The 57,413-nt window shown below is 65.4% G+C and carries 50 protein-coding genes and 1 pseudogene (1 of these 51 running past the window's edge); 18 read left to right on the forward strand and 33 right to left on the reverse strand.

Annotated features, from left to right (window positions below):
* A pseudogene (locus tag PY310_RS11240) lies at window positions 1-112 on the forward strand (IS5/IS1182 family transposase); the annotation flags it as partial.
* An 11-nt stretch (window positions 113-123) separates the two neighbouring features.
* Here PY310_RS11240 and PY310_RS11245 read toward each other — a convergent pair.
* From PY310_RS11245 to PY310_RS11260, 4 genes are read right to left on the reverse strand one after another with little or no spacing between them, the layout of a single operon-like run.
* Window positions 124-930 (reverse strand): ABC transporter ATP-binding protein, encoded by an 807-nt coding sequence (locus PY310_RS11245; protein ID WP_275214472.1) that lies wholly within the window; start codon window positions 928-930, stop codon window positions 124-126.
* 35 nt (window positions 931-965) lie between these two features.
* Window positions 966-1,817, reverse strand: coding sequence for an ABC transporter permease (locus PY310_RS11250; RefSeq protein WP_275214473.1), 852 nt, complete (start codon window positions 1,815-1,817; stop codon window positions 966-968).
* The gene (locus PY310_RS11255; RefSeq protein WP_275214474.1) at window positions 1,810-2,589 is read right to left on the reverse strand and encodes an ABC transporter permease; all 780 of its coding nucleotides are present in this window, start codon (window positions 2,587-2,589) and stop codon (window positions 1,810-1,812) included. The genes PY310_RS11250 and PY310_RS11255 overlap by 8 nt, the downstream gene beginning before the upstream one ends.
* 37 nt (window positions 2,590-2,626) lie before the next feature.
* Complete coding sequence (locus tag PY310_RS11260) at window positions 2,627-3,649, reverse strand: ABC transporter substrate-binding protein (RefSeq protein ID WP_275214475.1); 1,023 nt, start codon at window positions 3,647-3,649, stop codon at window positions 2,627-2,629.
* A gap of 139 nt (window positions 3,650-3,788) precedes the next feature.
* Between PY310_RS11260 and PY310_RS11265 the strand changes: the two genes are divergently transcribed.
* Window positions 3,789-5,303, forward strand: coding sequence for an aldehyde dehydrogenase family protein (locus tag PY310_RS11265; RefSeq protein ID WP_275214476.1), 1,515 nt, complete (start codon window positions 3,789-3,791; stop codon window positions 5,301-5,303).
* Window positions 5,304-5,392: 89 nt separating this feature from the next.
* On the opposite strand, the gene PY310_RS11270 is transcribed toward PY310_RS11265, so the two are convergent.
* Entirely contained in the window at window positions 5,393-6,982 is a 1,590-nt protein-coding gene (locus PY310_RS11270) for an FAD-binding oxidoreductase (RefSeq protein WP_275214477.1), read from the reverse strand.
* Window positions 6,983-7,127: 145 nt separating this feature from the next.
* Here PY310_RS11270 and PY310_RS11275 point away from each other — a divergent pair, with 145 nt between their 5' ends.
* A complete protein-coding gene (locus PY310_RS11275) occupies window positions 7,128-8,075 on the forward strand; it encodes a LysR family transcriptional regulator (RefSeq protein ID WP_275214478.1) in 948 nt (315 codons plus the stop codon).
* Between the two features lie 12 nt (window positions 8,076-8,087).
* Here PY310_RS11275 and PY310_RS11280 read toward each other — a convergent pair whose 3' ends face one another.
* The 3 genes from PY310_RS11280 to PY310_RS11290 form a co-directional block, all read right to left on the reverse strand.
* Window positions 8,088-9,395 carry an LLM class flavin-dependent oxidoreductase gene (locus PY310_RS11280; RefSeq protein WP_275214479.1) on the reverse strand — a complete coding sequence of 436 codons (1,308 nt, stop codon included), beginning with the start codon at window positions 9,393-9,395 and terminating at the stop codon, window positions 8,088-8,090.
* 191 nt (window positions 9,396-9,586) lie between these two features.
* On the reverse strand, window positions 9,587-10,951 hold the full coding sequence (locus tag PY310_RS11285) for an MFS transporter (RefSeq protein WP_275214480.1): 1,365 nt from the start codon (window positions 10,949-10,951) through the stop codon (window positions 9,587-9,589).
* Between the two features lie 150 nt (window positions 10,952-11,101).
* On the reverse strand, window positions 11,102-11,995 hold the full coding sequence (locus PY310_RS11290) for a VOC family protein (protein WP_275214481.1): 894 nt from the start codon (window positions 11,993-11,995) through the stop codon (window positions 11,102-11,104).
* A gap of 217 nt (window positions 11,996-12,212) precedes the next feature.
* On the opposite strand from PY310_RS11290, the gene PY310_RS11295 reads away from it, so the two are divergent.
* From PY310_RS11295 to PY310_RS11305, 3 genes are all read left to right on the forward strand, one after another.
* Complete coding sequence (locus PY310_RS11295) at window positions 12,213-13,409, forward strand: TerC family protein (RefSeq protein ID WP_275214482.1); 1,197 nt, start codon at window positions 12,213-12,215, stop codon at window positions 13,407-13,409.
* A gap of 90 nt (window positions 13,410-13,499) precedes the next feature.
* On the forward strand, window positions 13,500-17,315 hold the full coding sequence (locus PY310_RS11300; protein WP_419095474.1) for a TM0106 family RecB-like putative nuclease: 3,816 nt from the start codon (window positions 13,500-13,502) through the stop codon (window positions 17,313-17,315).
* Window positions 17,316-17,360: 45 nt separating this feature from the next.
* Entirely contained in the window at window positions 17,361-18,575 is a 1,215-nt protein-coding gene (locus PY310_RS11305) for an MFS transporter (RefSeq protein ID WP_275214616.1), read from the forward strand.
* Here the strand turns inward: PY310_RS11305 and PY310_RS11310 are convergent.
* The 4 genes from PY310_RS11310 to PY310_RS11325 form a co-directional block, all read right to left on the reverse strand.
* A complete protein-coding gene (locus PY310_RS11310) occupies window positions 18,562-18,858 on the reverse strand; it encodes an acylphosphatase (RefSeq protein ID WP_275214483.1) in 297 nt (98 codons plus the stop codon). The two genes, PY310_RS11305 and PY310_RS11310, sit on opposite strands and share 14 nt — an antisense overlap.
* A 5-nt stretch (window positions 18,859-18,863) precedes the next feature.
* Window positions 18,864-19,409: a YceI family protein gene (locus PY310_RS11315; protein ID WP_275214484.1), complete on the reverse strand. Its 546-nt coding sequence runs from the start codon at window positions 19,407-19,409 to the stop codon at window positions 18,864-18,866.
* A gap of 129 nt (window positions 19,410-19,538) precedes the next feature.
* Window positions 19,539-20,483, reverse strand: coding sequence for a pullulanase X25 domain-containing protein (locus PY310_RS11320; RefSeq protein WP_275214485.1), 945 nt, complete (start codon window positions 20,481-20,483; stop codon window positions 19,539-19,541).
* A gap of 238 nt (window positions 20,484-20,721) precedes the next feature.
* Window positions 20,722-21,771 carry an adenosine deaminase gene (locus PY310_RS11325; RefSeq protein ID WP_275214486.1) on the reverse strand — a complete coding sequence of 350 codons (1,050 nt, stop codon included), beginning with the start codon at window positions 21,769-21,771 and terminating at the stop codon, window positions 20,722-20,724.
* Window positions 21,772-21,819: 48 nt separating this feature from the next.
* Here PY310_RS11325 and PY310_RS11330 point away from each other — a divergent pair, with 48 nt between their 5' ends.
* Window positions 21,820-24,408 carry an excinuclease ABC subunit UvrA gene (locus PY310_RS11330; RefSeq protein WP_275214487.1) on the forward strand — a complete coding sequence of 863 codons (2,589 nt, stop codon included), beginning with the start codon at window positions 21,820-21,822 and terminating at the stop codon, window positions 24,406-24,408.
* Window positions 24,409-24,619: 211 nt separating this feature from the next.
* Window positions 24,620-25,261 (forward strand): transglycosylase family protein, encoded by a 642-nt coding sequence (locus PY310_RS11335; protein WP_275214488.1) that lies wholly within the window; start codon window positions 24,620-24,622, stop codon window positions 25,259-25,261.
* 145 nt (window positions 25,262-25,406) lie between these two features.
* On the opposite strand, the gene PY310_RS11340 is transcribed toward PY310_RS11335, so the two are convergent.
* A complete protein-coding gene (locus PY310_RS11340) occupies window positions 25,407-25,931 on the reverse strand; it encodes a hypothetical protein (protein WP_275214489.1) in 525 nt (174 codons plus the stop codon).
* A gap of 229 nt (window positions 25,932-26,160) precedes the next feature.
* On the opposite strand from PY310_RS11340, the gene PY310_RS11345 reads away from it, so the two are divergent.
* The 4 genes from PY310_RS11345 to PY310_RS11360 are packed head-to-tail and all read left to right on the forward strand — an operon-like array spanning window position 26,161 to window position 29,171.
* A complete protein-coding gene (locus PY310_RS11345; RefSeq protein WP_275214490.1) occupies window positions 26,161-27,084 on the forward strand; it encodes an MSMEG_6728 family protein in 924 nt (307 codons plus the stop codon).
* Window positions 27,085-27,088: 4 nt separating this feature from the next.
* Entirely contained in the window at window positions 27,089-27,949 is an 861-nt protein-coding gene (locus PY310_RS11350; RefSeq protein ID WP_275214491.1) for an NAD-dependent epimerase/dehydratase family protein, read from the forward strand.
* A gap of 58 nt (window positions 27,950-28,007) precedes the next feature.
* Window positions 28,008-28,391 (forward strand): DUF1622 domain-containing protein, encoded by a 384-nt coding sequence (locus PY310_RS11355; protein ID WP_275214492.1) that lies wholly within the window; start codon window positions 28,008-28,010, stop codon window positions 28,389-28,391.
* Between the two features lie 39 nt (window positions 28,392-28,430).
* A complete protein-coding gene (locus PY310_RS11360) occupies window positions 28,431-29,171 on the forward strand; it encodes a YqjF family protein (protein ID WP_275214617.1) in 741 nt (246 codons plus the stop codon).
* Window positions 29,172-29,206: 35 nt separating this feature from the next.
* On the opposite strand, the gene PY310_RS11365 is transcribed toward PY310_RS11360, so the two are convergent.
* Complete coding sequence (locus PY310_RS11365; protein WP_275214493.1) at window positions 29,207-31,579, reverse strand: Tex family protein; 2,373 nt, start codon at window positions 31,577-31,579, stop codon at window positions 29,207-29,209.
* Between the two features lie 138 nt (window positions 31,580-31,717).
* Between PY310_RS11365 and PY310_RS11370 the strand changes: the two genes are divergently transcribed.
* Window positions 31,718-32,014, forward strand: coding sequence for a hypothetical protein (locus tag PY310_RS11370; RefSeq protein WP_275214618.1), 297 nt, complete (start codon window positions 31,718-31,720; stop codon window positions 32,012-32,014).
* Window positions 32,015-32,216: 202 nt separating this feature from the next.
* On the opposite strand, the gene PY310_RS11375 is transcribed toward PY310_RS11370, so the two are convergent.
* From PY310_RS11375 to PY310_RS11385, 3 genes are all read right to left on the reverse strand, one after another.
* Complete coding sequence (locus tag PY310_RS11375) at window positions 32,217-33,287, reverse strand: alkene reductase (RefSeq protein ID WP_275214494.1); 1,071 nt, start codon at window positions 33,285-33,287, stop codon at window positions 32,217-32,219.
* Between the two features lie 101 nt (window positions 33,288-33,388).
* Window positions 33,389-34,186: a hypothetical protein gene (locus PY310_RS11380; RefSeq protein ID WP_275214495.1), complete on the reverse strand. Its 798-nt coding sequence runs from the start codon at window positions 34,184-34,186 to the stop codon at window positions 33,389-33,391.
* Between the two features lie 147 nt (window positions 34,187-34,333).
* Entirely contained in the window at window positions 34,334-34,999 is a 666-nt protein-coding gene (locus PY310_RS11385; protein WP_275214496.1) for a DUF6318 family protein, read from the reverse strand.
* A gap of 242 nt (window positions 35,000-35,241) precedes the next feature.
* On the opposite strand from PY310_RS11385, the gene PY310_RS11390 reads away from it, so the two are divergent.
* From PY310_RS11390 to PY310_RS11400, 3 genes are all read left to right on the forward strand, one after another.
* Entirely contained in the window at window positions 35,242-35,676 is a 435-nt protein-coding gene (locus PY310_RS11390) for a pyridoxamine 5'-phosphate oxidase family protein (protein WP_275214497.1), read from the forward strand.
* Window positions 35,677-35,695: 19 nt separating this feature from the next.
* Entirely contained in the window at window positions 35,696-36,139 is a 444-nt protein-coding gene (locus PY310_RS11395) for a very short patch repair endonuclease (protein WP_275214498.1), read from the forward strand.
* A 210-nt stretch (window positions 36,140-36,349) separates the two neighbouring features.
* On the forward strand, window positions 36,350-36,760 hold the full coding sequence (locus PY310_RS11400) for an Hpt domain-containing protein (RefSeq protein ID WP_275214499.1): 411 nt from the start codon (window positions 36,350-36,352) through the stop codon (window positions 36,758-36,760).
* On the opposite strand, the gene PY310_RS11405 is transcribed toward PY310_RS11400, so the two are convergent.
* The gene (locus tag PY310_RS11405; RefSeq protein ID WP_275214500.1) at window positions 36,733-37,491 is read right to left on the reverse strand and encodes a response regulator transcription factor; all 759 of its coding nucleotides are present in this window, start codon (window positions 37,489-37,491) and stop codon (window positions 36,733-36,735) included. The genes PY310_RS11400 and PY310_RS11405 overlap by 28 nt on opposite strands.
* A gap of 100 nt (window positions 37,492-37,591) precedes the next feature.
* Here PY310_RS11405 and PY310_RS11410 point away from each other — a divergent pair, with 100 nt between their 5' ends.
* Window positions 37,592-39,247 carry a sensor histidine kinase gene (locus PY310_RS11410; RefSeq protein WP_275214501.1) on the forward strand — a complete coding sequence of 552 codons (1,656 nt, stop codon included), beginning with the start codon at window positions 37,592-37,594 and terminating at the stop codon, window positions 39,245-39,247.
* A gap of 25 nt (window positions 39,248-39,272) precedes the next feature.
* Here PY310_RS11410 and PY310_RS11415 read toward each other — a convergent pair whose 3' ends face one another.
* From PY310_RS11415 to PY310_RS11470, 12 genes are all read right to left on the reverse strand, one after another.
* Entirely contained in the window at window positions 39,273-40,466 is a 1,194-nt protein-coding gene (locus PY310_RS11415) for a 5-methylcytosine restriction system specificity protein McrC (RefSeq protein WP_342755745.1), read from the reverse strand.
* 130 nt (window positions 40,467-40,596) lie between these two features.
* Complete coding sequence (locus PY310_RS11420; protein ID WP_275214502.1) at window positions 40,597-42,831, reverse strand: McrB family protein; 2,235 nt, start codon at window positions 42,829-42,831, stop codon at window positions 40,597-40,599.
* A gap of 73 nt (window positions 42,832-42,904) precedes the next feature.
* The gene (locus tag PY310_RS11425; RefSeq protein ID WP_275214503.1) at window positions 42,905-43,144 is read right to left on the reverse strand and encodes a PLDc N-terminal domain-containing protein; all 240 of its coding nucleotides are present in this window, start codon (window positions 43,142-43,144) and stop codon (window positions 42,905-42,907) included.
* 92 nt (window positions 43,145-43,236) lie between these two features.
* Entirely contained in the window at window positions 43,237-43,653 is a 417-nt protein-coding gene (locus PY310_RS11430) for an acyl-CoA thioesterase (RefSeq protein ID WP_275214504.1), read from the reverse strand.
* A 50-nt stretch (window positions 43,654-43,703) separates the two neighbouring features.
* On the reverse strand, window positions 43,704-45,767 hold the full coding sequence (locus PY310_RS11435; RefSeq protein ID WP_419095475.1) for an ABC transporter ATP-binding protein: 2,064 nt from the start codon (window positions 45,765-45,767) through the stop codon (window positions 43,704-43,706).
* Window positions 45,764-47,497, reverse strand: coding sequence for an ABC transporter ATP-binding protein (locus PY310_RS11440; RefSeq protein ID WP_275214505.1), 1,734 nt, complete (start codon window positions 47,495-47,497; stop codon window positions 45,764-45,766). The genes PY310_RS11435 and PY310_RS11440 overlap by 4 nt, the downstream gene beginning before the upstream one ends.
* 181 nt (window positions 47,498-47,678) lie before the next feature.
* A complete protein-coding gene (locus tag PY310_RS11445; RefSeq protein ID WP_342755744.1) occupies window positions 47,679-49,313 on the reverse strand; it encodes an MFS transporter in 1,635 nt (544 codons plus the stop codon).
* A gap of 10 nt (window positions 49,314-49,323) precedes the next feature.
* Complete coding sequence (locus PY310_RS11450; RefSeq protein ID WP_275214506.1) at window positions 49,324-49,800, reverse strand: MarR family winged helix-turn-helix transcriptional regulator; 477 nt, start codon at window positions 49,798-49,800, stop codon at window positions 49,324-49,326.
* 83 nt (window positions 49,801-49,883) lie between these two features.
* The gene (locus PY310_RS11455; RefSeq protein WP_275214507.1) at window positions 49,884-51,620 is read right to left on the reverse strand and encodes a thiamine pyrophosphate-binding protein; all 1,737 of its coding nucleotides are present in this window, start codon (window positions 51,618-51,620) and stop codon (window positions 49,884-49,886) included.
* Window positions 51,621-52,688 (reverse strand): agmatinase, encoded by a 1,068-nt coding sequence (gene speB / locus PY310_RS11460; RefSeq protein ID WP_275214508.1) that lies wholly within the window; start codon window positions 52,686-52,688, stop codon window positions 51,621-51,623.
* A 98-nt stretch (window positions 52,689-52,786) separates the two neighbouring features.
* Window positions 52,787-53,362, reverse strand: coding sequence for a helix-turn-helix domain-containing protein (locus tag PY310_RS11465; RefSeq protein WP_275214509.1), 576 nt, complete (start codon window positions 53,360-53,362; stop codon window positions 52,787-52,789).
* 176 nt (window positions 53,363-53,538) lie between these two features.
* The gene (locus PY310_RS11470) at window positions 53,539-53,775 is read right to left on the reverse strand and encodes a hypothetical protein (protein WP_275214510.1); all 237 of its coding nucleotides are present in this window, start codon (window positions 53,773-53,775) and stop codon (window positions 53,539-53,541) included.
* Window positions 53,776-54,030: 255 nt separating this feature from the next.
* On the opposite strand from PY310_RS11470, the gene PY310_RS11475 reads away from it, so the two are divergent.
* Entirely contained in the window at window positions 54,031-55,173 is a 1,143-nt protein-coding gene (locus PY310_RS11475; RefSeq protein WP_275214511.1) for a VIT1/CCC1 transporter family protein, read from the forward strand.
* A gap of 12 nt (window positions 55,174-55,185) precedes the next feature.
* Here PY310_RS11475 and PY310_RS11480 read toward each other — a convergent pair whose 3' ends face one another.
* The 3 genes in view from PY310_RS11480 to PY310_RS11490 are tightly spaced (at most 27 nt apart) and all read right to left on the reverse strand, a layout consistent with a single transcriptional unit that may run on beyond the window.
* The gene (locus PY310_RS11480; RefSeq protein WP_275214512.1) at window positions 55,186-56,319 is read right to left on the reverse strand and encodes an LOG family protein; all 1,134 of its coding nucleotides are present in this window, start codon (window positions 56,317-56,319) and stop codon (window positions 55,186-55,188) included.
* 9 nt (window positions 56,320-56,328) lie between these two features.
* Window positions 56,329-56,799, reverse strand: a complete 471-nt coding sequence (locus PY310_RS11485) for an SRPBCC family protein (protein WP_275214513.1) — start codon at window positions 56,797-56,799, stop codon at window positions 56,329-56,331.
* Between the two features lie 27 nt (window positions 56,800-56,826).
* Window positions 56,827-57,413, reverse strand: partial view of an MFS transporter gene (locus PY310_RS11490; protein WP_275214514.1) — the 3' portion only. Its footprint extends 661 nt past the window's final position; only the last 587 of its 1,248 coding nucleotides appear in the window; the start codon falls outside the window, past its right edge; it ends in the stop codon at window positions 56,827-56,829.

The raw sequence follows: 57,413 nt of genomic DNA on the forward strand, positions 1-57,413 counted from the left end.
CTTCAACATTTTCAAGCAATGGCGCAGCATCGCCACCCGATACGACAAGCTCGCCATCACCTACCGCTCCGGGGTCGCCCTCTACTCCGTCCTCATCTGGCTACGCCAATAAGGAGACACGCCCTAGTGGTCCCGCAAGCGGTGCAGGATGCGGGCGCGCGCCTCCACAAAGCGGGGGTCCGCCTTGGTTTCCACCTGGTCACGGTGGTCGCCGAAGCCGGTCTCGATCACGTCCACTACAGTGGCGGGCTTCTCCGCCAGAACAATGACCTTATCCGCCAAGTACAGCGCCTCATCGATGTCGTGAGTGACCAGGATGATGGTGACGCCAAGGGTCGATTGGAGGTCGATGACGAGGTCCTCGAGGTCGAACCTGGTCTGCGCATCCACTGAAGCGAACGGTTCGTCCATCAGCAGCACCTTGGCGTTGTAGGCCAGGGCACGGGCAATGGCCACGCGCTGCTGCATCCCGCCGGACATTTCCCACGGATACTTGTGGCCCTGTCCCGCCAGGCCCACGGCCGCAAGATTCTTCTCGGCGGCTTCATTCCGCTCTTTTTTCCCCACACCCCGGCCCTGCAGGGGGAAGGCCACGTTTTCCAGCGTGGTCATCCAGGGCATAAGCGAGCGGCTGTAATCCTGGAAAACCACGGCCAGGTCCCGGTGGGGGCCGTTGATGACGTCACCGCCGACACTAACGGTGCCGCTCCGGGGCTGGATAAGGCCCGAGAGGCACCGTAACAGCGTGGTCTTACCGACGCCGGACGGCCCGACGATGGAGACGAATTCACCGTCGTTTACCTCGAGGTTCAGATTGCTCAGGATCTTGTTCTCCGAGGCACCGACACCGTAACTCATGGTCAGCCCTTGGACCTGGAGCAGCGGCTTCGTTGCCACCTCCACTTCCTCGGGCGCTGCCTGAATGGCCATGGGGCCTCCTTCATCTTTCTGTTGGATCGGGGTGGTCATTTTGCTCCTGACTTGAAGTACCAGCTCAGGATCCTGCGTTCAAGGACAACAAACAGGAGGGAGAGGATGTAGCCGATGACGCCGACGAGCAGGGCACCTGCCCACGTCTCCGGCACCATAAAGGTGGCGGAGGAGTTGAGGATGTAGAAACCCAGTCCCTTGTTGGCGGCGAAAAGTTCACTCACCACCATGACTGTGATTCCGATCGGAAGCGCCACCCGTACGCCGGCCACGATCTGCGGCAGTGCGGCCGGTAGGACCACCCTGCGGAAATGGAGCCCCCGGGGAATCCGGTAGACCTTGGAGAACTTGCGGATGGTCGGTTCCACCCCCAGGACGCCGTCGATGGTGTTCAGCAGTACCGGCCACATGCAGGCAAAGGCAATGGTGTAGATCTTGGGTCCCTGTCCGATTCCGAAGGCGCCGATGATCAGCGGAACCAGCGCCGCCTGCGGTACGGACCGGAAGAAGTGAATGACCGGATCCACAATTTCCCGCAGCCGTTTTGTCTCGCCGAGGATCAGTCCCCCGATAATCCCCACGGTCACGGCGATCAGGAGGCCGGCAGCCAGATTTCCGAGACTGTAGGCCGCTCCCGAGGCGATCACACCGTTGGAGAGGTCCCGGCCCAGGCTGACCAGTATCGACTCGAGCGAGGGGATGAACACGTTGGTGCTGTTGGCGGTTGCGAACCACCATACGCCGAACACCACGAGGATCAGCCAGGTTCGCTGGAGTACGTTGAGCACAACCTGGGCGGGGCGGCTAAGAAGGCGTTGCGCCCGCTGCGGCCTTGCCCGGGAGGTGGTTTCCAGCTTCGGTGCCGTACGAAAGGCTGTCTCAGTCATTGGTCTGCCTGTTCCATGTGAGGATCCGACCCTCGGCGTAGTTGAGCAGGCTGGCGATGCCCCAGCCCACCAGCCCGGCGAAGAAGAGGTATGCGAACGCCGAATCCCACCGCTGTGCCTGCTGGGCCAGGGTGATCTGCCGGCCGATACCTGGCGTCTGGCTGAGCACTTCGACGCCCACGGCGACGAGGATGGCGATGGAGGCCGAAATCCGAATTCCGGTGGCAATGAAGGGGGTGGCGCTGGGGAGCAGGATCCGGCGAAACCGCAGGAGCGCGGGGATCTGGAAGGTCCGCACCGTATCCACGACTGCCGGGTCCATCCGCCGCGCGCCGTAGATTGTCTGCACCAGCACGGGCCACAGGCAGGACAGGGCAACAACAACGGTTTCCATTTGTGCGGTGGCACCCAGGAGCATAATGACCACCGGCATCAAGGCCAGCACCGGGAAGGAACGCCCGAAGTCGATCAGGATTGACGTCGAGCGATCCAACGCGCGGATGGATCCAATCAGAAGGCCGAGGACCGTCCCAGCCGCCACTGCGATCAGCCAGCCGCTGACGGCTGCCGTCATGGTCTGCGCCAGCGCCGACCAAAATGTTGCAGAGGTCAGCGCCGCGCCGATGGAGGACGCCAAGGCGCCCACCCCGGGGGTCATGGAAGGCAGCGCGCCGCTCCAGATGATCACCTGCCAGGCGGCCAGGAGTGCAGCCACCGCCAACAGCCGTTGGGTGGTCAAACCCCAGTCCAGCGCCTTTGTGCTTGTCTTCATATCGTTTTCTCCGTTGTATTCCTGATGCCCGGCAGCCCTACTTGGCGAAGCGCGGGGCGTCAGCCCAGAGCATGGCCTCGGCTGTCAACGGCTTGGTGACGAATCCAAGATCCTTCATGGCGTCGATGCCGCCCTGCCCTGTGGACAGGTTGATGGAAGTGTTCACCGGGACGTACGACTTGGGATTGACCTTGGAGGGGTCCACCTGCTTGATCCGTGCCGTGATGTCCACAACTGCCTTGACGTTGGCCGGGTCCGAGTAGAACGTGGCGGCCTTGGTCATTGCGTCATTGAACTTCTTCGCAGTTCCGGGGTTGCTCTTGAGCCAGGCGTCGGTGGCGGCCCAGACAGTGACCGGCATATTGCCCTGGAATTCGCGCACCGGGCTGGCGATGCTCTTGAAGCCGGCATCCACGAGCTGGTGGTAAAAGGTGTCCGCCGCGAACGCCGCATCAACCGTTCCCTGCTCCAGGGCGGCCTGCATGCCGGCGTAGGGAACTGCAATCTCCGTGATCGACTTGGGGTCGATTCCCGCTGCGATGGCCGCCTGAAGCATGGGGATGTCGCCGCCGGTGTTGACGCCGACCACGGCTACGTTCTTGCCCTTCAGGTCAGCGACCTTGCTGATGCTGCTGTTTTTGGGGATCAGGATTCCCGAGTTATCCACGGTGGGATCAACCACGCCGTTGCCGGAGATCACCTTAACCGGCATGCCCTTGGCAGTGGCGGTGGTCATTACGCCCCAGGAGGCCGTGGTGATGTCCGCCTGGCCGCTCACGGTCTGGGCCAGGTTCGCCGAGGGATCGGCGCCGGGAACAATTTCCACGGTCAGGCCGGCTTCGTCGAAGAAGCCCTTCTCCTTGGCAATGTAGGCGGTTTCAAACTGGATAGGCGCCACCACCACCTTGATGGACGACTTGCCCTCCGAACCGCCCGCGGCGTCCCCCGCGGCGGCGGGTGTGCTTGAGGCCCCGCAGGCGGCCAGGGACAGCAGCGCGAGGCCGGCTACAGCCGGCGTCAGGACCTTGGTCAACAGTGAATGACGGTAGTGCTTTTCCATCCAGAAGCTCCTCGTTGAGTACAGACGCGAATAAATGCATAATTCCTATAACAATGTATCTTGGACTTAGTGATGTGGCAACCATCACAGATTGCATAACATTCGACCAATGGCACGCAGCCTCCCCGGAAGGAAGCCAATGACGCCCCCTACCCAAACCCTCCCCACCCCCGGTGCCGTGGCCCGGCCGGACCTGCTGGCCAGTCCGTTGCGCCTGCTGATTGACGGAGCATGGGTGGAAGGCAGCGCCGAACCGCTGCCGGTCACCAATCCCTCCAGCGGTGCGCATCTGGTGGATTCCGCGTCGGCGAGTGCGGATGATGTGGACCGCGCGGTCCAAGCTGCTCGTCGGGCCTTCGATTCAGGTCCATGGCCGGCAATGGCGCCAAGCCAAAGGAGCCGGTTGATCTGGAAGCTCGGAGAAGCCATCGACGCCGCCGCGGATGAACTGGCCCTGCTCGAAACACTCAACACCGGCAAGCCCCTGGGTATCGCAAGGGCATTCGAGATCTCCGGGGCGGCCGAATCCTTTCGCTACAACGCCGGTTGGGCAACGAAGCTCAACGGCGAAACCCGTAATGTCTCTCTGCCCGGCGAATGGCACGCCTACACACTGCGGGAAGCCATCGGCGTCGTGGGCCTGATCGTTCCGTGGAACAGCCCGCTGGCCATCACCGCAGCCAAACTTGCGCCCGCCCTGGCGGCAGGCTGCACCGTGGTCCTCAAGCCCGCGGAGCTTACTCCCCTGACCGCGGTCCGGCTGGGAGAACTGGCCCTCGAAGTCGGCTTCCCGCCTGGCGTGCTGAACATTGTCCAGGGCCTCGGCGCCGTGGCCGGCCAGCGGATTGCGGACCACCCGTTGGTGGACAAGATCTCCTTCACCGGCTCCACGGCAGTGGGAAAGCACCTGCTGGCCTCCTGCGCCGGGAACCTGAAGCGGGTCTCGCTGGAGCTTGGCGGCAAGTCCCCGGTGGTCATCTACCCGGACGCGGACCTGGAGCGCGCAATGGACGGCGCGGCAATGAGCATCTTCGGAAACACCGGCCAAGTGTGCGCGGCGGGTTCCCGCCTCTATGTCCACGAGGCCGTGGCGGATGAAGTAATCGCAGGGATCTCTCAACGGGCCTCGGCGTTGCGGGTGGGCGCCGGGACCGACCCGCAGGCCCAGATTGGTCCCGTGATTTCCGCCCAACAGCGCGAAAGGATCCTCGGCTACATCCAGAGCGGCCGCGAGGAAGGCGCCGAGGTGGTCACCGGGGGCGCGGCACTCCCCGGGGACGGTTTCTTCATCCAGCCGACCATCCTGCGCAACACCACACACGACATGAAGGTGGTCCGTGAGGAGATCTTCGGACCCGTTCTCTCGGCGGCAACCTTCCGCGACTCGGACAGTGTTGCCGACATCGTGGCGCGTGCCAACGACACGGTCTACGGGCTCTCCTCCACCATCTGGACCAAGGACATTTCCCGTGCCCATCAGTTCGCGCGGCGGATCAAGGCGGGCAATGTACGGGTCAATGCCGCGGGCGGCATGGATGGCAATATGCCCTTTGGCGGCTTCAAGCAGTCCGGCTGGGGCAAGGAAAACGGCCGCGAAGGCGTGGAGGCCTACACCGAGGTCAAGTCCGTCGCCATCAATATCAGCGGAGCATAGCTTACAGGCGGAAGAAGGAAAGCGGGCAGGCCAAAGGGGCCGGATGCTGGTCAGCCAGCGTCCGGCCCCTTCGACGTTAAGGACACGCCCTACAGGGGAACTGATCCCGCGATGCCGGCCGCCGTCTCTGCACTGATCTCGCGGTACCGGCGGGGCCAGACGCCCTGCTTTCCGGGTGACAGGATGCCGTTGGGATCCAGGGCGTCCTTCAGCGTCTCCTGGAGCCGGCGGATGGCGTTGTTGTTGTAGTCGAAGCCGTCGGCAATGACGTCCATGTAGTCCACATGGCTGCGGTAGGGCGCGTAGCCGTGGCTGCGGGCGGCTGCCAGCAGTGCCGAGTAGAGTGCCCTTGCCCGCGCCAGCTGCTCCTGGTTGTCGTTTTCGAAGAAGATCATGGTCACGTGGACCATGTGGCGCGGGTAGAGGTGGTAGCCGATGTACAGGTCGAAACCGTACTGGCGGTACAGTTCCTTGGCTTCCCGGTAAAACGCCCATACCTCCTCCCCGCGGGCCGGAATGATGGGGGCCGCGTCAATGTGGCCGCCGTTTTCCGCGGCCCAGGCCACCGTGGACAGCGGCTTGAGCGTGGGCACGCCGGCCATTTGAGTACGGTCAATGTTGGCAATATCTTCATATGCCACCTGCATGCCGTCGGCACCTTCGTACAGGCGGGCTTTGACGGTGAAGCCTTCAAGGCCCGCAAAGCGCTCCCGGATGATCTCCAGCCTGCGTTCGGCGAGGCCCTTGTCGCCGTAGATGGCGAACTTGGCGTTCCACTGGCCGATGCCCATCTCCTGCCGCATTTCTTCGAGGCGCTCGTCCGGAATGGACCCCTCCCCCTCGTACCATCGCGATCGCGGCCCGTTCATGGTGGCCGCCCGCACCACGTTGCCGCAGAGGGCATTGTTCTGGATGACGTCTTCACGCCGAAGCTGGGTGAGGATGTCGACCAGCTTGGGCATGTCCTCCTCGCGCTCCACGACAACATCACCGTTGATGTACACGTCCGGCCAGGGCATCAGCCAGAGTCCGATCTTGGTGACGATGCCGAGGTTGGACTGAGTGAAGATGCCCTCCAGCGTGGGGCCGAAGCCGCCTTTGAAGATGGGTCCGAGATCCGTGCCCTCCATAGCCCACATTCCGGTGCGCACCAGCTCGCCGTCGGGAAGGATCACCTCCATGCCGCAGATGGACTGGACATGGTCCCCCATGGGCGTCATGCCGTAGCCGCGGTCAAGGGCATTCCCGAGGATGGAGCCCCAGCCCAGGGCGGGAACGGACATCCACAGCTTCATCCCTTTTTCCTGGATGTGTTCGAAAAGGTCGAAGAAGCTCACCCCGGGCTCGATGACGGCGTAGTTAAGGTGGTCGTTCACTTCGATGATCTGGTTGAGCCGGCTTAGGTCCAGCGCCACCATGTCCCTTGTCCGCGGTTCCGGGCCTCCGTAACCTAGGTTTTTGCCCTTGGAGAAGGACCACAGCGGAACCCCGGTCTCGTTGGCGAGCCGGACGATCGACTGGACCTCCTCCACACTGCCGGGTCGGACGCCCGGCCACTTCGCCCGGCCGGAGTTCAGCGGGTACGGGTCGATGTAACCCTCTTCGGGGGTTGGGCGCACCACGTTCTCGGCGCCCACAATCGTTTCGGCCTGGTCAAGGAATCTTGCTTGCGCGTCCATTTACGTCACGTCACTTTCGGGAGAGGGCCCGCCACCGGGCCGTAACTCCGGCGCCGCCGCCGGATTTTTTTCTTTCATCATGACAAGCCAAGTTCATCAAGTAAACGACCTATTTCCGCTCTTGGTTATCAGTAGAATTGACAATATGAATATCAGCCTGAATCCGTCGATCACCCTGCGCCAGGTCCTGCACTTTGTGGTCGCGGCTGAAACCGGAACCATGAGTGAGGCGGCACGCCGGCTGCACATGGCGCCGTCGGCCATTTCCATGTCCATCGCGGAACTTGAGCGGATCGTAGGGGCGCAACTCTGCATCAAGCGCAAGTCCAAGGGCCTCACCCTGACTTCCACCGGAATCGTGGTGTTCCGCCAGGCGCGCCAGCTGCTGGACCTCGCGGATGAGATCGCCTCGCTGTCCAAGAGAGACAGGACGGACATCCGGGGGCCGTTGACCGTGGGCTGCTACATGCCGCTGGGACCAACCATCATTCCGCCCATGCTGGCCGACTTCGCGGACCAGTGCCCGCATGTGGAGGTGGACTTCATCGAGGGCTATCACGAGGATCTTCAGGACCGCCTGCTCAACGGATCCATCGATGCGGCCTTCGTCTACGACATGGATATCTCCCCTGCCCTGAAGACGGCGCCGCTGCTGTCCGTGGAGCCCTACATCCTGCTTCCGGAGGACCACCCGCTGCGCGAGGCAGGGGTGGTCTCGCTGAAGGACGTGGCGGCCAGCCCGCTCATTTTCTTCGATGCGCCGCCGATTTCCACCCGCATCCTGGACATGTACCGCGACGCCGGGCTTACCCCGGACATCCGGCACCGCTCACGCAGCTACGCCACGGTCCGGTCCCTGGTAGCGAGCGGCCGCGGCGTCGCCGTGCTCTTCCAGCAGCCCATGCTGGACGCGCCCTACGAGGAACTGAAGGTTGTCCTCAAACCGATATCGGAGCGCCGCGTCCACACGCGCGCCCCGGCCACCGTGTCCCTGGCCTGGACGCGGAGCATGCGGTTGAATGCCCGCGCCCAGGCATGGGTTGACGTCGCCGTCGAACGGTTCGGCTCGCCGAACTTTGAGGCGGGACTTTGAGCCCGAGCGGCCCTACTCTGACGGGCGCGAGAGCCCAAGGTTGTCCCGAAGAGTAGTCCCCTCGTACTCTGACCGGAAGTAGCCGCGGTCCTGGAGTTCGGGCACCAGCTTGTCGCAGATGAGCTTGAAGCCGCCCGGGTTGAACGGCGCGTTGAGGTTGAAGCCGTCGCAGGCCTTCGACTCGAACCAGTCCACCATGCGGTCGGCCACCTGCGACGGGGTGCCGGCCATCCACTGGTGCCCGGTGGAACGCGCCAGGTCCACGATCAGCTCCCGCAGGGTCATGCCCATGTCCACACTCTTCTTGCGGTAGATCTGGTAGCGGCTTCCCATCCGCGGGTCATCGGAGAACCACTCCACCGGGATGGTTTCATCGAACTCGAGCTCGGAGAGGTCCATCTTGAGGTCGGCGCCCACCTGCTTGCGGCCGTTGCCGAGGTGCACGTAGCTGGCCAGTTCGTTGGCGAGGTCCTGGGCTTCCTTTTCGGTGTCGCCAAGAATCGGCAGGATGCCCGGGATGATTTTGACGTCGTCGGGATTCCGGCCCTTCTCGGCCACCATGTTCTTGAACTTGGTGTAGAACTCGATGGACGGTTCTTTGAACGGCTGGGCCGTGTAGATCCCATCGGCCACGGAGGATCCCAGGTCCATGCCGGGGCCCGAGGATCCCGCCTGGACCAGCACAGGCCTGCCCTGCGGCGACCGCGGCATGTTGATGGGGCCCTCGACTTCGAAGAACTCGCCCTTGTGCCGGATGGCCTTGAGCTTGCTCCGGTCCACGTACTCGCCGGAGGCCCGGTCCACGATGATCGCGTCATCGGACCAGCTGTCCCAGAGTCGCTGCACCACATCCACGAACTCAGTGGCCCGGCGGTATCGCACGGCGGGATCGGGAGCGTCCTCCACGCCGTAGTTACTGAAGCCGTCCGACGACGTGACAATGTTCCAGCCGGCCCGGCCGTTGGACATGTGGTCCAGTCCGCACAGCTGCCGGGCGAGGTTGTACGGCTCGGAGAAGGAAGTGGACATGGTTCCGATCAGGCCGATGTTCTTGGTCCTGGCGGCCAGCGCCGCGAGCACTGTCATGGGTTCGTAAAACCCGTTCATCTTGATATCGCCCCGCATCACCGTATTGGCGTGGACAATGTCGCCAAAGAAAACGGCGTCGAGTTTTGCGGCCTCAGCCATGGCTGTCAGGTCTGCCACGAAATCAAGGTTGCCCAGTTCTTCGGCCCGGCTTCCTTCCATCCGCCAGCTGTCCTTGTGGTAGCCCGCCGGCAGCATGAAGGTGGTGAGCACCATGTGATTCTTAGGCTTCATTGCCTGGTTCCTTTCGTGATGTGCGCCTCTCCGGACGCCTCGCTGGTTCCATCATGGCAGTCAGCGCTTCTCGCGTAAATGAGAAGTTTCCGAGCAATGATTTCAATAAAATTGACAATGGGGGAAAGGGGAAACCCCGGCGGGCAGGCGCCTAGCCGGGGTTTCCTCACAGGATGTCAGACGGGGGTGAGCTAGACGGCGTCGAGCTTGAGGCGCGATCCTTCACGGGTCAGGCGCACAGCCACGAGGCCCGCCACCAGGATGAGGATCCAGAATGCCGCAACCATCCAGACGGCGCCCCCAGCTGCAAGAACCAGGCCCGCAGCGATCATCGGGGTGAAGCCGGCCCCGATCATTGAAGCTCCCTGGTAGGACAGCGATGCTCCCGTGTAACGGACGCCGGTGGGGAACTGTTCGGAGATAAAGGCACCTATGGGTCCCGCGAGGGCCCCCTGCACCAGCCCGTTGCCGACCACCACTGCCACTGCAAAGCCCCAAAGCGTCCCGTTGGTCAGCAACAGAATCAGGGGAAATGCCAGGAGGACGGCCGCCACACCCGCCCCGGTGAGGACGGCGCGCCGTCCGATCCGGTCGCTGAGCCGCGCCGAATAGAAGCAGACCGCCACCGTCACCACAGCGGCGACCCCCTTCCAGTTCAGGACGCCGGATCGGTCCACGCCACTCGCCACCGCCATGGAAACACCCCACACCGTCAGCAACCCTTGGCAGGCATAAAAACCCAGGGTTGCCACCAGGGTGACGACAACGACGCGGGGGTGGCGGCGGAGCACCTCCATCAGAGGCGGATGCTTGACCCTGGCAGCTTCGGCGTCGAGCTTCTGGAAGACGGGGGTCTCTGCCACCTTGAGCCGGATGACCATGCCGATCAGAATCAGCAGGGCACTGAGGACGAACGGGATCCGCCATCCCCATACGAGGAACTGGTCGCCGGTGAGAGCCGAAACAGCGGACACCACCAGGGTGGCGAGCAGTCCGCCTGCCGGGCCTCCGGCGTTGGCGAACGCTGCGGCGAAGCCACGCTTTCCGGCCGGCGCGTGTTCCAAAGCCATTAACGTGGCGCCACCCCACTCTCCGCCCACGGCAATGCCCTGGATGATCCGCAGCAACACGAGCACAATCGGCGCCACAACGCCGATCTGTTCAGTTGTCGGGAGGAAGCCTATGAGGACGGTGGCGCCGCCCATCATGAGCATGGACAGCACCAACATCTGCTTCCGGCCCAACCGGTCCCCGAAGTGGCCAAAGACGATGCCACCCAGCGGCCGGGCTACGTATCCGACCGCGAGCGTGGCGAAGGAGGCGAAGAGGGATAGGCCAGGGCCCAGGTTTGCGAAGAAGACCCGGTCAAACACCAGCGATGCAGCGGTGGCGTAGAGGATGAAGTCGTAGTACTCGATGATGCTGCCAATGAGGCTGGAGCCGAGGATCCGGCGCATGTCCTTGGTGTTCAGCGAGTCCGAAGTGACACCGGCGGCGGGATGTTCAGCTGAATTCCGGCGGGGTGCCAGCCGTCGTTGGTCGGCTTTCTGGTTCACAATGTTCTCTTTCGATTCTTGGCGAAGCCCGATGGCGCGCGTACATCGTCAGACGATCCGACGTGAGCTGCATCACCCACAGGTTCAAGAATGAACCCTCGCCCCGCAGATGGCCAATCGATCGCGCATAATCCACTGGAAGTTGTTTTATTAGCGGTGAAGACCGCTGAGGGCTTTACGGTCGACAGGGGCCAGGCCAAATGTCCTGAAGTCGAGGGGACGGTAGGAACTCCACATGTTGTACCAGTTCTCGTCCTCGCCCCACACCACAGGAGGGCGGGAGTCGTCGTAGATCTGCTCCAGATCGGTGTAAAGCTCGACGACGGCACCTGAGGTTTCCACGAAATAGGCCGCGATATTGTGTCCTGCGCCGTGACGGACCGGGCCCCAGATCAGTTCGCGGCCCACCTTGTTTAGCCTGTCGCCGAGCTTGCCGAGGTCGGCAATACTCTGGGTCTGCCAGGCATGGTGGTGCAACGTGCCTTCACCGCGGACCAATGCGATTCCATGGTGGTCGGGATTGCAGCGCATGAAGTAGGCGAAGTCATCACCAATAACGTCGGAAAGGCGGAAGTCCAGCACCCTGTGGAGGAACCTCATCATTCCGCCAACATCCCGGGGGTGGAAGTTGAAGTGGCCATAGCGGTCGGGGCCGAAGGACTGAACCGCAGCCTGGTTCTCCTGCATCCCGACATAGATCTCAAAAACGAAGCCCTCCGGACCGATGAAGGAGAATCCATCCTCGATCCCCGCGCCCCTCGGCTTCTCGCTGAGGATCTGGAAGTTTTCCGCGTCCACCCGGCGGCGGATCTCCCGGAGCGCATCGCCGTTGGCAGCAACCAGCCCGAAACCGTCAATCCCGTTGACATCCGACTCGACGTAGACGAGCTCATGGTGAACGTTGGCGGCAGCCAGATAGACGGCGTCAGAGGTCCGCTCCGTCTCCCGGAGGCCCAGGAGCTGCGTGGCGTCGAAAACGGATTCCTTGAGCTGTGTGGTCTGGATACTCACGTGGCCCATCGCACTGATCAATCCCCAAGACATCGTTGTCTCCTCTTCTTGGCGCAAAGTCGCCTGTCTGAAATTTCTAACAAAATATGCTTGAAAAAATACTAAAGGATAAATAATCGATTATCTAGGGTCTGGGGCGTCAATCTTCCCGAGGGGCGCTCCGGTAGGCTGGCATGCGAAAGAGTCGCGCTCGGGTCTGCGGCGCATCTATCTGCCGGACGAACGCCGTTATGTACGAAAGGCCCTCACCGTGACAGTTTCTCCCCTTGTCTGGACCCTGACCATCGCGGGAATCGTGGGCCTGCTGGCCTTCGATTACTTCTTCCATGTACGGAAGGCCCATACCCCTTCGCTGAAGGAATCGGCCACGTGGTCCTCCATCTATGTGGGCATCGCCCTCCTCTTTGGCCTGGGCGTGCTGATGTTTGGCGGCACCGGCATGGGCACCGAGTACTTCGCCGGGTACGTCACGGAGAAGGCGCTGTCCGTGGACAACCTCTTTGTCTTCCTGATCATCATGGCCAGCTTCAAGGTTCCCCGGGCAGACCAGCAAAAAGTGCTCCTGTTCGGCATCGTCTTCTCCCTGATCGCCCGTACCGCCTTCATTTTCCTCGGTGCCGCCCTGATCAACAGCTTCGCCTGGGTGTTCTATATCTTCGGGCTCATCCTCCTGATCACTGCCGGCAACCTGCTCAAGCCCGACGACCACGACGACGACAGCGAAGGCCTGGTGGTCCGGCTCGCCAAACGGTTACTCCCGGCGTCGCAGCACTACGACGGCGACAAGCTGTTCACCATGGAAAACGGCAAGCGCGTCCTGACTCCGATGCTCCTGGTGATGGTGGCGATTGGCGGCACGGACCTGCTCTTTGCCTTGGACTCCATTCCGGCGATCTTCGGGCTGACCCAGAACGTCTTCATCGTTTTCACTGCCACGGCGTTCTCCCTCATGGGCCTGCGCCAGCTGTTCTTCCTGATTGACGGCCTCCTGGACCGCCTGATCTTCCTTGCCTACGGCCTGGCGGCAATCCTGGGTTTCATCGGTGTGAAACTCATCCTGCACGCCCTGCACGAGAACAATCTGCCGTTCATCAACGACGGCGACCCCGTCCCCGTGGTGGAGGTCAGCACCGGCGTTTCGCTGTTGGTGATCCTGGGAGTCCTGGTGGTCACCATCCTGGCTTCCATCTTCAGCCCCAAAGGCAAAGCCAAGAACGCGGTGTCCGGCGCCAGGCGGCACGCCCTTGAGTACCTTGACCTGAACTACGAAACGGACATCGTGGAGCGGGACCGGATCTTCGCGAAGATGGTCCGCGAGGAGGACCAGATCCGCAAGCTGCCGGAGAAATATAAGCGGTTGGTCCGCAACGAAACCGAGTTCATGGACCTCCTCCGCAGCGCACACGCCGAACACGACAAAGCGCAGGTGCGGGCCGCGAACTCGTGAGTCAGCAGACGTTGTCAGTCCCTGTTGCTAGATTCAAATTGTGGCCGTGGGAGCTTTCCTCCGGCCAAGGGAAATCAATGGGGAGGCCCTGTGTTTCTGCTCGATCCTGCCAGTGCTGTTCCAGGCCTCGGCGGTCCAGACTTCAGCGGTCCAGGTGGCACCGTTCCGGGGGCGCCGCAGGACCTGATCTTCTCTGCCAGCGACCTGGTGGCCGCCAGCGAGTGTGAGTACCGCACACTGCGGATCCTGGATGAGAAGCTGGGCCGCTCCCCCAAAGCTGAATTTCCCGACGACGAGATGCAGCGCCGTGCCGGGACGCTCGGCGACAGGCACGAGGAAAAGGTCCTCGCCGGCCTCATCAGGCAGTACGGCGTTTGGGATGCCGGAAGCGGCTCCGGTGTGTACTCCATTGACCGCGGAAACAACACGCGCGGGGACCTTCTGGCGAAACAAGCCGAAACCGAACTGGCACTCCGGGCCGGCGCGGACGTCGTCTTCCAGGCGACCTTCTTCGACGGCGAGTTCCTGGGCTACGCGGACTTCATCGTCAATGAAGCGGCCGGCACCGGCAGTCCCGGCCGCTACGAGGTGTGGGATACCAAGCTTGCCCGGCACGCCAAGGTGGGAGCGTTGCTGCAGCTGGCCGCCTACGGGGACCAACTCCTCGGCATGGGCCTGGAACCTTCGCCCCGGGTCACCCTGGTCCTGGGCGCGGTGGTGGACGGCGATTACGTCCGCAGCCACCACTCCCTGCCCGACCTGCTGCCCGTCTTCCGCGAGCGCCGCGACCGCTTCCGTGACCTGACCGCCGCTCACCGGGAGCAGGATACGGCGGTGACGTGGCAGCAAGCCGGCATCACCTACTGCGGCCGGTGCAACTACTGCGCCGAGCAGGTCCAAATCCACCGCGATCTCCTCATGGTGGGTGGCATGTCCACTGTCCGCCGCAAGAAACTCATGGCCGAGGGCGTCACCACCATCGACGCGCTGGCCGATCTACCGCCGGGCAAGGCCTCCGGCCCGGTGGCCAGGCTCCGTGACCAGGCGCGGATGCAGCTGGGCCGGGACGTTCCGGACGGTTCCCGGACCTTCAGCAAGGACGGGGAGGACCATACGCTCGCCTTCAAGGTCCTCCCCGAACATGCTTTGGCCGATATTCCGGCACCCAGCCCAGGCGATATCTTCTTCGACTTCGAGGGCGATCCGTTGTGGCAGGACCCCGCCACCGGCCAATGGGGCCTGGAGTACCTCTTCGGCGTGGTGGAGGCGCCTGACGGCCATCCCGCTGCCGGGGCCGCCGGCGCGACGGACTCCGCTGCCGGGCCAGTGTTCAGGCCTTTCTGGGCGCATTCCCGGTCCGGCGAACGGCAGGCGTTCCTGGACTTCCTCGGCTATGTGGAGGAACGCCGCGCACGCTTTCCGGACCTGCACGTCTACCACTACGCCGCGTACGAAAAATCCGCCCTGCGGAACCTCTCCGTGCGCCACCTGGCGGGCGAAGACATCGTGGACAACTGGCTTCGCGAGGGGGTGCTGGTGGATCTCTACGCCACGGCCAGGCATTCGCTCAGGATCTCCGAGCCGTCCTACTCCATCAAGAAACTCGAGCCGCTGTACATGGGTGACAACCTTCGCTCCGGGGACGTGAAGGACGCCGGCGCTTCCGTAGTGGCCTACGCGGCCTACTGCGCGGCCCGGGACGGCGGTGATGCCGCCGGGGCTGCCGCGATTCTCGCCTCGATTTCCGATTACAACGAGTACGACTGCCTCTCCACGCTCCGTCTGCGGGACTGGCTGCTGGGGCTGCGGGACCGTTCCCGTGTTCCCGCTCCTGGCCCGGCCGGGGGCGCGGGTCAGCGAACAGCCCACAGGCCCGACGGCGTGCCGGCACCGCTCCGGCCTGACGTACCCGGCGGTCCTGAAGCCGAGCCCACACCCGGGGAGCTCAGGCTCAAGGAGTATCTGGCCGGCCTCCCCGATACCAGGCCCTGGACGCCTGACGAACGTGCCATCGCGATGGTGGCTGCGGCCACCGGGTACCACCGGCGCGAACGCAAGCAGTTCTGGTGGGAACACTTCGACCGCACCGACGCGGAGATCGACCAGTGGTCCGATCACCGCAATGTGTTCGTCGTGGACACCGCGGAGGTCGCGGCCGACTGGGCGCTGGCCAAACCCACTGTCCGGATGCGCACACGCACCCTCAGGCTGGCGGGAACCATGAGCGAGGGCTCCGACTTCAAGCCGGGCAGCACCTGGTGCCGGCTTTATGACGCCCCGCTCCCCGACGGCCTGGCGGATTCGTCCGGAAACACCGGCAGGGGTTTCACCTTCGGCACCCTGGTGACGGCTGTGGAAGACCACCCCCGGATCCCCGGCCACAGCATCATCACCATCGAAGAAAAGGAAACCGGAAAAGTCCCGGCCTACCCGCACATCCCGGTGGCCCTCACCGAGGACCAACCGGTCCGCACCCCCAGCATCGAAGCCGCCCTGGCGGAACTTGCCGAGGAGGTGGGTGCCCTTGTTCCCTCCCTCCCCCGGCATCCCGGCGTCGACATCCTCCGCAAACGCCCGCCGCGTTTCCGGTCACTCTCCGGGCCGGCACCGGTGGGCACCGGCATCCGGGATACCGACGGCGCCGAAGCTGACAGCGCCGTCGCACGGGATTACGTTGGCGCCATCACCACCTCGCTGCTGGACCTCGATCATTCCTACCTTGCCGTGCAAGGGCCTCCCGGTACGGGCAAAACGTACGTGGGCTCCCATGTCATTGCCAGGCTGGTGGCCCTGGGGTGGAAGATCGGCGTGGTCGGGCAGTCCCATGCGGTGGTGGAAAACATGCTCCGCACGGCCATCGAAACCGCCGGGGTTGACCCTTCCCGGGTTGCCAAGAAGGTGGTGGGTGCCCAGACCGTGCCATGGAAGCAGAAAAAGGACGACGACGTCGCGGCCCTCCTGGTATCCCCCGGCGGCGCGCTGGTGGGCGGCACCGCCTGGACCATGACGGGCAAGTCGGTCCCCGCAGGTTCGCTGGACCTGCTGGTGATCGACGAGGCGGGGCAGTTCTCGCTGGCCAACACCCTGGCCGTGGCGCGCGCGGCCAAACGCCTCCTGCTGCTCGGCGATCCCCAGCAGCTGCCGCAGGTCACCCAGGGCTCGCATCCTGAGCCGGTGGACGAATCGGCCCTGGGCTGGCTCGCCGCCGGCCACGCCACCCTGCCGGAAAACCTTGGCTACTTCCTGGCTGACAGCTGGCGCATGCACCCCGAGCTGTGCCGTGCCGTATCGGTTCTCAGCTACGACGGCAGGCTCGAAGCGGCACCGGCTGCTTCACTGCGGAGCCTGGCCGAACTGTCCGCCGGCGTCGAAACCGTGTTTGTGGCGCACAGCGGGAACACCGCATCCTCCCGGGAGGAGGCGGCCGAGGTGGTCCGGCAGGCGCAGCGGCATATCGGGCTGAAGTGGCTTCCCGGCGGCGACCAGGCTGCCCGGCCGCTGGCCGCCGAGGACATCCTGGTGGTGGCCGCGTACAACGCCCAGGTCCAGCTGATCCGGCAGGAACTGGAGCACGCGGGCCTGGCCGGCGTCCGGGTGGGCACGGTGGACAAGTTCCAGGGCCAGGAGGCTCCCGTTGTGCTGGTGTCCATGGCATGTTCCGCGGTTGTAGAAGCTCCGCGAGGCGCCGAATTCCTCCTGAACCGGAACCGGATCAACGTGGCAGTTTCGCGTGGGCAGTGGCGCGGGGTGATAGTCCGCTCGCCCGAGCTCACCAACTACATGCCGTCCAAACCGGGCGTCCTGGAAGAGCTCGGCGCCTTCATCGGACTCAGCCCGGGCCGCCGGCTTCCGGCCAGCCGGCGGCCGGGGAACCAGCACGGGACCGGAGGCCAGCCGCGCGGGTAGCCAGCAACAGGGTAAGTTCAGTGGGTGACCTCCCAGACCCACAAGATGCCTGTCGGCGCCCTGATCGTTCTCGCTGCCATCGGCTTCACGGCGATCACCACTGAACTCCTGCCGTCAGGTTTGTTGCCCCAGATCAGTGCCGACTTCAAGGTCTCGGAGGCAACGGCCGGTTATCTGACGGCGGGCTACGCAGCCATCATCGTGGTGACCGTCATCCCGCTGTCCATGGCTCTGGCGCGGGTACCCCGGCATTTCCTGCTCGTCGCCCTGATCCTGACCTTCGCCGCAAGCAACGCCCTGGTGGCGCTGGTCCCGGACTTCGGCGCGGCCATGGGTTCGCGGGTGGTGGGCGGCATCGCCCACGGCCTGCTGTGGTCCGCGATGGCTCCATTTGTGGCCAGGATCGTCCCCGCCCACAAGGTGGGCAAAGCCCTGGCCATCGTGTTCAGCGGCAACAGCCTCGGCCTGGCCATCGGCGCCCCGGTGGGGACTGCCTTGGGCAACCTTCTGGGCTGGCGGTCCGCCTTCCTGGTGCTGGCGGCGTCCGGCGTGCTGCTGGCCCTCCTCGCCGTATGGCTACTCCCCCCGGTGCGGCGGATCCCGGATGCGCCGCGTCCGTCGCTGCGGAAAGCAATCGGCCAGCCCGGCGTCAAGACTGTGGCCGTCGGCTGGCCGCTGATGCTGATGGCACACTTCGCCCTGTTCACCTATATTGCCCCGTTTCTTCGCGAGGTCCGGCTCCCCGATTTCAGCATCCCGCTCTCCATCAGCGTCCTGGGGGTAGCCGGGCTGGTGGGCATTTGGATTGCCGGCGTCACCGTGGATTCCAAGCCGCGGCGCTGGCACCTGATCACCGTCGGCGGGGTGGTGGTCTCGCTACTGCTGCTGCACCTGGTGGGAACCGCCCTGCCCGGCATTGCGCTCGGTGGCCTGGCCGGCGACGATCTCGCTCTGCCGGCAGCCATGCTTCTGATGTTTGTGTGGGGCACCGGAATCGGCGCCATGGGTATCTACAACCAGTCCGCCATCCTCCGGGCAGGCGGTGAATACCGGGATGCTGCCAACGGCCTGACGGTTCTGACCATCCAGATGGGCATCACCATCGGAGCAATGTTCGGCGCCGCCGCCCTGACCGTGGCCGGCCCCGGCCTGATCCCCGTCGCAGCAGCCCTTCCGGCCATCATCTCGTTTGTGCTGATCCTGGCCGGCCGCCGCCACGCCTACCCGGCCGGCCCGAAGGAACGAGTCACCGGGCCCTGAAGTCCCGGAACGATCCGTCCGCATCCGAGATGGTCTCTTCCACCCGTTCGACCCGCCCGGGCGCATTCTCCGACCTGAGCCAATCCAGGAGCTGCTGCACCCGCTCCCTGGGGCCTTCAGCCACCACCGACACGGAACCGTCGTCGAGGTTTTTCACCACGCCCCTTAACGCAAGCTCATCGGCCTTGCCCCTGGTCCAGAAACGGAATCCGACCCCCTGCACCACGCCGAAGACGCGGGCAGAGAGCCGGATGTCGCCCCGGGAGGGGCTTCCAGTGGTCATGGCACTCAGGCCTGCTTGACCAGCGCGGCTTCGACGTTGATCTTGACTTTGTCGCCGACCAGCAGGCCCCCGGCTTCCAGCGCCGCGTTCCAGGTCAGGCCGAATTCCTTGCGGCTGATCTCGGTTTCAGCAGAGAAACCCGCGCGGGTGGCACCGAAGGGGTCAACGGCAACCCCGGAGAACTCGACTTCCAACTCCACGGGCTTGGTGACGCCGCGGATGGTGAGATCGCCGGTGAGCGTGTAATCCTCGCCGTCGCCCTCCACCGAGGTGGCACGGAACGTCATGTCCGGGTACTGCTCCACATCGAAGAAGTCCGGTCCTTTGACATGTCCGTCGCGGTTGGCGTCGCCGGATTCGAAGCTGGCGGTCTTGACGGTGGCGTGGAGTGAAGATTCGGCCAGGGAGTCGCCGACGCGGGCTTCCGCCGAGGCGTCCGTAAAGCGGCCGCGGACCTTGCTGATGCCTGCGTGGCGGACCGTGAAGCCGATTTCGCTGTGGGACATGTCCAGGGTCCAAACGCCTGGTGTCAGGCCTGAGGGAAGGGTCACTTTTGCATCTCCTTGTGCTGGGAAACAGTGTGGGAACCAGCCAGTACGGCCGGTTCCCACCCTGCTTCACTCGGGACCTTTTGTCCAGAGAATACGCCGCCCGGATAATGCTGGACGGCTGGTGACCGCTCAGCTGTTGATGGTGATGTCCCGCGTGCGGTGGTCGTAGCGGATGGTGACAGTGCCGCCGTCGTGGTGCAGCTCGTGGTTGGGCCCATCGAACGTGCCGAACGCACCATAGTTTTCGGTCCAGGACCGGTTCAGCGCGATCTTGAAGGTGTAGTAGCCGGCGGGCAGTTCGGTGCTCTTAATCCACAGCTGCGAGCCGAAATCGAAGTCCATCTGGGACTCGTCGTACTGCGGCGCCCAGTTCTCCGGGGCCCCCAGCAGCGTGTTGAAGTCGCCGGCCACGGCCACCGCTTCGGGCTGGGGGAACGTTTCCTCGTCCGGGCCTTCCAGCGGCTCCGCCACAACCTCCGGGCTCGTGGATTTTGCGGCCGGCGCCTTGCGTGAGCGGACGGCCTTGACCACCGGCTCCACGGCTTCCTCGATCAGTTTCGCGGCCTTGCCCACGGCCTCGGCCGCCTTCTTGCCCGGAGCCTTTCTGGCGGGAGCCTTTTTGGCGGTCGCCTCGGCAGCCACTGCCTTCGTCCCGGAGGTCTTGCTGGCGGCCGCAACCTTGGCGGCGGGTGCCTTCCGGACGGCGGGGGCGGCAGGGAGCGGGGTGTCGGCCGGGACGGGAGTGCCGGCGTCGAGCGCTGTGGCGAAGGCGTCGGCGTCGGGGAAGGCAACGGTGGCGCGCATGCCGTCCTCGGTGATGGTCCAGCCGGACCGGCCCTTGACCAGCCAGCCGGCTTTGACCAGCTTGGCGGTGGCGGAGGTGAGGGTCTTGTGGCCCCGGGGTATGCCGCCGCTGAGCAGCACCGCCTCGTGATCGGTGAACGGTACGCGCGCCGTGGCTTCCGCCAGGACTTCACCGGCGTTGCGTGCCTCGCCGGTCCACGTGCCCTCTGTCAGGACATCCAGCACGGTCTTGAGTCGAAGGTAGGTGTTTTCTGCGGTGGACGTGGCCATGATTCCCCTTAGTGAAGCGATCTGTCTTTAGGCATCTTGCCAAGACGGTATTAAATCGCACGACTTGAAATGGTGAACTCTGCGTGTCGTGACCGACTATGACGTCGATTACAGCGGAACTGAGGCAAGAGTCTCGGCTGGTGGGCTGTTTTCTCAACCCTGTTGCGCTTTTCGGGGAACCGCCGGTCACTTCCCAGACACGCACGCGTTCCAGTTTAGCGACCGCACAGGGCCTGAGCTAGCCGCCGTTCAGCTCGTCCAGAAGCTCAGCTTTCCGCTCCTCGGAAGCAAACGAGGAGTGGATGGAGTTGGCGGCGAGCCGGGACCGGTCAAAGTCCGACAGCTCAAACACTGCCTGCAGCTGGGCGAAATTGTCATCCACGTAGCCACCGAAATAGGCCGGATCGTCCGAATTAACCGAAACGTTCAGCCCCGCGGCAAGCATGGCCGGCAACGGATGGTCGGCCAGGGTGTCCACGGTCCGGAGCCGGACGTTGGACAACGGGCAGACCGTCAGCGGAATCCGCTCGTCCACGAGTCGTTCCACCAGGTCCGGGTCCTCCATGCAGCGGATTCCGTGGTCGATCCGCTCCACGCCCAGGACGTCCAGCGCTTCGATGATGTACGACGGCGGCCCCTCCTCGCCCGCGTGCGCGGTGAGCCGCAGGCCCGCTTCGCGTGCCTTGGCAAACAGCCGCTCAAACTTGGCCGGCGGGTTGCCCACTTCGGCCGAGTCCAGGCCGATGGCCGCAATCGGTGCCTTCATGGCCAGCAGGCCGTCCAGGACCTCCAGCGCCGATTCCTCGGACAGGTCGCGGAGGAACGCAGCGATCAGCAAAGTGGAAATACCGAAGTCCTCCACCGATGTGGCCAGCGCCGAGGCCACGCCGTTCACGCAGGTTTCGAGGCTGACACCCCGGGAAATATGGGCCTGCGGGTCCATCATGATCTCGGCATGCCGGACCCCGGCAGCGGCGGCCCGGGCCAGGTAGGCGCGCGTCATATCCGCGAAGTCCTGTTCAGTCTGCAGCACCGCCATGTTGGCGTAGTACAGGTTCAGGAACGACTGCAGGTCGCTGAATTCATACAGGGCCCGCAACTCCTCAAGGCCCGAGTATGGAAGCGCGAGACCGTTGCGCTCGGCCAGTTCAAAGATCAGCTCGGGCTGCAGCGTGCCCTCGATGTGCAGGTGCAGTTCAGCAAGCGGCAGAAGCTGCGGCGCCACTTCAGCCTCGGTTAGATCGGTTTCCGGCAACGGAGCGGCGGCAGTGTCCGGGTAATTGTCCATCGGCTCAGGATATCGCCCGGCGGCGGCTTCCCCGCTAGAGTCGAATCAATGCGGAACACTCAGCAGGCTGACGATCTCACCCTTCCCCCTCCCGGCCACCTCTCCGACGGCTTTGTCCGGGTCCGGGGGGCGCGGGAAAACAACCTGCGGAACGTCGATGTGGATGTGCCCCGCGATTCCATCGTGGCATTCACCGGGGTCTCCGGCTCCGGAAAGTCATCGCTGGCATTCGGGACCATCTACGCCGAAGCCCAACGCCGGTACTTCGAATCCGTGGCCCCCTACGCGCGCCGCCTCATCCAACAGGGCCACAACCCCAAAGTGGAGATGATCTCCGGGCTGCCTCCCGCCGTCGCTCTTCAACAGCGCCGCGGCGCCCCGAGCAGCCGCTCCACCGTGGGCACGGTGACCACCCTGTCCAACTCGCTCCGCATGCTGTTTTCCAGGGCGGGCACCTATCCGTCCGGAGCCGCCCAGCTGGATTCGGACGCTTTCTCCCCGAACACAGCTGCAGGCGCCTGCCAGGAATGCCACGGGCTGGGGGTGGCACACACGGTCAGCGAGAAGTCCCTGGTGCCGGACACCGGCCTCACCATCCGGGAGGGTGCCATCGCCGCGTGGCCCGGGGCCTGGCAGGGCAAGAACCTGCGGGACATCCTCAGCCACCTTGGCTATGACGTGGACCTCCCCTGGCGGAAGCTGCCCAAGAAGGACCGCGACTGGATCCTGTTCACGGAGGATCAGCCGGTCGTCGAAGTCACGCCCGAGCGGGACCGCGTGGCCAAACCGTACAAGGGCCGTTTCTGGAGTGCCAGGAGCTACGTCCTGCACACCCTGGCGGACTCCCAGAGTGCCGCCATGCGCGAGCGCGTCCTGGCTTTCATGGAATCCGGGCCCTGCCCGCGCTGCGGAGGAACAGGGCTCCGGCCAGAGGCGCTCGAAGTGTCCTTCGCAGGCCGCACCATCGCCGAACTCAACGGCACCCCCATGGCGGAACTTGCCGAGATCATCCGCCCCACGGCAGGCCTCAAGGACGCCGGCACCGCCTCGCGCCGGCAGTCCTCCGGGGAGGAGAACGAGGTGGCCGTCGCCATCACCGCCGATCTTCTGCAGCGCATCACGGTGCTGCTGGACCTGGGCCTCGGATACCTTTCACTGGGGCGCCCCACCCCCACCCTCTCGCCCGGCGAAATGCAGCGGCTGAGGATCGCCACCCAGCTCAGGTCCGGGCTGTTCGGCGTGATCTACGTCCTGGACGAACCTTCCGCGGGCCTTCACCCGGCCGACGCCGAGCCGCTCCTGGCCGTCCTGGACCAGCTCAAGGAGTCGGGCAACTCCGTCTTCGTGGTGGAACACAACATGGATGTGGTGCGCCGGGCCGACTGGCTGGTGGACGTCGGGCCGCGCGCCGGTGAGGGCGGCGGCGAGGTGCTCTACAGCGGCCCGGTTGCCGGGCTCGCTGATGTGGCTGAGTCGGTTACCCGACCGTTCCTGTTCGACGGCGGCTCCGGCGGAGCCGGCTCCACCGGGGCTGGTGTTGCCTCTAAGGGTGCCCGCCAGCCCGACGGCTGGCTGGAACTGAGCGGCATCAGCCAGCACAACCTCAAGAACCTTGACGCCAGTTTCCCGGTGGGTGTCCTCACGGCAGTTACCGGGGTGTCCGGTTCGGGCAAGTCGACCCTGGTGAGCCGTGTCCTCGCAAGCGTTGTGGGCTCCGGCGTGGGGACCCTCCCGGCCGCGTCGGCCCAGCCGGGCGGGGCCTTTCCGGACGGCGCTCAAGAGGATGGGACGGATTCGTCCGCTCCGCTGACTGTGGGGACGGTCAGCGGGACGGACCGCTTCGACCGCCTGGTGAAGGTGGATCAGAAGCCGATTGGCCGCACTCCGCGCTCCAACCTGGCCACCTATACGGGGCTGTTTGACGCTGTGCGCAAGGAATTCGCCGCCACGGATCAGGCCCGGGCGCTCGGATTCGGTGCGGGGCGGTTCTCCTTCAACGTCGCCGGCGGGCGGTGCGAGACCTGCCAGGGTGAGGGCTTTGTGGCGGTGGAACTGCTCTTCCTCCCGGGCAGCTACGGCCCCTGCCCTGAGTGCAACGGTTCACGCTACAACCCGGAGACCCTTGAGGTGACGTACCGGGGCAAGAACGTGGCCGAGGTCCTGCGCCTGACCGTTGACGCCGCAGCGGATTTCCTGGCGGACATTCCTGCCGCGGCCCGGAGCCTGAAGAGCCTGCGCGACGTGGGCCTGGGCTACCTGCGGCTGGGCCAGCCTGCCACCGAACTGTCCGGCGGCGAAGCACAGCGCATCAAGCTCGCCACCGAACTCCAGCGGGCCCGCCGCGGTCACACGCTCTACCTTTTGGACGAGCCGACCACGGGGCTGCATCCCGCCGACGTCCAGCTCCTGATGGCACAGCTCCATGGCCTGGTGGACAGCGGTAACACCGTGGTCGTGGTCGAACACGACATGGACGTGGTGGCGGGCGCGGACTGGGTCATCGACCTGGGCCCGTCGGGCGGGGATGCCGGCGGACAGATCGTCGCGGCCGGAACCGCCGCCGCCGTCGCCCGTTCCACCCACGGCCGCACCGCGCCGTACCTGGCGGCAGCCCTCCGCCAGGAGTCCGTCAGCTGATCCCGAAGCATCTCGGTTTGATAACAGGCGCCGGATGTTTTAGCGTGAAATACAAGCCCGCCAAGCGGGCCGAACGAATGCCCGGTGCTGCCTCCACCAAAACTGCCCGGCCGGCAGACACCGAAAAGTGACCTCTATTTGTCAGAGGCGGGCAGTGGCGCGATAACCTCCGGGGACGGACCGAGCGCTGGTGGCCTTCAGGAGCATCACCATGAAAAACACCACAATCCGTACTGCCGCGCGCCGCGGAGCCACCGTCGTCGCCATCTCGGCGGCCGGAATCGCACTCTCCGCCACAGGGGCCAACGCGGCCGCCCCAACCTCCACCTGGGACGCGCTGGCTCAGTGCGAAAGCGGAGGCAACTGGGCCACCAACACCGGCAACGGCTACTCGGGCGGCCTGCAGTTCAGCCAAAGCACCTGGGCGGCCCATGGCGGCACCGGTTCCGCGGCGAATGCCAGCCGCGAGCAGCAGATCGCCGTGGCTGAACAGGTCCAAGCCTCACAGGGCTGGGGAGCATGGCCTGCCTGCGCGGCCAAGCTTGGCTTGAGCGGCGGCGGCGGCGCGCCGGCGGCCGCACCGCAGAGCGCGCCGGTTCAGAGCGTGCCCGTTACCCAGGCACCCGTGACCCAGGTTCCGGCAGCCCAGGCACCGGCGGCGGCTCCGCAGCATGCCGCCGCTCCGGCACTGAGTGGCGAGACCTACACCCTGGAAGCGGGCGACACCCTCAGCACCGTCGCCCAGAAACTCGGCATCCAGGGCGGCTGGGAGAAGCTGGCGGACGCCAACCTTGCCACCATCGCGGACCCGAACCTTGTGTTCGCCGGGCAGGTCATCCAACTCCCCGCCTAACCAGCAGCCGTTACCGGGATCCCTTCCCTCCCCGGCAAACGGCAAGGCAGGAAACGAACGACGCCGGAGGTCCCCACCCAGGGGAGCTCCGGCGTCGTTCGCTGTTTAGTTCTTCGCTGTTGCCTGACGGTCAGGTGCTTGGCAGTTAGGCCCCCGGGATTTCCCGCACAATCCGTACTTTCCAGGCGCTGGCGTCGCTGGTGTCCAGCAGCGCCACCGTGCCGTGGGCGACATTCAGTGCCACGCGCTTGGCAGCCAGCAGTTCGAGGTACAGGTGCTCGTTCATGCGGCTGGGCGTGTCGATGATGTACTTCACGGCGTCGCGGACTTTGCGGTAGTTGGCGCTTTTCTCGCGGTGCAGGTGAAGTTCCAGCAGCTGGCGCTGGCGAACTTTGGGTTCGTGCTTGTTGAGCCAGGAAACGGCCAAATGGACGGCGACCACCAGGGTGAGCGACACCGCGTAGATCCACATGCCGCTCGTCAGCAGGAACAGGGGCAGGTTGCCGATGGCCACCAGCGCAATCACAACCCGCAGCGCAACGATCCTGCGGAGGGTCAGAGCCACGGATGCCATCACGGCGCGGAAGCCGTGCTGCTCCTTCCGTGCTTCTGCAGGGTCCAGCGTAAATTCATCAAGGACCAGGATGCCCTTGGCCTCCGGGCTCAACATTTGCCCGAACTTGGGCTTGAAGTGCGACGATGGGCCAGCGGTCGTTTCAGGTGAAATTGTCATGGTGGGCTTCCGGGACGGTGGGGCGTTTCGGTGATCTTAGTGGGTAATGGCAACCGGTGTATGCATCGGTCCACTATGTGAACACTGCGGCGGTGCCGGCAGGTCCGTCCGTGTGGCGGTGGGCACTGCAATTGGCACATCCGCCGCGTGCCGTCAGACTGAAGTAATGCAAACCTTCCTTCCGTATCCCGATTTCCGGCAGAGCGCCGCAGCACTGGACACCGCCAGGCTTGGCAAACAGCGTGTCGAGGCGCTGCAGACCCTCCGGGCCCTGGTGATCCCCGAATACGGCTGGCAAACCCACCCCGCCGTGCGCATGTGGATGGGCCATGTGCCGGCACTGACCCTTTACGGATTGACCATGGTGGACGAGTGGATCGCCCGCGGCCACCCGGACAACACGCGGGCGAACATCGCCGAGTTCGCCCCCCAGGCCGCCCACCCGGACTACGCCGCTAAGATTCCCATGCCGGAATGGCTGGGTAACGCCGACTTCCATCTCAGTCACCGCGCGAAGCTGGTGCACAAGGAACCGAAGTTCTACAAGGCCGTGTTCCCGGACGCCGACCTGGATCTCGACTACATCTGGCCCGAGCCCAAGCACGAGTTCTACCCGGCCGAACCGGAGGACGACTTCCTCTGGATCCTCCGCGACCCGCACCCCGAGGTTGATCCGGAGCAGCTCACCACCGTGGCGCTGCCCCCGGTCCGCCGCGGGAACGCCGCCGCAACGGTTGCCGCGGACGGTTACTCACCCGTTTACATTGATGACGGTTCGCGCCGCCCGTCCAAGCAGCCGCGCAAACTGCCTCCCAAGCTCGTCAAGAAGCCCACCCGGAAACGCCAGGCGCAGGAGGAAGCCTTCGCCACGCTGCCCGGCAAGACCACGGTTGCCGTGTCATTCGAGGACGGCCGCAGGTTCGCCGTGGGGCAGGTGATGGGCCGCCCCATCACGCTCGAGGACGGCCGTTTCGGTCGCAATTTCGCTGTCACCGAGGTGATCGACCGGTCCGCGTTCGATTACCCCGCGCTGCTGCAGGATCCGCGCGTGTTCTTCCCGGTTCCCGCTCCTTCAGTGCTCGCCGGGTGAACGCATGACGGTTCTCCTGGCCGGCTGCGGCGACTTAGGCACTGAGGCAGGGCTGCTTTTTGCCGCAGCAGGGCAAAGGGTGGTGGGCTGGCGCCGTTCGCCGGAGAAGCTGCCGGCGGCGATCGAGGGCGTCGCGGCCGACCTGAGCGGCACGGAGCTGCCGGTCATCCCGGCGGACACCACCGCCGTCGTCGTCGTTGTTGCTGCCGATTCCCCCACGGAGGCGGCCTACCGGGCCGCGTACGTGGACGGGCTGGCGCACGTCCTCGATGCCCTGGAACGCGACGGCGTCACCCCGCGTCGGGTGCTTTTTGTGTCCTCCACCGCGGTTTACGGGGACGCAGGCGGTGGCCTGGTTGATGAGAGTACGACGGCGGCGCCTGCAGGATTCTCCGGGCGTGTCCTCCGCGAGGCGGAGGAACTCCTGCTTTCGCGGCTGCGCGGCACCGGTTCCGAGGCCGTTGTGTTGCGGCTGGGCGGGATCTACGGGCCCGGGCGTACCCGTTTGATAAACCAGGTCCGGAGCGGCACCGCCGTGATTCCCGACGAACCGCGGTTCACCAACCGGATCCACCGCGACGACGCTGCCGCTGCGATCGTGCATCTGGCTTTGCTGGCCGCCGACCCGGCGCAGTTCTATGTGGGTGTGGATGACGATCCCGCGGAGCTTGGGGACGTCCTGCGCTTCCTGGCCGCCGAGATGGGGTGCCCCGAACCCCCGGTGGGTCCGGCCGGCGAGGCCCGCGGCGGCAACAAGCGCTGCAGCAACGCGCTGCTCCGGTCCTCCGGGCTCGAGTTCTCGTACCCGACGTTCCGGGAAGGCTACCGCGCGGTCCTCGCCGGAACTGGAGTCCGCCACCCGTAGGCTGCTTTGGTAGGCGCCTCTTGTGCGGGCGACACTCACGTGACAGACGAGGAGCAGGGTGGATTTCCAGCAGATCATCGAGGCCGTGGGCAAATTCATGGACTTGGCCGGCGTATCCGTGATGGTTATCGGCGCTCTGGTGTCCATTCCGATGGCCCTGCGCGGATACCAGCCCCGAAAGCTGCCTGCCGGGGCCGAGAAGTTGACGGTGTACCGCGCCTACCGGCAACTGCTGGGGAGGTCCATCCTGCTTGGCCTCGAGCTTCTGGTGGCGGCCGATATTATCCGGACGGTAGCCGTGACACCCACGTTCGAGAGCGTCGGCGTGCTGGCTATCATTGTGCTGATCCGGACGTTCCTGAGCTTCTCGCTGGAGCTGGAGATTACCGGCCGCTGGCCCTGGCAGAAAGCACCCGCGGGTACGGCGCGGACGGACGCTTAGCCCCTGGGAAGAGGACGCAGGAAGAGGACAGAGGTCATGATGATTTCCCACGCGAAGGAGCCGGATCCTTGGCCGGACGCGCCCCCGCTCCCGGCTCCCATCATCATGGACCAGCGCTGGACTGACGCCCTGTTCCTGCACTGGCGTTTGCCTGAATCCGAGGCAGCACGCTTCATGCCGCCGGGGGTGGTACCCGACGTTTACGACGGCTCGTCATGGGTGGGTCTGATTGGTTTCCGCATGCGCAAGGCGGGCCTCGGCAGCGGCCCCGCGGTCCCCTTCTTCGGGGACTTCAACGAGATCAATGTCCGGCTTTACTCCCGGGAACCGGAAGGCACTCGCGGCGTGGTGTTCCTGAGCCTGGACGCCAACCGGCTGGCGGTGGTCCTGGCCGCCCGGGCGGCCGGAATCCCGTACGTCTGGTCGCGCGCGGGCTTCCGCCGGTCGCCGGCAGATAACTCCGTCGGGTTCGCTGTCCGCCGGTTCAGGGACGGGGCGCGGAGCGACTTCGACGCCGTGCCGGACCTGGACACGGTCGCTGCCGATCCGTTGTCCATTCACCTGACAGCGAGGTTCGGCCTCCACACCACCCTCGGCCGGCGCACGCTGTACGTCCCCAACACCCATGCTGCGTGGCCCCTTCACCGGGCCGAGGTGACGAGACTCCACGACGGACTGATCCGCGCCGCCGGCCTCAACGTGTCCGGCCCCCCTGACTCTGTCCTTTACTCCCCCGGAGTCCGGACCCAGTTCGGACGCCCGCGCGTGCTGCTTCCCTAGCAGACTTCGCGGGGTCCGTCCCGCCGGCGTGCCGGTTACTTGCCGAGGCCGGCCCTGCGGAGCGCCTCAGCCATGGCGGTGTCGGCGGGAGCCGGCTTGGCCGGCTGCGGCCGGGCGGCAGGAGGTTTGCCGGCCGACGCCCGTCCCGGTTCAGCGTTTTGGTTGCGGGGGCGGGGTCCGCCGGGCGGCGGCACCTCGTCGTCGAGCCTTAACGTCAGGGAAATCCGCTTGCGCTCCGGATCCGCTTCCAGCACTTTAACGCGCACCACCTGTCCGGACTTGACCACCTCGCGCGGGTCGGAGACGAACCGGTTGGCCAGCGCGGACACGTGCACCAGGCCGTCCTGGTGCACCCCCACGTCAACGAAGGCACCGAAGGCGGCCACGTTCGTCACCGTCCCCTCCAGCACCATGCCGGGTCTAAGGTCGGAGATCTTTTCGATGCCCTCGGAGAACGTCGCTGCGGCAAAGGCCGGGCGCGGGTCGCGTCCGGGCTTGTCCAGTTCTGCCAGGATGTCCTGGACCGTGGGGAGGCCGAATGTCCCGTCCACAAAGGCCCGCGGGTCCAGGGACGATGCCGGCGCAGACCCGGCGGCAACCAGGATCTTGCGGGCCACGGAATACGCCTCCGGGTGCACACTGGACGCATCCAGCGGCTCCGCTCCCCCGGTGATCCGCAGGAAGCCGGCGCACTGTTCAAAAGCTTTGGCCCCCAGCCGGGGAACCTTCTTCAATTCGCTGCGCTTGGCGAACGGCCCGTGTTCGTTCCGGTAGGCCACAATATTTTCGCTCAGCAGGGGTCCGACGCCGGCCACGCGGCTCAGGAGCGCGGGCGAAGCGGTGTTCACGTCCACACCCACCGCGTTGACGCAGTCTTCCACCACAGCATCCAGGCTGCGGTCCAGCTTCGATGCCGTGACGTCGTGCTGGTACTGGCCCACGCCGATGGATTTGGGATCGATCTTCACCAGTTCGGCCAGCGGGTCCTGCAGCCGCCGGGCGATGGAGACGGCGCCGCGCAGGGACACGTCCATGCCGGGAAGCTCCGCAGCGGCCAGCGCCGACGCCGAATACACGGACGCCCCCGCCTCGGAAACCACCAGTTTCTGTGGCTTCTTCTCGGCGGCGGGAAGCAGTTTGATCAGTTCCGCGGCAAGCTTGTCGGTCTCGCGGGATGCCGTGCCGTTGCCAATGGCCACGAGCTCAACATTATGTCTTTGCGCAAGCCCCACGAGGGTGGCGAGCGCTTCGTCCCACTTTCGGGCCGGCGCGTGCGGATAGACGGTGTCGGTGGCCACCACCTTGCCGGTTCCGTCCACCACGGCCACTTTCACCCCGGTCCGCAGCCCCGGGTCAAGGCCCAGGGTGGCGCGGTTCCCTGCGGGTGCCGCCAGCAGGACGTCGCGCAGGTTGGCGGCAAACACCCGGACCGCTTCGTCCTCGGCGGCGGCAAACATGCGGCCGCGAAGGTCGGAGGTGAGCCGGGCGAGGACCCGCGACCGCCAGGCGAACTCCGCCGTCTGCATCAGCCACGCGTCCGCCGGACGGCCGCGGTCCGCCACGCCGAGACACCTCGCCACGGCAGCCTCATAGCGGGCACGGGCGGCGGTCAGGGCGGCGTCGTTATTCGGATCAGCTTCGGCCAGGTCCAGCTCCAGGACACCGTCCTTCTCGCCTCGCAGCAGCGCGAGCACACGATGCGAGGGCATTCCGGACGGAACCTGGCTGAACTCAAAGTAGTCGGCGAACTTCTGCCCTTCAGCCTCCTTGCCCTTCCTGACCCGGGACACCATCCGGCCCTGGGCCCAGAGCCGCTCCCGCAGGGTGGCGGCCAGATCCGGGTCCTGGGCGGCCCGCTCCACCAGGATGGACCGCGCACCGGCGAGCGCGGCAGCGGCGTCGCCAATGGAGTGCTCCGCGTTCAGGTACCTGGCGGCCTCGCGTTCCGGGTCCAGGTCCGGCCGCCGGAGCAGCGCGTCGGCGAGCGGTTCGAGGCCGGCTTCGCGGGCGATCTGGGCCTTGGTGCGCCGCTTGGACTTAAACGGGAGGTAGATGTCTTCCAGGCGGGATTTGGTGTCCGCGGCCAGGATCGCGGTCTGCAGCTGGGCGGTCAGCTGGCCCTGCGCCGCGATCGCCTCAAGGACGGTACGACGGCGGTCCTCGAGTTCGCGGAGGTAGCGGAGGCGCTCGTCGAGCTCACGGAGCTGGGTGTCGTCGAGCGTGCCGGTGGCTTCCTTGCGGTACCGGGCGATGAACGGGACGGTGGACCCGCCGTCGAGCAGTTCCACGGCGGCTTTCACCTGCCAGGTCTTGACGCCGAGCTCAGCGGCGATCTGGGCATGAATGGCGCTGTCCGGGGTGGTGGCGGACGCGGGCGTGGACGGGGCAGACGGAAGTTGGGTGGTCACCTGAACATTTTGCCTTACGCGGCTGACCGCCACCTCCTTGGTCCGAGGCTTGGGGATGGCCGGGTATTCCGCTGCGGGCCGCGAAGTGCTGTAGTGGATATGCAGTCACAGGCAATCACTCTCGAGGAAGAGGCCACCATGCGGGAACTGCTCATCGTCTTTCAGGATGGATTCGACGAGGCCAACATCACCGTCATGGTTAACGGCAAGGAAGTTCGGCGCGACGTCGGCGTGTCAACGAACCCGCTCATCGGCGAAGCCTACGAAGCATCCATCGAGCTGCCCGCCAAGGGGGCTCAGGTCGGCGTGGAGGTCACCAACCGCGGCCTGAAGGCCATCACGAAAGTCAGCGGCAAGCCCAAAAGCCTCCTTGTATCCATCCAGGACGACAAACTTGTGATGCGGGAGGGCACCGGCCGCGAAGCTTTCCTGTAGGCCCCTAGCAGTAGCGCATTGGCTGGAGTATTCTGGCTTTCGCCCGCTCTCGTAAGAGCGAGCTTTCCTCTCATCAAGAGGCCCCAAGCCGTCGGATGGCTTGGGCTTCAGTTGCCGGACAGCACACCGGCAACCAACGACGGCGGCACCCAAGCTGGGTGCCGCCGTCGCTGTTAGTTCAGTATTCCTGCCCGGTAGACCGTTAGGCCGAGAGCGCGGGGTAATCGGTGTAGCCCGCCGAACTGTCCGCGTAGAAGGTGGACGGATCCGGCTCGTTCAGCGGAAGGTTTTCCTTCCAGCGCCGTGCGAGGTCCGGGTTGGCGATGGCGGGGCGTCCCACCACCACGGCGTCCGCGTGTCCGTTGGCCACCAGGGCGGCCGCTTCCTCCCGGGTGGTGATGGTGCCGAAGCCGGAGTTGACCAGGAACGTGCCGTTGAAGCGCGCCCGGAGATCCTGCACCAACCCGCTGGTGGGGTCCTGGTGCAGGACGCTGAGGTAGGCGAGATTCAGGGGTGCGATGCTGTCCACCAAAACTTCGTAGGTAGCACGGACATCGGCGGCGTCGGTCTCGGCGATGCCCTGGACCTGGTGCTCCGGGGAGATGCGGATGCCCACCCGGTGGGCGCCGACTGCCGCCACCACGGCGTTCACGGTTTCAATCACGAAACGGGCCCGGTTTTCCGGGGATCCGCCGTAGCTGTCCGTGCGCACATTCGAGTTCGGGGCAAGGAATTCGTTCAGGAGGTATCCGTTGGCGGAGTGCAGCTCGACGCCGTCGAAACCAGCGTCGATGGCGTTGAGTGAGGCGGCCACTATTTCCTGCATCACGATGGGCAGCTCATCAGGGGTGAGCGCGTGCGGCACCGGGTAGGGCTTCTTGCCGAACGGGGTACGGACTTCGCCGTCGACGGCGAGGGCGCTCGGCGCCACCAGCTGGTGGCCGCCGGTGATGTCCTCGTGGGACACCCGGCCGCCGTGCATGACCTGGGCGAACATGCGGCCGCCCTCGGCATGGACGGCGTCAGTGACTTTCTTCCAGCCGGCAACCTGCTGTTCGGTGACAAGTCCGGGCTGGCCCATGTAGGAACGGCCGGCCGGGCTCGGATAGGTGCCTTCGCTGACGATGAGGCCAAGTGAGGCGCGCTGACGGTAATGCTCCACGAGCAACGGACCGGGTACGCCTTCCTGGCCCGCACGGAGACGGGTCAGGGGCGCCATCACCAGGCGGTTGGACAGTTCGAGCTCACCAAGAGTCAACGGGGAAAACAGCACAGGCAGTTCCTTTCGAAGGGATTCGTTCTGCTGGTCCCAACTGGTTAGCGTCTGCATCTATTCCGGGTGAGAGGGCCATCACACCTGGTGACGGAGGCGTTTTACCGTCCTGCCGGCACGCCCGGGCAGCCCTGCCCTTGGGGGTTCGCGTTGCAGTCATCGGCGTAGTTCCGGGTGATGGAACGCCAGACGCTGATACCTTGCGGGGGCGCGCTGAACTGGCCCTGGCCCGGGATAGGCAGGGGCGGGCCGCCGTTCACCGAGTAGGTGCCCTGGAAGGAGGTGGTGAGGACCACCCGGAAGTCGCCCGTCTGCGCGTAGATGTGGCTGGTCCGGGTCTTCTCTCCCCAGCGTTCCTGCGGCAAGGGGCCGCCCATCGACGGCTGCGGGCCGAACACCGTGCCGTCGCCGTAGTTCCAGGTGTACTGAGCCGGGGTGGCCACAACATGGACTTTCTGCCCGAACATCGTCACGTCGAACTGCTGTTCCGAGGCGTTTGCGTAGAAGTTCGTTTCGGCCCCACGAAGGGTGTGCGGACTCGGCTGCGCGACCACGGCGCCGGCGTTGATGGGCAGGCTCTCGAACTGCCGCTGGATCGCGGCCGCTATTCGCGGCAGGAGGTCCTCAGGCTGGGCGTCATAAAGGCAGGTGGGACCCGAATGGATAGCCCAGACAGCGCCCGGAACACCTCGGGGCATGGAGTACCAGATGACCGGGATACCCACCTCGCCGTCGGCGCGGTCCGGGCACTCGATCTGACTCCGCAGGCAGACCGAGTCGAAGTCGCCCCCACCTATGTGGCATTGGAGCTCGTACTTGTAGTTATTCGGGTCCGAGGGCACGGCCCCCGGCGACTGTCGAATGAAATCGTTCGCCGCAGCATCCCAGACGTACCCCACAATTCCAACTGTGTCCGGTTTCCATGCCCCACCGAATGCGGGATCCTCGGTCCTGGTTTCGTAGCCGGGCGACACAAGGAGAGGTACGAGGAAGCCAACGGAAAGCAGGACTCCGCGATATCCGAACATCCCCCGTTTCGCCACCTGCTAGCCGACAATGCTTCCGACTTCGTCCAGCCGCCACGAATCGGAGCTGTACGAAATGATCAACAAGTTGCCTTGATCAGCAGCTTGGGGGTCTGTATGCGCAACGGTGCCATCCGCACGTAAATAGGACAGGGGAACCTGGTGCACCTGTGCGGAGACCTTGTACTTTCCCGCTTCATCCTTTGAGAAAGTACTTTCCACAGCTGGTGTGGTGATCTGACCTCCGACCAGCCATCTGCCCTCGGAGTGCCAGGCCCTGATAGCCTCCGCAGACTTCTGGCATGGGCCACATGACGGAGGGGTCAAGCGATCAAGGAGTGAGAGATCCCCGGTCTCATACGAGTAGCTAAGAACCTGAAACCAATAGCGAGCGAAGGCGATTGCCCCCTCCTTTGTCTCCGTTTTCCCTACATCCGGAAGTACAGGCACGGGGACGTTCTGGGCACGGCCACTGGCGGACGCCGGCACATAGGCCGGGGTGGACGTCGGGGAAGGCGTGGGGCTGGCGGTTGCCGTGGGCGTCTGCGATACCGCCGCCGGGGAGGTATCCGTCCCGCCCGGGCTGCCACCGGCGTTGCAGCCGGAAAGCGCCAGCGCGGCCGACGCAACGCCCGCGATGGTGGCGGCACGCAGATGCCGGGCGGTGAAGAACTTGTGCGATGTCATGGGCAGCTAATCCCCCGATAGTTTCAAGACGCCTCGCTCCGAACAATGATCTAAGGGTAGCCCAGGACACATCGGAGCGATCAAAGTTATCCACAGCCACCAAGCAAAGGTTCTACCACCGCGCTGCCCCGGCAGAAGTCAAACGGCTCTGCTGCCCACCAGAGTGGACACCTGCCAACTTAATCCGAAATTCCTCCATCCAGCCCTAGAATTCTTCTACGGAACGTAGAACAATGGCCTTTATGATGTACACGCACCCCGACGGCCAGCCCGTACTGGAACTCGATGACGAGCAGTCCTGGAAACTCTTGGAAGCCACCAGGCACGGCCGGTTGGTGGTCTCTGTTGCCGGCGAACCGGACATCTTCCCCGTCAACTACATCGCTTCCGACCGGAAGATCTACCTCCGCACGGCGCCCGGGAACAAGCTGGCCCAGCTCACCATCAACTCCAAGGTGCTGTTTGAAACGGACGGCATTCTCTCTGATGAAGCCTGGTCAGTGGTTCTCCGGGGAACGGCGCGGGTCCTGAGCGGCTCCGCGGAAGTCGCCGCCGTCGAAGAGCTTGGCTTGAAAACCTGGGTGCCCACGCTCAAGGATTTCTACGTGGAGGTTGTGCCCACGTCCGTCAGCGGCCGTCACTTCCTGTTCGGAGAACAGCCCGAACGGGAAATCTAGGAGCTTCTAGACTGGAAGCATGTCAGACAGGCTGACGCCCGAGCAGCGGAGTTGGAACATGTCCCGGATCCGGGGCAAGAACACCAAACCGGAGCTGCTGGTGCGCCGTCTCCTACATGCCAGGGGATACCGGTACCGGCTCCACGGCAAGGCCGGCAGCGTCCGCCTGCCCGGAACCCCGGACCTGGTCTTCGCAGGCCGGCGCAAAGTCATCTTCGTCAACGGCTGCTTCTGGCACTTCCACGACTGCCGCGCCGGGCAGCACGCCCCCAAGGCCAACGCTGTCTTCTGGGAAGCCAAACGGGCCCGGACCCGCGAACGCGACGGCCAGCAACGCCGTCAGCTGGAAGCCCTGGGCTGGGAGGTGCTCACCGTGTGGGAATGCGAGCTGAAAGACGGCTCCGCCCTCGAAGCGCAGTTGGTGGGCTTTCTTGGCGCGCAAGAAAACCGCTCCGGAACTTGAGCCATTCTTGAGTGTTTGCCCGCGCCCGAATTGAGCGGCACCGGCAAAGATGAACTCCTACGGCAAAAAACCGCATTCTCCACAGGAAAACCCCAGTCTTGATCCCGGAGGGCCGCCGCACAGAGGAAGCGATTTACCCTGAAGATGCAAGACGATCCTGGCTTCCACCCCGGCTTTTCGGGATGGGCGACGCAACCGGAAAGGACAGAAATGGCCCCCTCCGATGATGCCGGGCGCCCCTTGGTGGATCCTTCGGTCCTGGACCGCCTCCGCGATGAACTGGCCGACGATGAGGGTTACTGCACCGTCTTTGTGAGCAACTTCATCGACTACCTCCCGGTCCGGATCGGCAAGCTGCGCGTGGCCCTGACCACCGGAGACCTGCCCGGAGCAGTGGATGCCGTCCTCAGCATCAAGACCTCGAGCCAGATGGTGGGCGCCGAGCGGCTGGCCGGACTGGCCATAGACCTTGAACGCTCCATCCGGGAGGATTCACCCCGCAAGGAGCCCTCCGTCTCGCTCCCGCAACTGGCTGCGGACTACCTCAGACCCATCAGCCTGTGCTGCAGCCAGACGCTGCACCGCTTGGAGTCTCAGCGGTCCGCGGGCGCCAAGCGGTAACCAACGCCACGTACGGTCTGCAGCCAGCGCGGGCGCTGGGGTGAGTCGCCGAGCTTCTTCCGCAGATTTCCCATGTGGACCTCCACCGACCGTTCGTCCGCCTCGCTGATGTAACTGCCGACGTCGTAATCCTCGTCCCGGAGGCGACGCACCAGATCAGATTTCGTCCGGACGGTCCGGCCCGCCTCGAGCAGCGCGTACAGCAGTTCAAACTCCGTCCGCGTCAGGTTCAGCTCCTGGCCATCCACGGTGACGGACCGGGACGCGTACGTCAGGTCCAGTCCATTGTGGCTGTAATGTCCCGCTCCCGGATCGTCCGCCCGCTCCGCTGCGGCGGCATCCTCCAGAGCGTCAGGAGCTGAGCGGGGCCGGCGCATCATTGCCGCAATCCGCGCCCGGAGCTCCCGGGGACGGAACGGCTTGGTGAGGTAATCATCGGCCCCCGACTCCAGACCGATCAGGGTATCCAGTTCCTCGGCCCGAGCCGTCAGCATCACGATGTAGGCGTCAGAAAATTCACGAATCTGCCGGGAGACCTCAAACCCGTCAATATCCGGCAAACCCAGATCCAGGGTGATGACATCCGGATTCAGCGATCTTGCCGCCAGAACACCCTCGGTTCCGCTGGCCGCAACGCTCACGTCAAACCCAGCCTGGGTCAGGACCGCGCGGACCAGTTCCCGAATATCCTGGTCATCCTCGATGACCAGGCCCACTCGTGCCTCACTCATACAAGCCCCCTCAGCCAGCTTGACAACGTGAGAAGTATAGCCCGCTGCCGATACCCTGTTGGTATGCGTCTCACAACCCTGACACTTCTGGCTGCCCTTCATGACTGAGCCGGTGGCGTGGGCAGCGGGCCGGCTGAGGTTTTTCCGGCGCCCTTTCCACGAATACCGGCTGACGGACCGGGTAGCGTTGAGCCAGCTCCCGTTGTTTGTGACCACCCTTCTCACGGCGTTCCTCATCTGGGCGTTCTACCCCCACACCATGGACAATCCCCTGTTCCTGGCGTTCCTGGGATCCCAGTTGGCCATCATGGCGCTATGCTTGCTGGTGCCGTGGCACAGGCTGCCGTACACAAGCTTCCTGATCATCCCCGTCTTGGACTTCTTCTCGGTCGCGCTGGGCCGGGAGGGCGGGCAGGAAAGCCTGACGGGCATCAGCCTCCTGGCGGTCTTCCCGGTCATCTGGCTTTGCGCCTCGGGCTACTATCCACGGCTTTCCCTCTGGTTCTCTTTCCTGGGCCCGCTCGCCATCATCTGGGTTCCGTTGGTCATCCGCGCCGATTTGTCCGGGCCAAGCCTCGTCAAGTCACTCCTACTCCCCGTCATGATGCTGGGCATCGGGGTATCGGTGAGCGTCCTGACGCTCAGCATGATGAGGCAGCAGCGCGTCCTGGAGGAAAAGGACGAACAGCTCCAAGCCAGCCTCCGCAGCACCAAACGGCAGGAGGCCCTGCTGAACTCGGTCCTGGAAACCGTGAACATCGGCGTCCTGGCGGTCGACGCGGACGGCCACGACATCCTGATGAACCGCAAACAGCGGGCCAACCACGAACTTGCCACCCCGAAAGACAGCGAGGACCCGAACGAGTCGCAGCTGCTGGTCTTCGCCGCGGACCGCACCACCTTGATGCCGGTGGAGGAGCGGCCCGTCCGCAGGGCCGTCATGGGCGAGACATTTACGGACTACCTCATCTGGCTCGGGGCGGGGAAGGAACAGCGGGCCATCACCACCAGCGCCCGTGCAATGAGGGATGCCGACGGCCATTTTGCGGGCTCGGTCATCGTCTTCAGCGACGTGACGGACCTGGTCAATGCCCTGGCCGCCAAGGACGAGTTCGTCTCCAGCGTTTCCCACGAGTTCCGGACACCCCTGACATCCATCCTGGGCTACGTGGAAATCCTCCTCGAGGACGAGCCCCGGGAAGACCAGTTGGAGCCGCTGACCATCATCAAGCGCAATTCGGAACGCCTGCTCACCCTGGTGTCGGACCTGCTCGCCACCAGGGACGGCCAACTGATCGTGACGCCGCACGCGGTGGACGTGGCCGAACTGGTGCGCGCCAGCATTTCCGCCGCCCTGCCCAAGGCCGATGCCGCCCGCGTGGTACTCAAAGCTGACGCGCCGGCGCGGCTGGATGCCCACGTGGACGGCCCGCGGATCTCCCAGGTGCTGGACAACCTCGTCTCGAACGCCATCAAATACTCTCCCGACGGCGGAAACGTGGTGGTGTCCCTGGCGCAGGACGGCGAACAGGTCATTTGCCGTGTCCGTGACACCGGGATGGGTATGAGCAGCGAGGATCAGGCTGAAGTGTTCTCAAAGTTCTTCCGGACCAGCAATGTGCGCCGGACCGCGATACCCGGGGTGGGGCTGGGGCTGTCCATCAGCAAGGCGATTGTGGAGGCCCACGGCGGGACCATCGAAGTGGAAAGCAAGCTGGGCGAAGGCACCACCTTCATCGTCCGGCTGCCGGTATAGGCCCAGGCGCAGGGAGCGTCTGGGACTAGCCGGCGGCTGACGTGCGGAGTACCTCACCCCAGGACTGCCGAGCCAGCTCCGCCACCGCAGCAAGAATGTCCGACGGCGGCAGCGACAGATCCAGCGGAAACTCAACTATGTCGATATCCGTGTTCAGGATCCGCCGCAGCTTCATCTCTCCCGCACCCGCGTAGACGAGCCATGCGGTCGGCACACCGAGGGCGGTGCAGTGGGCCAGCATCTGGTAGTGGTCGGCCGTGAGGGACGCGCCGAGATCCGCTGCGGCCTTGTACTTGGCGTTGTACACCACCACGGGCCGGCCATCGAGCACGTGCACGGCGTCCGGGCGGACCGAGAGCCTGTCAGCGTCCCGGACGGCCTCGCTGAGGAGCGCGTTGTACTGCAGCCGGGTCTCCCCCGGGTACGCCGCCATCGCCTCCCGGAGCGCCGCGCCCACAAAGTCCTCAAAAACCTGCGCCATGTCCACCACGAATGATGCCGTCTGCTGCTTGCCCTCGCCGGCCTCCGCGGACGCGTTCCGGAGGATCAGCCCGGCCAGGCGCAGCACTGAGTGGTACCGGACGTTCATCCTGCTCGGCGTCCACGGCGGCAGCGGAGCGCCCGCCGGCAGCCTGGTCACGGCGTCGAGCTTTCCCTTGAGCTGGCGCAGGCGGCTCAGGACCTCAGGCCGGACCCGGGGGACCTGGCCCATGCGCTCCAGCGCCGCGCGCAGGATCCGGTTTTCTGCGATGTCCTCGGTGAACTCGTCGTACGACACTTCCAGCGGCACCAGCATGCCAGGGCGGCGTGAGATCTGGTCTGAAATCCGAATGCGGCCCTTGACCGTGCGGAGGGACTCATCCACTGTCCGGTAGCCCTGCAGCACTCCGCGGCCCAACGCACGCTCCGCCAGCTGTGCCAGCGACTCCGCCAGCGCACTCCACAGTTCGCGGTCCTCCACAGCAGCCACGGAGTCTGCCCGGAAGCCCTGGTTTCCGGCGTAGCTGAGGAGGAAGAGCAGCCGGCTCAGGCCCAGCCGGTCCTTGGGCCGGACATCAAGCTGAATGGTGGCGGTCCGGACCGACCCCACCTTCCCCACCGGCTCGATCCGGTAGAGGCCCATGCCCATCGGCGAGGCCTTTACCAGCCCGCTCGAGTTCAGGAACGCGGCGCTGGCGGGGTCCAGCCGTTCCACCACGCCGCCGGACAGCTCGTCCAGGACCAGGTGCCTGCTCCCCGTCACCGGGCCGCCGTGCGCCGGCGCCTGCGGGGGTTTGGGCGGCAGTGGCTTCACCGGCAGTGGCTTGGCGGCAGCAGACTTGGGCAGCGCAGACCCGGCCGGCAGCCCCTTAGCCGGCCGCAAGGCGTCCCAGCAGCGGCTCCAACCCGAACCGCTCCTCCAACTGCGCGCGGGTCAGCTGGCCGTGGTAGTGCTCCTCGAGCAGCGGCATCAGCTCGTACTTCCAGATCCGGCGCAGCCCGGCCGGGGTCTGGGCCGCCGGCTTCATGAAGTAGGACGGGCCGATCATCAGGTCCCGGTCCCACTCGTCAATGGCCGCGTTGAGCGCATCGAGCAGCAGCGCCGGCGTGGTGTCCAGCTCCCGTGCCTGCAGGAAGCGCAGCAGCGAACCCTTCACCGGTTCGGTCTGCGGGTGCAGCTCGATGAACGCAAACCGGCGGCGGATGGCGGCATCCATCATGGCAATGGACCGGTCTGCGGTGTTCATGGTGCCGATGATGTACAGGTTGTCCGGCAGGGTGAACGGCTCGTTCGGGCTGTACTGCAAATAGATCCGGTCATCCCGGTACTCGAGCAGGAAGTACAGCTCGCCGAAGACCTTGGCCAGGTTGGCCCGGTTCATCTCATCGATGATCAGGAAGTACGGCTTCTTTTCGTTTCCGGGCTTGGCGGCTTCCTCGGCCAGCCGGCGCAGCGGGCCCGCCACGAGCTTGAAGGACACCTGTCCCTCATCAGTTTTGTCCGGCCGGTAGCCCTCGAAAAAGTCCTCGTACGCGTAGGAGGGGTGGAACTGCACCAGCTTCACCCGTTCGTCCGTGCTGTCCTGCGCGAGCTCCGCCGCGAGGTGCTTGGCCAGGTACGTCTTGCCGGTGCCGGGCGGACCGTACAGGACCAGCTGGCGGTTCTCTGCCAGCAGTTCCGCGATCTCCTGCAGCGGCTCGAGCTCCATGTGGAGCGAATCCGCGAACTCGCGGTCCAGCGGGCGGAAGCCCTCAAGCACCGGGACGACTTCGACGGCGGCTGTTGCGGGATCGTCGTCGTCCGGTTCCGCCTCACCGGGGACGAGCGCCTGCAGCGCCTGCACCACCTTCGTGACATCCACCACGATGCCGGCGGTGGCCAGCTGGCGCTGCACGTGACGGGGCAGCTCGCCGGTGGCGTGCCCTTCGCCGTCGAGCCAGCGGACCTTGCGCCGCATCTGGCGGTTGTCCTCGTTGTGCTCAGGTTCGCCCAGCACCACGCCCAGCCGCACGGCGCCCGCGGTCTGGTACAGGACAAGATCGCCCGGTTTCATGACCGTAAGGAACGCGAAGACGGCGGTCTTCGTGTCCTCCCGTTCCACGTAGCCCAGGTGCTTGTAATCCTCATCCACCGCGTGCTGCACCAACCCGGCAGTTACGCCCGGATCGAGGTGGCGGAGATGTTCGACGTCGAGCGTCACCTTTTCCTCCTCGTGCCACGCGGCGAGGAGCTCGGCGTTGTCGCTGTGGGTACGCACCAGCCAGGCCCGGCGCCCGGGGTCCCCCACCTTGCGCCACTGGCTGACCAGCTGGCGGGCGTACCAGTCGATGCGCTGGCCGGCCTGTTCGTCCAGGTGCAGGCGGATGCGGTGGATGTCGGCGGTGATGTCCGCGTCCGAGTCGCCGTTGGCGCCGCCCACCAGGGAAGCGAAGGCGTCACGGATCTCCCGGCGTTCAACGTCGGCCACAACGGGTTCAAAGTAGCTGGGCCACGCCAGATACTCGATGCTGCGGCGGATGGCAGGCTGGTCCTCCGGGGCGCCGGCGGCCAGCTCATGGAACTTCAGGGGATCCTTCAGCGCCTTGGTGATGGCGGCGGGGACCTGCTGGTCCACATGCTGCACAAAGCGGCAGAGCCACTTCAGGTGGTCCCAGATGGTCCAGTTGAACTCGGCGGTGCGGTCCCGGATGACGCCGTGGTCCGTCATGTCCTTGTACAGTTCCCCGGGCAGCTCCAGCGCGGGCTCCAGCCATGACGCCGCTTCAGCCACGCGGGCGCGCTTGACCTTGAGCGACTTCACCTCGTGAGCCAGCGGCAGGGACTGCAGGAAGAGCAGTTCCACGGCAAGCTGTTTCGCCTCGCGGGAGGCCCCTTCAAGGTTCTGCCGGAGGTTGGTCATCATGGGCGCTTTGGCGTCCGCGACCCCCTGTTCCAGACGCCCCAACAGCTCGGCCGCGGCGTCGGCCGTCCACGTCAGGGTCTTGCCGTCCAAGGCGGAGGGTTTGCCCTGCAGCCCCGGACCGAGCACAAACCATGCCGCCTCCTCAATCTCCTTGGAGACGCCGAGGGCGCGATGCATTGCAGTCTTGGGAGGCGGGGTCATATGGTCAAATTTACAGGTTCAAGCTGGGTGCCTGCTCCTAGGTCCGTGTGCTCACCGATCCTGCCCGGGCATCTTAGGTGACTGAACCGGGCCGCTTGCGGCCAAGAATGAAGTACCCCATCGGGCCGATGAAATTGATGAGGGCAGCCGCCCGCCAGGCCGCCTTTGGCCCGTTGATCTGCGCTGCCGGGCGCCTGCTGATGTCCCGCTGGGCAGCCAGCATCAGCGCCATTTGCACTATCCCTACCGCCACGACTCCTGCCCGTGCCGCCGGGGACATCTCTTTCCAGGTCTTTTTGTTTTTCTTGGCCATTCTTTCAACGCTCCTTAGATCGATATACCCAGTCTCGGGTGTGCGCCCCGCCCGTGCAACGGGTGCGGCCGGGGGACCGCCTGTCCGGCAGCCTAAAAGGTGAACGGCGCCATCCGTTCCTTCTGCTCGGGTGTCAGGCGCAGGACACGCCCTGAGTCCGCATCCACGAAGGCGAGGTGGCTACTGGCCCGGACGCAGTCCTCCCGGGTCACCGGATCCTGCACCACGTAATGAATGTCAAAGCTGGCGCCCTTCACGGCCCCGATCCACACCTGGACCACGGCCGGGACATTGCGGTACTCGAGCGTCCTGACGTAACGGATCTTGTGGTCCACCACGAGGGCCAGGGTGCCGTCGGGCACCTCGTTGAAGAGCCCCACTTCGGGTTCGACGCCGGGCAGGCCTGTGCCCCGCGGCGGCCCGAACGCAGCAATCCTGGCTTCCTCCATCATCCGGACGATCTGGACGTTGTTGATGTGCCCGTAGGCGTCCATGTCGCCCCAGCGCATCGGGACCAGGACCTCGATGCGGCGCGGCCCGGCCGCGCCGGCCTGCGCGCTCAGCTGTGCACCGCCGTCGAATCATCCACAGCCGTTGCTTCAGCGTCTGCACCGGCGAACTGGGACCGGTACAGGCGGTAGTACGCGCCTTCGGCGGCCAGCAGCTTCTTGTGGTTCCCCTGCTCCACGATCTTGCCGTTCTCCATGACCAGGATGGTGTCGGCGTCGCGGATGGTGGACAGCCGGTGGGCGATCACAAAGCTGGTGCGGTCCGTCCGCAGCGCCGCCATGGCCTTCTGGACCAGCACTTCGGTGCGCGTGTCCACTGAACTGGTGGCCTCATCCAGGATGAGCAGAGACGGGTTGGCCACGAAGGCGCGCGCGATGGTGATGAGCTGTTTCTCGCCGGCGCTGACGTTGTTGCCTTCCTCGTCAATCACCGTGCTGTACCCGTCCGGCAGGGCGCGGACAAAGCGGTCCACGAAGGTGGCCTTGGCCGCCGCCATGACCTGTTCCTCCGTGGCGTCCAGATTGCCGTAACGGATGTTGTCGTAGATTGAGCCGCCGAACAGCCACGCGTCCTGGAGCACCATGCCCACCTTGGAGCGCAGCTCGGAGCGGCTCAGCCTGGTGATGTCCACCCCGTCGAGGGTGATGGACCCGGAGTTGAGCTCGTAGAAGCGCATCACCAGGTTCACCAGGGTGGTCTTTCCCGCACCCGTGGGACCCACGATGGCCACGGTGTGGCCGGGCTCTGCGGTGAAGGACAGATTTTCGATCAGCTTCTTGTCTTCGGTGTAGCTGAACGTGACGTCCCGGAACTCCACGTGGCCGTCGGTCTTGGCCGGCAGGTGATCCGTGGCGGTCTCGGCGTCCTGCTCATCGGCGTCGAGGAATTCAAACACCCGCTCGGAGGAGGCAACACCGGACTGCAGCATGTTGGCCATGCCTGCCATCTGGCCCAGGGGCTGGGTGAACTCGCGGGAGTACTGGATGAACGCCGTGGCATCACCCAGGGACATCGAGCCTGACGCCACCCGAAGTCCGCCCACCACGGCGATGCCGACGTAGCTGAGGTAGGAGACGAACTGCATGACCGGGAAGATCATGCCGGAGACGAACTGGGCCCCGAAGCTGGCCTTGTACAGAGCCTCGTTCCGCTCTTCAAAGCGTTCCAGCATGTCAGCGTCACGGCCGAACACCCGGACCAGGTCGTGACCGGAGAAGGACTCCTCGATCTGACCGTTGAGCTCGCCCGTATTCTTCCACTGGGCGGCAAAGAGCTTCTGGCTCCGGGAGCCGATCAGCCCGGCGGCCACACCGGAGAGCGGAAGCGCGATCAGGGCGATCAGGGCGAGCTGCCAGGACACGATGAACATCATGATGACGATGCCGATGACCGTCAGGAGGGAGCTGATCAGCTGCGCGAACGCCTGCTGCAGTGCCTGCTGGACGTTGTCGACGTCGTTCGTCACACGGGAGAGCACGTCGCCGCGCTGGCGGGTGTCAAAGTAGTTCAGCGGAAGCTTGTTCAGCTTCTTTTCGGTATCGTCACGGAGCCGGCGGATCACCTTCATCACGATGCGGTTCAGCACGTACCCCTGCAGCCATAGGAAGATGTTGGCCACGAAGTACATGAGCAGCACGATGGCAATCAGGACGGAGAGTTTCTGGAAGTTGATCCCGGTGCCGGGCACCAGTTCCATCTTCGAGATCATGTCCGCGAAGTTTTCCTGGCCCTGCTGGCGCAGCCCTTCAACGAACTGTTCCTTGCTCGCACCGGCGGGCAGCTGTTTGCCCACCACGCCGCCGAAGATCACGTCCATGGCCTGGCCGAGGATTTTGGGGGCGATGACGTTCAGGACCACCGACACCACCACCAGTGCAACAACGGCGTAGATGCCCATGGCTTCGGGCTTCAGCAGGCCCAGGAGGCGTTTGGCGGAGGGCCAGAAGTGTTCGGCCTTCTTGGCGGGCATGCCGCCGAACATGTCGCCGTCAGCCTCGGAGGGTTTGAACTCCTCCTCGAAGAATTCGTCGTCCTCCAAGAGGTCCTCCGGTGTTGCCGCGGATTCAGTCTTTTCGAGGTTCAGGCCGGTGGCGTCTTTCTTGGCGGCGCTCATGCCATTTCCTCCACGCTCAGCTGGGATTCAACAATTTCCTGGTAAGTGGGCGAGGTTTCCAGGAGCTCCTCGTGGGTTCCGCGGTCAACGATCCTGCCGTTGTCCAGGACCAGGATCTGGTCCGCGTCCGTGATGGTGGTGATGCGCTGGGCCACGATAATGACGGTGGCATCGGCGGTGGTGCGCTTAAGGGCCGCTCGGAGCCGGGCATCCGTAGCCACGTCCAGGGCCGAGAAGGAGTCGTCAAAAAGGTACACCTTGGGCCGGGTCACCAGGGCCCGGGCAATACATAGCCGCTGCCGCTGGCCGCCGGAGACGTTGGTGCCGCCCTGGGCGATGCGGGCGTTCAGGCCGTTCTTCTTGGCGCGCACGAAGTCCTCGCCCTGGGCGATCTGCAGCGCGTCCCACAGCTCCTGGTCCGTGGCTTCGGTCTTGCCGAAACGCAGGTTGTGCTCGATGGTGCCGGAGAAAAGATAGGGCCGCTGCGGGACCATGGCAACGCGTTTGGTGATCTCGGCCCGGTCCAGGTCACTCACGGGGACACCGTCCAACAGGACCTCACCCTCGGCAATATCGTAGAGGCGCGGGAGCAGCGACAGCAGGGAGGTCTTGCCGGCACCGGTGGAACCAATGATGGCCACGGTCTCCCCCGGCCTGGCAGTGAAGCTGATGTTGCTCAGCACGGGCGACTCGGCGCCGGGGTAGGCGAAGGTGACGTTCCGGTACTCCACCACGCCCTCGAGGGCGGCGGGTGTTTGCGGACGTTCGGGATCGTGAATGGAGGGTTCGACGTCGAGCACCTCACCGATGCGGTCCGCGCAGACGGAGGCGCGCGGGATCATCATGGCCATGAACGTGCCCATCATGACGGCCATCAGGATCTGCAGCAGGTACTGAAGGAAGGCGGTCAGGGCGCCCACCTGCATGTCGCCGGAATCCACGCGCTGGCCGCCGAACCACAGCACCGCGGCCGTGGACAGGTGCAGGATCATGCCGATGGCCGGGAACATCAGGACAAACAGCGCCCCGATCTTCAGGGAGACATCCGTCAGGTCCTTGTTGGCAACGCCAAACCGGTCCGTCTCGTAGGGTTCGCGGACAAAGGCGCGGACCACCCTGATGCCAATGATCTGCTCACGCAGCACGGCGTTGATGCGGTCGATCTTCTTCTGCATGGCGCGGAACAGCGGCATCAGCCGGACCACGAGGTAGCCCACCACCACAATCAGCACCGGCACGGACACCCACACCAGCCAGGACAGGCTGAGGTCCTCGCGCAGTGCCATAATGATGCCGCCGATGCACATGATGGGTGTGGCCACCATGAAGTTCAGCCCCATCAGCACCAGCATCTGGACCTGCTGGACATCGTTCGTGCCGCGGGTGATGAGGGTGGGGGCGCCGAAGGCGTTCACGTCCTTCGCCGAGAAGCTGGTGACCTTGCGGAACACGCCGCGGCGGAGGTCCCGGCCCACGGCCATGGCCGTCCTGGAGCCGAAGTAGACCCCGGCAATGGCTGCCACCACCTGGACCAGGGCCACGAGGAGCATCACGGCCCCGGTGCGCCAAATGAAATCGGTGTCCCCGCGGGAAACGCCTTCGTCAATGATCCGGGCGTTGAGGCTGGGCAGGTAGAGCGCTGCGATGGTTGACGCCAGTTGGAAAACAACCACGGCCACGATGTACGGCGTATACGGCTTGGAATAGCGCCGTATGAGGGTCAGGAGCATGCCCACGGGTCCTTAGGGAGAGAGCGCGAAATGATTGGATAAGTCTTAGCAGCAGAGGCCGACATTATTAGCCTACCTACTGTACAAAATCCGTTGTCAGGCCGATATACGCCGGGGCAGAATCATCCCCGGGGCGTACGGGAGCCGGTGATCCGCCGCGAACAGGCAGTTCCGGTGCAGGTCAGCGACGGGCGGACGCAAGGCCCGCCGTCGAACGCTCGCCGTCAGCGTTCGGTTGGCCGTCGGGGTTGCTTTCAGCCACGGTGCCGGGCCTGGGGTCCGGCTGGATGTCCACCGTGCGCCGCAGCGGGCGTTCCTTGATGAACAGCACTGAGATCAGCGCCACCACGGCCACCACGGCGGAGATCAGGAAGACCTCTGCAGTGGCATCACCGTACGCGGCGCGCATGATCTCGCGGACAGGTGCGGGCATGTCCACCAGGTCCAGCGAGGCTCCGGCCGAGCCGCCGGTCACGGGGATGCCGGCCGCGGCCAGGCCCTCCTTGGCGAGCTGGGTGACCCGGTTGCTGAGCACGGCGCCGAGGACGGCGACGCCGATGGCCCCGCCTACCGAGCGGAAGAAGGCCACGGACGCGCTGGCTGTGCCGATGTCCGAGGCCCGGACGGTGTTCTGGACGGCCAGCACCAGGTTCTGCATCAGCATGCCCAGGCCCACGCCCAGGATGGCGGTGAAGATTCCGGCCTGCCAGAGCTCCGTGGTGTGGTCCATGGTGCCGGCGAGGCCCAGGCCGCCGATCAGCAGGATGGAACCGCCGATCAGGTAGCCCTTCCATTTACCGGTGCGGCTGATCAGCAGGCCGGACACAACGGAGCCTGTCAGGTTGCCGGCAATCATCGGCAGGGTCAGGAGCCCGGCTTCGGTGGGTGTGGCACCGCGCGCCACCTGGAAGTACTGGCCCAGGAAGGTGGTGGAGCCGAACATCGCAATGCCCACCGCCACGGAGGCGAGGATGGCCAGGGCGGTGGTGCGCTCGGAGATGATCTTCAGCGGAATGATGGGCTGTTCCACCTTGGATTCCACAAGCACCAGCAGGGCCAGCAGCACCAGGCCACCGCCCACCATGGCGGCGGACTGCCAGGAGACCCAGTCGTAATAGGCGGGGTTGCCGGCGAAGGAAACCCAGATCAGCAGGAGGCTCACACCGGAGGTCAGCAGGATGGAGCCGAGCCAGTCGATCTTGGCAGGGCGCCTGACGTGCTGGATCTTGAGGGTCAGCTGCAGGAGGATGAGGGCGACGACGGCGAGCGGCACGCAGACGAAGAAGGTCCAGCGCCAGCCCAGCGGGCTGTCCACGATGAATCCGCCGAGCAGCGGGCCACCGGCGGTGCCGACGGCCATCACGCCGCCCATGTAGCCGGAGTATTTGCCGCGGTCCCGCGGCGGGATCATGGTGCCGATGATGGCCTGCGCCAGGGCAGTGAGCCCGCCCATGGCAACACCCTGGATAACGCGGGCGGTGAGCAGCAGCGGGATGGTTTCGGAGAGGCCGGCCATCACGGAACCGGCCACAAAGATGACGATGCTCAGCTGGACCAGGATCTTTTTGTTGAAGAGGTCCGCCAGCTTGCCCCAGATGGGGGTGGTGACGGCGTTGGCCAGGAGGGCGGCGGTGATGACCCAGGCGAAGTCGGTCTGGGTGCCGTGCAGGTCGGACATGATGGTGGGCAGCGCGTTGGCCACGATGGTGCTGCTGAGGATGGCGGTGAAGAACGCAGCGAGGAGCCCGGTCAGGGCTTCCATGATCTGGCGGTGGGTCATCGCCAAGGGTGGCGCGGCGGGTGGTTGGCTCGACATAAGAGTCCTTCTAGGGGGTCGGTGTGGTGATGGGACCGGCCGCCGTTGCCCGGGCTGATTGTTTGATTGCCTCGGAAAGCCGGGACAGGACCCGCGCGGTGTCTTCGGCGTCCTCCTGGCTCCAGTTGCTGAGGTAGCCCTGCAGGGTGGCCGTGCGCTGCTCCTCGATCTGACGGAGCTTCTCCACGCCTGCCTGGGAGAGGGCAACCAACTGGGCGCGCCCGTCGGACGGGTCCTGCCGCCGGACAACGTACCCCTGCTCTTCGAGGTCCGCGATGTGCCGGCTGAGGACGGGGGCCGATACGCCCAGGCGCTCCGCAAGGTGCGTGGCGCGGGATTCCCCCTCCCCCACATACCGAAGCACACCCTGAAGCGCCACACCGGTGTCCTGCCCGCGGAAGCTCGCCGACGCGACGCATCGGACCACCCGCTGCAGATCGAAGATGCGGTAGACCAGATCCGCTGCGGTGTCCGGCGCGACTGCCATGATGAATTACTCCTCAGTTGTTTGCCTCAAGCAACTATATCGCTAAATGGTTACTTTGGGAAACTAATACGAGGAGGCGACCTTTAGATGCCCAGGTGCGTGGGCGCGAACATTTTGAGGAGCGTTTCGACGACGACGACGTTCGGCCCGTCAGCCGCGAATCCCGCCTTGAGCGCGTCCCCCACATCCTCAGGGGCCACCCGGGTGGCCGGCACACCGAACGCTTCGGCGAGCTTGACGAAGTCCGGGCGGGCGAGCTCGGTGGCCGTGGCCTTGCCAAAGGCGCCCACCATGTATTCGCGCAGGATGCCGTAGCCGCCGTCGTCAACAATGAGCCAGGTGACCGGGACGTTGTGCTGTTTGGCGGTGGCGAGTTCGGCGATGGAGTACATGGAGGACCCGTCACCGGAGACGGCGAGGACCCGTCCGGGCCGGCCCAGCGTTTCAAGGCCTACCGCGCCGCCGATGGCTGCCGGGAAGCCATAGCCGAGGCCGCCTGCTCCCTGGGCGGAGTGGAACTGGCCTTCCCTGGCATCCCAGCAGCTCCAGCCCCAATAGGCGGCGATGGTCATGTCCCAAAAGGTTTGCATATCGCCGGGCACGGCCTCGCGGATATCCGCCATGAACTTCAGTTCCTTGGCCAGATCCTGTGATTCCAGCCGGGCGCGCACCTTCGCGAGGGACTCCTGGACCAACGTTTCGGGGGCGACGCCATGCCAGCTGCGGACTGTTTCGGCCGCGCTGCTTCCGGCGGCGCCGCTGCGGACCGGTGCCGCCAGGGCTTCGTCGAGGGCGGCGAGCGCCTGGCCGGCGTCAGCCCGGATACCCAGGCCGGGGCGGTTCGATTCGAGGACGCGCGGTTCGGCGTCGATCTGGATGATCCGCCCGCGGGGTTCGAACGTGAAGTAGTTGGAGGTGACCTCGCCCAGGGAGGAGCCGATCACGATCAGGACATCGGCATCCTCCAGCACGTCGGTCATGTGCCGGTCCTCGATCCAGGACTGCAGCGACAGCTCATGGTTCCAGGGGAACGCGCCGTTGCCGCCGGGAGTACAGATCACCGGTGCCCGCAACTTTTCGGCAATCGACAGCAGGGACTTCTCCGCCCGGCCCCGCCGGGTGCCCCCGCCCGCGATGATGGCGGGGCGTTCCGCCGTCGAGAGCCACCTCACGGCTTCGCGGATCAGCTCCACCCGGGGAGGGTTGTCCGCGGCTTCGGCCAGCGCATCCTCCACCGGGGGGACCATGATGGGATCCAGCAGCACGTTCTGCGGGATTTCCAGCCACACCGGGCCCTGCGGCGAGGAGATCGCCTCGGTCCAGGCGTCCTGGATGGCCGAGGGGATGCCGGAGGCGTGCTGGATCAGGCGCTGGCTCTTGGTGACGTTCGCGGCTGAGGCCTTCTGGTCATCGAGCTGGTGGAGCATGCCCTTGCGGCGGGCCCCCAGGCCGTCGAGCGGGATCTGGCTGGCCACCACCACCATGGGCACGCCGGTTGCGTAGGCCTCCTGCAGCCCGGCCAGGGACGTGAGCGCGCCCGGTCCGGTGGACAGGAACAGCACCCCCACCTCCCCCGTGGCACGGGCGTAGCCGTCCGCGGCGAAAGCCGAGTTGTTCTCCACCCGGGAGGACACAAAATGCAGGTTGCCGCGGCCCATCGCGTCGAACAGGCCCAGCGCGTGCTGGCCCGGGATGCCGAAGACTGTCTTCGCGCCGAGGGCTTCGAGGGTCTCGACCACGAGGTCCCCGCCGTTGCGCTGGCCGGTGCTGCCTGCTGCCGGGGAGGCGGCAGCATGCGTGCCGGCGTCGAATTCAGTCATCTAGGGCTCCTTTGTAACGGCGGCGAAGCCGGCGAGTTGGTGCGGTTCCCGGCCGAGGGCCTGGGCAGCGTAGCCGTTGGCGGCGCCGAAACGCCCGCCGTCCACGGCATTGTCCGCCATGAGGGTGATCAGCTCGTAGGCCACGTGGCTCGCGGCCACGCCGGTGATTTCGGCGTGGTCGTAGGCGGGGGCCACTTCGACGACGTCGGCGCCCACCAGGTTCAGGCCGCGGAGCCCGCGGATGATTTCCAGGAGTTCACGGCTGGTGATGCCGCCCGCCTCGGGGGTTCCGGTGCCGGGGGCGTGCGCAGGATCCAGGACATCGATGTCCACGGAGATGTACAACGGCCTGCTGCCGATGCGGTCGCGGACCTTGGCCACCGTCTCCAGGACGCCCTGGTAGTAGACGTCGGCCGAAGTGACGATGCCGAAACCGAAGCGGTGGTCGTCGTCGAGATCCTTCTTGCCGTAGAGCGGGCCGCGCGTGCCGATGTGGCTGATGGCTTCGGTGTCCAGAATGCCTTCTTCAACGGCCCGGCGGAACGGCGTTCCGTGCGTATATTCCGCGCCGAAGTAGGTGTCCCAGGTGTCAAGGTGCGCGTCAAAGTGCAGCATGGCCACCGGCCCGCCTGCGCGTTCGGCTGCGGCGCGGAGAAGCGGCAGCGCGATGGTGTGATCCCCGCCGAGGGTCACCAGTTTGCTTCCGGCAGCCGTGAGGTCCAGGGCGTTCCGCTGGATGGTTTCGATGGCTTCGTTGATGTTGAACGGGTTGACGGCCATGTCGCCGGCGTCGGCCACCTGCACGTTTTCGAACGGGCTGACATCCCAGGCGGGGTTGTAGGGACGCAGCAGGCGGCTGGCTTCCCGGACATGGTTGGCGCCGAAGCGCGCGCCGGGCCGGTACGAGACGCCCGAGTCGAAGGGGACGCCCACCACCGTGACATCGGCCTTGGCCACCTGGTCCAGGCGCGGCAGCCGGGCGTACGTGGCGGCTCCGGCGTAGCGCGGGATGCGGGCGGAATCGATGGGGCCGAGGTTCCCGTTGGCTTCGATGCGCAGTTCTTCCACGGCGGGCCTCTCCTTCAAGAAATGCTGTTTGATGTGTGACTGCCATCATAGACCCGGGTTGACCTATGCGCATCAAATGTTTACAGCTGCCCGTCCTGTCAGCGGCTGGCCGCGGGAACCAGGACCCAAAGAACCTCCACCGGTTCGTTGGTCGGATTAACCCATGTATGGGGTTCGCGGCCCGGGAACGTCACGGTGTCGCCGGAGGTGAGGTCGAATTCCTCGTTTGTCATGATCAGGCGGATGCTGCCCTTGACCACATGCAGGACGTCAACGTCGCAGTCCACGGCATACAGTTCGGCTTCGCCCCGGCCGTGCGGCGCGATGACGGCCTGGATGATCTGGATGCGCCGTTCGGAGCGGGCAGTCAGCAACCGCTCCACGATGCCTTCGCCGCCGAGCGAGATCCGGGGACCTTCATCCCGCCTGGTCAGATGGGTTTCCGGGGCGGCGAACAGGTCGCCGATGGAGATGGAGAGAACCTGGCACAAGGTCACCAGCGAGGCCACGGAAGGGGAGGTCAGGTCCCGCTCCACGCGGCTGAGAAATCCCTTGGTCAGGCCGGTGGCGTCGGCAACCTGTTCAATGGTCAGACGCTGCGACTGCCGGGCAGCGCGGATTCTGGACCCGATGGCCACCGGAACGTTGCTCGGCTCGACTGGCAGTGCCTTCATGTGCGGACCTTTCGTGGCCGGCGGTCCGGCCCCATCTCTGGAGCAATCCTAGTGGCCAACCGCTGGCAGACCGCGGCGCGCACCGCGGCAGTCAAACAGCGTCCGCAACGGCAGGCGCACGACGGCGGCACCTCGGTTCCGTCGCAGGGAAACCGAAAGTGCCGCCGTCGTCCGTTCTATTCAGTGTCCGATTCAGCCTCGCGGAATTCGTCGTCATCCAGCGGAACCACGCGTTCCTCGGCGTCCACTTCCACCGGGGGTGTGGGGATCACGGCTTCTTCGGCGTCCAGGAACTCGTCCTCGGCGTCCCACTCGTCTTCGTTGATGGGGACATCCTCTGCGTAGTCGTAAGCGGGATCCGCTTCTACTGCGTCCAGGTGCGGCATGTCCGGTTGGGGTCCGGCGGTGTTCATGATTCAACCTCCGTTTGATCGCCTGACGTGCTCATGCGGTGGGAGCCACCCGGCTCCACATCTTCATCAGAGCACCGCCCGCCAGCCCGGTCAAGGGCCTTTGGCACCCCCTCGGGAGTGGCCCGTCCCGCCGCAGATTTTGAGGTAAACCGAAACCCGGCAGTGAGGTCTGCCAGCCGAAAATCCGCGGTTTAACGCGGTAGTCTGGACGCTGCAATGGGGCCGAACCATGCCCTATCCAGCACAGGAGTTCCAGTGTCTCACCCCACCCATTCAAACCAATCCAAGCCGACAGACGAGGCGCCGCCGGGAACCGGCAAGCCCACCCCGGCCGACCTCCGCCGCTGGCGCCAGTACCTGGCGGATGAACGCGCAGAGGCCGCCGTCTATCGCGATCTGGCACAAAACCGTGACGGCGAAGAGCGCGACATCCTGCTGGCCCTGGCCGAAGCCGAAGGCCGGCACGAGGCCCACTGGCTCCAGCTCCTCGGTGAGCACGCAGGCAAGCCGCGGCCCGCGTCCTTCCGCAGCCAGCTGCTGGGCTTCCTGGCCCGCCACTTCGGTTCAGTCTTCGTCCTGGCACTGGCCCAGCGCGCCGAGGGCCGCTCGCCCTACGCCAAGGATCCCAACGCCACGGACGCCATGGCGGCAGATGAACAGATCCACGAGGAAGTGGTCCGCGGCCTGGCCACCCGGGGCCGCAACCGGCTTGCCGGGACTTTCCGGGCCGCCGTCTTCGGGGCAAACGACGGCCTGGTCAGCAACCTCTCGCTCGTGGTGGGCATGGCCGCTTCCGGGGTGGCCAGCGGTGTGGTGCTTCTCAGCGGCATCGCCGGACTCCTGGCCGGCGCCATGTCCATGGCGGCCGGTGAGTTCGTTTCCGTGCGCTCCCAGCGGGAGCTGCTGGCGGCCACCCGGCCCACGCAGATCACGCTCGCCGCCGCGCCGAACCTGGACCTCGAACACAACGAGCTCCTGCTTGTCTATCTGGCGCGGGGGATGTCCCGGGAAGCAGCCGAACACCGCGTTGCCGAACGCATGGGGCTGCTCAACTGCGACTGCGACCCCAGCCTGTCCCTTCAGCCCGAGCTTCCCGAGACCGAGGACGAGCACGAAGCCGTGGGGACCGCGTGGGGCGCCGCACTGTCCAGCTTCTGCTTCTTCGCCTCCGGCGCCGTGGTGCCCATCCTGCCGTTCCTGTTCGGCCTGACCGGCGTGCCCGCCCTGGCGGTGGCCGGCGTGCTCGTGGGACTGGCGCTGCTGGTAACCGGCGGCATCGTCGGGCTGCTGTCCGGGACCTCGCCTCTGAGCCGCGGCCTGCGCCAGCTCGCCATTGGCCTGGGGGCGGCCGCCGTGACCTACGTCCTGGGGCTCGCCTTCGGCACGGTGGTGGGCTAACGCTGTGGTGGGCTAACCGCCCAGCACGGCGAGTGCTTCGGCCACGCTGTCCACAAGGAAGATCCGGTCTGCCATGGGGCTGCCTGCCGCGAGCCGGTGCAGCATCGGCCACGCGGGCAGTTCCTGCTCCCAGTGGCGCCTGCCAACCAGCACCATGGGAGTGACTGCTTCCCAGGAACTGTAATAGTTTTCGCATGCGTCCTGGAAGATTTCCTGCACGGTACCTGCCGCTCCGGGCAGGAAGATCACTCCGCCGTCGCACAGTTCCAGCAGGATCGCCTCCCGGATTGAATTGGCGAAGTACTTGGCGATGTGCGTGGCGAAGTAGTTGGGCGGCTCATGCCCGTAGAACCAGGTGGGGACACCCAACGAGGGGGTTCCGTCCGGATAACGTTCGACGACGGCCGCCGCCTCGCGTGCCCAGGCGGACACCGAGGGCCGGAAGCCGGGCACGGCCCCAAGCCCGGCCAGCACCTCTTGGAACCCCGCGTCGGGAATTCCGCTGAGGTAGGCGCCGAGGTTGGCGGCCTCCATGGCGCCCGGACCGCCGCCTGTTGCCACCAGCCTGCCGGTCTGGGCGAGGAGCCGTCCCAGCTCTGCGGCCTGGGCGAATTCCAGGGTGCCGCGGCGGGCTGTGTGGCCGCCCATCACCCCGACGGTGGCCCGGCCCGCGCGGAGCTCCGAGCGCATGAACTCGTCCAGTGCGTCGCCGATGGCGTGATCGTGCAGCGCCGATGCCAGGGTGGCGTCCAGCCGGTGCCGCTGCCCGGGACGGATGCTCCAGTGATACACCAGGGCATCGGGAAGTTCCTCATAGGGTCTGTGATCCAGTCCGGCGTACAGTTCCTGCGGGGTGTACAGCCCTGCCCGGTAGGGATCAAACGGCACACCTTCAAGCTTGGGAAAAATCAGGGCACCGCGGCGCCGCAGTCCTGCTTCGACGTCCTGATCGAAGGTACAGCCGAGGAAAATGGCGCCTTCCGCGTCCAGTCTTTCCAGCGCGGCCGTCCGGCCGCGCAGGTCCAGGGACTGGGCGTGCCAGCCGCGCATCGACACGGCGCCGGCCGCCACCAGGCGGTCGAAGCCCTCAAGGCTTTCGACCTCGATGGTCCGCGGGCTGGGGACCAGACCGCCGGCACGGTTCATTCCGTAAACCTAGCGGGAGAGCCCGGCAGTGCCCGTGACGTGTTGCTCCAGCCTGAGCAGGGTCTCCTCGATGCTGGCAGGGTGGCGGCGCAGGTAGCCGGCCAGCCGCAGGAAGAACTTGCCCCGGACCGCCCTGGCGTCCCACTGTTCGGTGACGCGCGTCCCGGCCGTACCGGCGGCATCCGTGGCCGGCTCAAGGAGGTAGCGCCAGATATGGCCGTAGAAGTGGCGCCAGGCAATACGCCGGCCTTCCTCGAATTCGCAGACCGTGTTGAGGATTTTGTAGTCCACTTTCATGTTCATCTCCATGCCGAACCGCGCACCGAGGACCAGCCGCTCCGGACCGCGCGGCTGAGCGCCCTTGACGGTGCCGGAGCCATCGATCACGCTGTGCAGCGCCGGCGTGGCCAGTACCTCAAAGATCTGTTCCGGTGCTGCGGGGATGAATCTCTCACGGGACACCAGGTAGCGGTTGTTCATGCCCCCAGCCTAGGGGGTACTTGAAAGCTAGAGAACCGCTTCCGCGCGTCCGACGGCGGCGTCCGTGCTTGACGCGGACGGCGCATGCCCTGCGGTGGTTGTCCCCCGAACGGCGGTCCGCGCTCCGGTCCGTTTGGCTCCGGCGGCGGCGATGATCATAACGACGAGGCCCAGCAGGGTGATGCCGGCGCCGGCCCAGATGGGTGAGGTGTAGCCGAGGCCGGCGGTGATGGTTACGCCACCGAGCCACGCCCCGAGGGCGTTACCCACGTTGAAGGCGCCTATGTTGGCTCCGGATGCGAGCGTTGGTGCGCTGGACGCGTACTTCATCACCCGCATCTGCAGGCCAGGAACGGTGGCGAATCCGAAGCCCCCCATGAGGACGATGGAGGCGATGGTGAGCGCTTGGTTGCCTGCGGTCAGGGCAAAGCCGACCAGCACCACCACGAGCACCGAGAGCACCACTACGAGCGTGCGGTCCACGTTGCGGTCCGCGGCCTTGCCGCCGATGGTATTGCCGATGAACAGGCCAACACCGAAGACGATGAGCAGCCACGGCACGGTGGATGCCGCGAAGCCGGAGACGTCGGTGAGCGTGAAGGCAATGTAGGTGA

It is taken from the genome of Pseudarthrobacter naphthalenicus, from assembly GCF_029076445.1.
GTDB lineage: Bacteria > Actinomycetota > Actinomycetes > Actinomycetales > Micrococcaceae > Arthrobacter > Arthrobacter naphthalenicus.

Bases quoted from the DNA above. Each gene is read 5' to 3' on its own strand.
- PY310_RS11245 (WP_275214472.1), bottom strand. From the start codon at position 930: ATGGCCATTCAGGCAGCGCCCGAGGAAGTGGAGGTGGCAACGAAGCCG.
- PY310_RS11250 (WP_275214473.1), bottom strand. From the start codon at position 1,817: ATGACTGAGACAGCCTTTCGTACGGCACCGAAGCTGGAAACCACCTCC.
- PY310_RS11255 (WP_275214474.1), bottom strand. From the start codon at position 2,589: ATGAAGACAAGCACAAAGGCGCTGGACTGGGGTTTGACCACCCAACGG.
- PY310_RS11260 (WP_275214475.1), bottom strand. From the start codon at position 3,649: ATGGAAAAGCACTACCGTCATTCACTGTTGACCAAGGTCCTGACGCCG.
- PY310_RS11265 (WP_275214476.1), top strand. From the start codon at position 3,789: ATGACGCCCCCTACCCAAACCCTCCCCACCCCCGGTGCCGTGGCCCGG.
- PY310_RS11270 (WP_275214477.1), bottom strand. From the start codon at position 6,982: ATGGACGCGCAAGCAAGATTCCTTGACCAGGCCGAAACGATTGTGGGC.
- PY310_RS11275 (WP_275214478.1), top strand. From the start codon at position 7,128: ATGAATATCAGCCTGAATCCGTCGATCACCCTGCGCCAGGTCCTGCAC.
- PY310_RS11280 (WP_275214479.1), bottom strand. From the start codon at position 9,395: ATGAAGCCTAAGAATCACATGGTGCTCACCACCTTCATGCTGCCGGCG.
- PY310_RS11290 (WP_275214481.1), bottom strand. From the start codon at position 11,995: ATGTCTTGGGGATTGATCAGTGCGATGGGCCACGTGAGTATCCAGACC.
- PY310_RS11305 (WP_275214616.1), top strand. From the start codon at position 17,361: ATGCCTGTCGGCGCCCTGATCGTTCTCGCTGCCATCGGCTTCACGGCG.
- PY310_RS11310 (WP_275214483.1), bottom strand. From the start codon at position 18,858: ATGACCACTGGAAGCCCCTCCCGGGGCGACATCCGGCTCTCTGCCCGC.
- PY310_RS11320 (WP_275214485.1), bottom strand. From the start codon at position 20,483: ATGGCCACGTCCACCGCAGAAAACACCTACCTTCGACTCAAGACCGTG.
- PY310_RS11325 (WP_275214486.1), bottom strand. From the start codon at position 21,771: ATGGACAATTACCCGGACACTGCCGCCGCTCCGTTGCCGGAAACCGAT.
- PY310_RS11330 (WP_275214487.1), top strand. From the start codon at position 21,820: ATGCGGAACACTCAGCAGGCTGACGATCTCACCCTTCCCCCTCCCGGC.
- PY310_RS11335 (WP_275214488.1), top strand. From the start codon at position 24,620: ATGAAAAACACCACAATCCGTACTGCCGCGCGCCGCGGAGCCACCGTC.
- PY310_RS11340 (WP_275214489.1), bottom strand. From the start codon at position 25,931: ATGTTGAGCCCGGAGGCCAAGGGCATCCTGGTCCTTGATGAATTTACG.
- PY310_RS11345 (WP_275214490.1), top strand. From the start codon at position 26,161: ATGCAAACCTTCCTTCCGTATCCCGATTTCCGGCAGAGCGCCGCAGCA.
- PY310_RS11350 (WP_275214491.1), top strand. From the start codon at position 27,089: ATGACGGTTCTCCTGGCCGGCTGCGGCGACTTAGGCACTGAGGCAGGG.
- PY310_RS11360 (WP_275214617.1), top strand. From the start codon at position 28,431: ATGATTTCCCACGCGAAGGAGCCGGATCCTTGGCCGGACGCGCCCCCG.
- PY310_RS11370 (WP_275214618.1), top strand. From the start codon at position 31,718: ATGCGGGAACTGCTCATCGTCTTTCAGGATGGATTCGACGAGGCCAAC.
- PY310_RS11385 (WP_275214496.1), bottom strand. From the start codon at position 34,999: ATGACATCGCACAAGTTCTTCACCGCCCGGCATCTGCGTGCCGCCACC.
- PY310_RS11390 (WP_275214497.1), top strand. From the start codon at position 35,242: ATGATGTACACGCACCCCGACGGCCAGCCCGTACTGGAACTCGATGAC.
- PY310_RS11395 (WP_275214498.1), top strand. From the start codon at position 35,696: ATGTCAGACAGGCTGACGCCCGAGCAGCGGAGTTGGAACATGTCCCGG.
- PY310_RS11400 (WP_275214499.1), top strand. From the start codon at position 36,350: ATGGCCCCCTCCGATGATGCCGGGCGCCCCTTGGTGGATCCTTCGGTC.
- PY310_RS11405 (WP_275214500.1), bottom strand. From the start codon at position 37,491: ATGAGTGAGGCACGAGTGGGCCTGGTCATCGAGGATGACCAGGATATT.
- PY310_RS11410 (WP_275214501.1), top strand. From the start codon at position 37,592: ATGACTGAGCCGGTGGCGTGGGCAGCGGGCCGGCTGAGGTTTTTCCGG.
- PY310_RS11420 (WP_275214502.1), bottom strand. From the start codon at position 42,831: ATGACCCCGCCTCCCAAGACTGCAATGCATCGCGCCCTCGGCGTCTCC.
- PY310_RS11425 (WP_275214503.1), bottom strand. From the start codon at position 43,144: ATGGCCAAGAAAAACAAAAAGACCTGGAAAGAGATGTCCCCGGCGGCA.
- PY310_RS11430 (WP_275214504.1), bottom strand. From the start codon at position 43,653: ATGCGCTGGGGCGACATGGACGCCTACGGGCACATCAACAACGTCCAG.
- PY310_RS11435 (WP_419095475.1), bottom strand. From the start codon at position 45,767: ATGAGCGCCGCCAAGAAAGACGCCACCGGCCTGAACCTCGAAAAGACT.
- PY310_RS11440 (WP_275214505.1), bottom strand. From the start codon at position 47,497: ATGCTCCTGACCCTCATACGGCGCTATTCCAAGCCGTATACGCCGTAC.
- PY310_RS11445 (WP_342755744.1), bottom strand. From the start codon at position 49,313: ATGTCGAGCCAACCACCCGCCGCGCCACCCTTGGCGATGACCCACCGC.
- PY310_RS11450 (WP_275214506.1), bottom strand. From the start codon at position 49,800: ATGGCAGTCGCGCCGGACACCGCAGCGGATCTGGTCTACCGCATCTTC.
- PY310_RS11455 (WP_275214507.1), bottom strand. From the start codon at position 51,620: ATGACTGAATTCGACGCCGGCACGCATGCTGCCGCCTCCCCGGCAGCA.
- PY310_RS11465 (WP_275214509.1), bottom strand. From the start codon at position 53,362: ATGAAGGCACTGCCAGTCGAGCCGAGCAACGTTCCGGTGGCCATCGGG.
- PY310_RS11470 (WP_275214510.1), bottom strand. From the start codon at position 53,775: ATGAACACCGCCGGACCCCAACCGGACATGCCGCACCTGGACGCAGTA.
- PY310_RS11480 (WP_275214512.1), bottom strand. From the start codon at position 56,319: ATGAACCGTGCCGGCGGTCTGGTCCCCAGCCCGCGGACCATCGAGGTC.
- PY310_RS11485 (WP_275214513.1), bottom strand. From the start codon at position 56,799: ATGAACAACCGCTACCTGGTGTCCCGTGAGAGATTCATCCCCGCAGCA.